We start from the raw sequence: 57,440 nt of genomic DNA, 5'->3' as shown, positions 1-57,440 counted from the left end.
CGACTGCCTGCGTGATGGGGAGCATTGTTAACGCTTCGGAGCGAGGGATAAATGTTCAGGTATGGACTAGATTGTTATCCTGTTGGGCAACAATAGTCTTTGAATACGAGTGGAGAGTTGAATGGAGCTTTTACAGTCAATGCAGGTATTTGCCCGGCTGGCGGAGCTCGGCAGTTTCACTCGAGTGGCAGAAGTCACCCAGACGGGACGCCCCTACATCACCCGTTCTATTCAGGAACTTGAGGCATCTCTCGGCGTGCGGTTGTTTCACCGCACCACGCGCAAGGTCAAGCTCACGGCAGAAGGTGAACGGTTTTACGAGCGCGTAAAAGGCATTCTGGCTGATATCTCCGATACCACATCTATGTTTGGACGCAGCGGCGAGACGCTCAAGGGACGTCTGCGTGTTGATATCCCCACCGCGTTTTCGCAGCGCACATTCATTGAGAGTTTGAGGGCGTTCACCCACGCTTTTCCAGATATAGACCTGGTGGTTGGGGTCACGGATCGAACCGTTGACCTCGTGGCTGAGGGTATCGATTGTGTGCTGCGCATTGGCGAGTTGCCCGACTCAAGCATGGTCGCCCGCCAGATAGGCACGGTGGCAATGGTCACGTGTGCCGCCCCGCAATACCTGAAAGATTGGGGCGAACCTCTGGCGCTAAGTGATCTGGTGAATCACAAAGGAGTGAATTTCTTGTCCGGCCAGAGCAACAGGCCTCTTGCCTGGCATTTTCTGGAGGACGGTGAGGACCGGCCTTATCCGAGCCGCGGGGTTATTACAGTCAATGAGTCCAATGCATACGTACAGTGCGGACTTGCAGGCTTCGGGATTATTCAGGCACCCGGTATTACCGTAGATGCCTTCCTGACCAGCGGAGAGTTGGTTGAAGTGCTGCCAGCCTTTCGTCCTGCACGTCGCAAAGTGTCGGTGCTTTACCCCAGCAGAACTCATTTGGCGCCGCAGGTACACGCGTTTGCAGGCTGGCTTCGCGAGCACTTTCCGGCATTGCATCCCACGTGGTTTGAGGCTGACTGATTAAGATGCTGTACAGCTAACCGCTTACTACCGGACCAATCGCATTTGCGTCATGGGGACAGCCCGCACTCAATGTGGCTACTCTGGCGCCTGTGCCGGGCTGACAACTAAAGCAAGACGATAAAAAGAGACCGCTATGGAACTGAACACGAATGAGTACGTGACGACAGCTGAAGCGCTGGAAAACCTGTATGGCGCCGTCGCACGCCCCTCCATCATCAAAGAGGTGGATCATATCCATCCCGTCTATCGACCTTTTATCGAGTCGGCTCCATTTGCGATTCTTGCCTCGTCAGGTCCCGGCGGGCTTGACGCGTCGCCACGTGGCGATCAAGCAGGATTTGTCCATATCGAAGACAGCAAGACGCTTTATTTACCTGACCGGCGTGGTAACAACCGGCTCGACACCCTGCGCAACATAGTGGCTGATCCCCGTGTTGCGTTGCTGTTTCTGGTGCCTGGGGTGGGCGAAACATTACGCATTAACGGGACAGCGCAGATATCAGTCAGGCCCGAGTTACTGGCGCGTTTCGCAGTGAACGGTCAACTGCCAAAATCTGTTTTGCGAATCACTGTCACCAGCGTTTACTTCCAGTGCAGCCGAGCGGTTATCAGAGCGGGGCTTTGGGATATGGCGCGCCAGGTGGAGCGGAATACGCTGCCTACCGCTGGAAAAATCCTTAAGGAAATCTCCGCTGCCGAAATCGATGGCGATGCCTACGACCGCGCCTTGCCAGGGCGCATCGCTGATACCTTGTATTGATCGTCTTTTCTGACCACCAGTAGCGCGTCCAGAACCCGTTTGGGCTCTGGATGCAGGCGGCTCACTGGCTGAGCCGCTACGTCTCTAATGAATATAGAGGTGGGTGGAACCCATCAGAGCTTGAATTTACCCACCAGCGTATTGAACGAAATCGCCAGCCGTGACAACTCCTGACTCGAAGCGTTGGTCTGGTTTGCACCTGCGGAAGTCTGGGTCGACAGGTCCTGAATGTTCACCAGATTGCGATCAACTTCACGGGCGACCTGCGCCTGCTCTTCGGCTGCGCTGGCGATAACCAGGTTGCGCTCGTTAATCTGACTGACGCCGGCGCTGATTCGCTCCAGGGCAAGGCCTGCTTCTGTGGCGAGCGATTGGGTGCTTTGCGCCATCGACTGGCTTTTGCCCATCGATTGCACGGCCTCGTCCGCGCCCGCACGCACTACCTTGATCATTGCTTCAATTTCGCCAGTCGAGGCCTGGGTACGGTGAGCCAACGCCCGGACTTCATCGGCTACAACAGCAAAACCACGCCCCTGTTCACCGGCGCGCGCGGCTTCGATGGCGGCGTTGAGGGCCAATAGATTGGTCTGCTCAGCGATACCGCGAATCACGTCCAGCACCTTGGTAATGTCACGAATCTGACCGGCCAGCGTTTCGACACGCTGCGTGGAATCGTTGATGTCCACCGCCATGGTGTTCATTGCCGTCACAGCCTGCTGCACCTGGTTCTGGCCTTTGATCGCGTCTTCTGCGGTCTGGCTCGACACCTGAGAAGTGCTGGCTGCGTTGCGAGCCACCTCTTCCACCGCTGCGGTCATCTGATTTACAGCCGTTGCCGCTTGCTGAATCTCGTCATTCTGACGAACAAGGCCACGGGTGCTGTCTTCAGTCACTGCGGTCAACTCCTCGGCGGCCGAGGCTAATTGATCAGAAGCATCGGCAATTTGCTGAACGGTGCCCTTGAGATCTTTCTGCATGTTCGACAGCGCTTTCAGCAGTTGCCCGGTTTCATCTTCACTGCCTGTTGTGATCTCTTTGGTGAGGTCGCCCTGAGCGATGCGAGTTGCGCTTTCCACCGATTGATAGAGCGGTCGAGTAATCATGCGCGTAACGACCAGCCCAAGAGCAACGGCCGCAGCGGCTGCGACAAGCGCGCCGATGATCAGCGCCCACGTCACTTGTTGGTTAGTCGCTTGCCCTGAGGTAGCCACGTCGAGCGCCTGGCGAGCATTGGACTCGATCATGATTTTGACTTCGCCAATCGTCTTGCGATACGCAGGGGTTGCGCTGGTATCGGCAAACTTGGCGGCCTGATCGACATCGCCGCTTTTCAGCAGCGCGAAAACGTTTTCTGCGGCGGCGACATACGCTGGCCAGTCTCGCTCGAACTCGTCACCGGCCGCGCGCTCATCAGCTTCCAGCGGAGTGGCACGATAGATTTTGAATTGCTGCTCAGCCTCGGCCTGGTTGTCCCTGAACGACAAAGCCGCAGCGTTTATCTCCTCAGGCGTGGCTTTGCGTAACCCCAGGTTGATGGCCCTGAACATGTCCCGGTGGGTGGCGATCACGTTGGCCTTGACCGAGTCGGTTTTCTGGATCGATACCAGATTGTTGCTGACCGTGCTCTGCAACTGGCTATAGATAGATGAGATCCCGCTGTATCCCAGCCCTGCAACACCGACCGTGATCAAGGCACATAAACCAAAAGCGAACAGCAACTTGGATTTGAGCTTCAGATTGAGAAACTGGGACATGGTGAGCACTCAGGTCTGTAATTGTTAGAGTCGAGAGCTAAATGCACCAACGCCCTCTCTTGCAGCGTTATCGACTGGGCGTGGGCAAACTTGATGGCGGTTGCATCACCGCGCAACCAACGTTTATCTGTAGGAATGAGCTTGCTCGCGATAGCGTTTTATCAAACGAGACTTTTTGACTGCCACATTGCTATCGCGAGCAAGCTCACTCCTACAGGGATGCGTTTAATTAAGGGGTGACCGTAGGGCCGGCTTTAGCCGGGAGAACCTTACAACGGTCGAGATAGTGGTGTGTAACCCTTAAGGCCGCGACGCGATTTCATCCAGGTGCTCTAGCAAGTCTTGCGGGTCCTCATACACGCGCAAAGCCCCTGCCCGCTCAAGTTCTGCAATGTCATAACCGCCCGACAGCAAGCCGATGCCCGTTGCTTTGCAGCGGCGCGCGGCGAGCATGTCCCAGATGGCATCGCCAATTACCAGGCACTCATCAATAGGTGCATCCAGTTTGTGCGCCGCAGCCAGGAACAGATCCGGGTCGGGTTTGCCGTACTTCACGTCATCGCGGGTAATAATGTTGATCTCGTTGATGTCCAGTTTCAGCGCTTTCAGATTGATCGTCGCGGTGTCGATACCGCCGCTAGTCGCAATACACCACTTGAGGTTGTCCTGGCTGAGCGCGTCAAGCAGCTCTATCGCGCCAGGCAACGCGATGATCTGACCCTGGAGCCGCTCGTAGGCATCTGCGTGCTTTTCGCTGAGTCGTTTGGCTTGCGCTTCGCTGATTTCCAGGCCGGTCTCTCTAGACAAAGTCTTGAGCATCAATCCGCCACTCATACCGATCTTGCGGTGAATGCGCCACATCGCGAGAGGAATATCCTCAGCGTCCAGCGCTTCTTTCCAGGCCGCAACGTTTTGATAAACGCTATCGGTGAGCGTGCCGTCCAGATCGAAGATGAAGGAGGTTTGTGGTCGCATGAGGTTGTTCCTTTAATGAGTTTGAATCGACGTCTACTTTTTTCGAGTGCCTGCAAACCGAGGTGTTCGGTTTTTCTTCAGTTCCTCTCACGAATGCGCTGAACGGCCATGCGCACAAAAACCTATGAAATACTTGTACAAGAATTTACATTGGTACAGGTATTTTGCGCAGTTCGGCCTCCTCTCAAAGGAAAAGACGTGTTGAACAGAGAAATAGATTGATGAGCGACCATCGCCGACTGTGTCTGGTTCTGGGCGACCAGTTGTCCTTTGACCTTGCCTCGCTGGCCAAACTGGACGCCGAGCGTGATGTGGTGTTGATGGTCGAGGTCATGGAGGAAGCCACCCATGTGCCCCACCATCCGCAAAAAATCATTCTGATCTTCAGTGCCATGCGGCACTTTGCGCAGGCCTTGGAAGCGCGAGGCTTTCATGTGCACTACGTCAGACTCGATGACCCGCAGAACACCGGCTCGGTGCCTGGCGAGTTACATCGGTGGCACTCGTTGCTGCAGCCTGAAGAGTTGCACTTGACGGAGACCGGTGACTGGCGTCTTGAGCAATCTATCAGGGCGTGTGATTTGCCGATTCAGTGGCACAGCGACACGCGTTTTCTGTGCAGTCGTGCAGAGTTCTCCAATTGGGCACAAGGCAAAAAGCAGTTGCGTATGGAGTTCTTCTATCGCGAGATGCGCCGCAAAAGCCGGTTATTGATCAATGGCGACGGTACCCCGGTCGGCGGGGCCTGGAACTTTGACGCCGAAAACCGCAAGGCACTGCCCAAGAACGTACGTGCGCCCTACCCGGCACGTTTTTCTACCGATGCGATCACTCAGGAAGTCATAACGCTGGTTCGAGAAAAGTTCTCCAGCCACTACGGTGCTCTGGACAGCTTTGATTATCCAGTCACGCACGCTGAAGCCCAGTCACTGTGGGAGTATTTTCTGGATTATGGGCTGGCCGGTTTCGGCGACTATCAGGACGCAATGGCCAGCAACGAGCCCTTCCTGTTTCACGCTCGCATCAGTGCCGCCTTGAATATCGGCCTGCTGGATCTGCGCCAACTGTGCAGCGATGTGGAGTCGGCGTACTGGTCGGGCAGGATCGCCTTGAATGCCGCCGAAGGCTTTATCCGGCAACTGATTGGCTGGCGCGAATATGTACGCGGTGTGTATTGGCTGAAGATGCCGGACTACGCCAGTGGCAACGCTTTCGGTAACAGCAGGCCACTGCCAGAGTTCTACTGGACCGGCAAAACCAGGATGAACTGCATGAGTCAGGCCATCGGCCAAAGCCTGGAATATGCCTACGCGCATCACATTCAGCGGCTGATGGTGACAGGCAACTTCGCGCTGCTTGCCGGTATTGCGCCGCCGCAGATCTGTGAGTGGTATCTGGCGATCTACATGGATGCGTTCGATTGGGTCGAGCTACCCAATACATTGGGCATGGTCATGCATGCCGATGGCGGTTATCTCGGCTCCAAACCTTACTGCGCCAGCGGTCAGTACATCAAACGCATGTCCAACTACTGTGGTGACTGCGCCTATAAAGTGACTGAAAGCACTGCTGATAATGCCTGCCCTTTCAATTCGCTTTACTGGCACTTCCTCATGCTTCACAGCAACCTTCTGCGCGGCAATCAGCGCATGGGCATGTTGTACAAAAACCTCGACCGCATGCCTGAAGCCAAGCAGGAAGCGCTCTGGCAACGAGGAGAGCTATTGCTCGCCAAGCTGGATGCGGGTGAGTTGATTTGAAATCAGATCGCTTGTTAAGCCTGACACTGCGTTGTCTTGCGTCAAACAGTAGATTTGTTGGAGCTAACGTGTTGGCGACGCGTTGCGTCAGGTGATTGCGTGGTGGATTTGCTGGCGCCTCGCGAACACGTTCACTCCTACAGGGTTAACGGGCAACAATACCTGTAGGAGCGCACGAGCACCGCGAGGCCGCGATAGCGGTGTATCAGATGGACCGCCATCGCGGCCTCGCGAAGTTTGCGAGTTCTACAGACAAGTACTCCAAATCCGCTGGTTGCATTCCTATGACAGGGAACACATTGAAAAAGAGTGAACTGCCCGTAAAAACCTGCGCCGTCTGCGGGTTGCCTTTCACATGGCGCAAGAAGTGGGCGCGCTGCTGGGATGAGGTCCGATATTGTTCGGAGCGCTGTCGACGCAACAAGCACGCCCAGACTTGATCCACACACGTAACATGTCCTGAATCGTCCTGCTCGCGTCCAATCAGTGTCTGTCGCCACCTCTGATCTGTGCTTACCATGGCGTCTGTTGACCGCCATTTTCATAGCCTTGGACACAGACCATGAGCAATAAAGCCCTGATCGTCATTGATGTGCAGCATTCGTTTCGACACTCCGACTACTGGTCCGAAACTGACCTGCCGATTTACCTGAAAAACCAACAGACGCTCATTGACGGGTGTGTCCAGCAAGGCATCCCTGTGATACAAGTCTTTCACGTAGAGGAGCAGGGACACTTCTCCCTGGCCTCAGGAAATGTGAAAACCCTGGACGAATTGTCCATCAACCCTGATCTGGTCATTCACAAACGCGTTCACAGCGCGCTCGCTGGTACGCCGCTGGCCGCCTGGTTGAGGGCACGAAACATCAATTCCCTGATCATCAGCGGCATTCGCACTGAGCAATGTTGTGAAACCACCACCCGGCAGGCCTCAGACACTGGCTTTACCGTGGACTTCGTCAGTGAGGCGACTTTGACTTTTGCGATGACCCACGCACGCAGTGGCCGCACCTTCAGCCCGGCAGAGATTCGTGAACGTACCGAGTTGGTGTTGGAAGATCGCTTCGCACGAATCGTCACCGTTGCTCAGGCGCTTGCAGGTTGAAACGATGACCATTCCGGTGCTGTTTGTGCTGCTGCCCAACGTGTTGATGCTTGATCTGGCAGGACCGGCCGAAGTGCTGCGCCTTGCGGGGCAAAGTGAAAGCGAAACCGCACTGGATTTTGACCTGCAGTACGTCAGCCCGGTCGCCTCCCTGCAATCCTCAATTGGTCTGCCTCTTTCCGGTTTGCCGCCCCTGCCGGAAACCCTGACGCCAGAAACCATGGTCGTGTTGGTCGGCTCTACAACGACTGCGCCCTCCGCGCGTTTGATGGAGTTCGAAGCCGCCAGTAATGTCGTTACGGACTGGCTGCGACGGGTGTTCGCACCTTCAGGCGCACAACTGGTGTGCATCTGCGCGGGTGCATTGATTGCGGCGAAAGCGGGTCTGCTTGACGGTCGTCAGTGCACCACTCACCACTCGCTATGCGAGACGCTACAAGCCATCGCACCCACGGCGCGCGTGCTGGAAAACCGGCTTTATGTCACTGATGGTCCGATCAGTTGCAGCGCTGGTGTCACCGCGGGCATAGACCTGATGTTGCACTGGGTAGCCGAACTGGCAGGGCCGCAGCTGGCCTGCGCGGTGGCACGGGATATGGTGGTTTATCAGCGTAGAGGCGGCGCGGACCCGCAACTGTCAGCCTGGGTGAGCGGTCGTAACCACTTGCACCCCGCATTGCATCGTGTGCAGGACGCCCTGAGTGCGGCGCCTTGCGAAGACTGGACTGTCACCCGAATGGCGAGCCTGGCCTGCACCAGCAGCCGACATCTGGCGCGGTTGTTCAGTGAGCACGCGGGCATCAGCCCGCTCGATTACTTGCACCGACTGCGCGTGAGTGTCGCCCGCGAGCTGCTGGCCCAATCGACCCTTGATATGGAAACCATCGCGGAACGCTCAGGCTTTGGTTCTGCCCGGCATCTGCGGCGCATCTGGGGCAAGTATGAAACTGCTCCGCCATCGGACAGCCGCTCTCTTGGGCGATGATCTGGCCACGCTCATTTATCCAGAAACTCACTCCCGGGTGAGCATCGCTGCATTTTCGGGTGCTGATCATTTCACAAGCGCGGTTCTATTGCCCCATACGCGGCCTTGGACAGCCCATGCTTGAGCGCGCAAGATTTCTTGCTTGACGTATACGTAAAGGGAACCTTAGGTTAAACCTCTGTTTCCCCGCCGAGCGCGTTCATGACCAGCCAGACCTACAGCATCTCCGACCTCGCCCGCGAGCTGGATATCACTACCCGGGCAATTCGCTTCTACGAAGAGCAAGGCATGCTCGCTCCTGAAAGACGTGGATTGGAACGCATCTACTCGGCCCGTGACAAGGTGACGCTCAAGCTCATTCTGCGAGGCAAGCGCATCGGCTTTTCCCTGGCGGAATGCCGCGAACTGATCGAGCTATACGACCCCGCCGGCGGTAACCACAAACAACTTCACACCATGCTCGGCAAAATCGGCGAACGCCGCACACAGCTGGAACAGCAAATGCTGGACATCCAGCACATGCAGCTGGAACTGGACGCGGCCGAGGAGCGCTGCAAGCTGGCGCTCGATAAAACAATAAAAATCAATTAATTGAAGACTTATTCTCGAATCTTTCGAGAAGGAGCCGGACATGCCATTACCTGAAAAAGTGCGCCTTGTAGAAGTGGGGCCGCGCGACGGCTTGCAGAATGAATCCAACCCCATCAGCGTTGCGGACAAAGTGCGACTGGTTGACGAGCTGTCGGCGACTGGTCTGAGCTACATCGAAGTCGGTAGTTTTGTCTCACCCAAGTGGGTGCCTCAAATGGCCGGTTCTGGAGATGTATTTGCCAATATCCAGCGCAACGACAAGGTGACCTACGCAGCGCTGACTCCAAATTTTCGCGGCTTCGAAGATGCCCTTGCCGCTGGGGTCAGAGAGGTCGCTGTGTTTGCCTCAGCCTCTGAAGCCTTCTCACAGCGCAACATCAATTGCTCAATCAATGAAAGCCTGGAGCGCTTCGCGCCGATCATGGAAGCTGCTCGCTTGCATGGGATGCAGGTGCGCGGCTATGTCTCCTGCGTACTGGGCTGCCCGTATGACGGCAAGGTCGCGCCCGCACAAGTCGCCGCGGTGGCCAATGAGCTACTTGCCATGGGCTGCTATGAGATATCACTCGGCGACACCATTGGCGTGGGTACCCCCACTAAAACCCGTGAGTTGTTCGATGTTGTCGCAGGGCGCATCGCCCGAGGCAAACTCGCCGGGCATTTTCACGATACCTACGGCCAGGCCCTGGCCAACATCTACGCCAGCCTGCTGGAAGGCATTCACGTGTTCGACAGTTCGGTCGCCGGGCTCGGTGGCTGCCCCTATGCAAAAGGTGCCAGCGGCAATGTCGCCAGCGAAGACGTGCTCTACATGCTTGATGGGCTGGGGATTGAAACCGGGGTTGATCTGGATCGACTGATCAATGCTGGTCAGCGCATTTGCCAGGTGCTGGGTAAGACCAATGGCTCGAGGGTAGCCAAGGCACGCCTGTCGGCCTGAGGTGCGACATGTTGTCACAGAGTGTTACCCTACTCTCAGTTCGCAGGAAGAAACGGGTAACACGGAAACAATTGCCATGGCTTTGCACCGTATGCCCCGTTAGCCTTTTTCACTAGTTCCTTGTTTTTAAAGGGTTTTGGAAAACTGGCACGCCTCCTGCTATATCTTCAGTACAACAAGAATAAAAATGTGCAGTAACCCAATAAAAACAAGACGTATCGGCTCTGACATAACAAAAACAACACGGACAGAGGCGCAGCTAACAGATTTTTTTGGAGTGGATAGCTTTTCTGAGGGGCTTGCAAGAGATCCTCGCAACCGGGCGAAAGAACAACAAAACTACCCTGAGGTAGCGCCAGACCTGGTTGGATCGATGAGATAGAAGCCGCATCAGCGCTCAAAAAAATACGTTTGCTCTTGATCCCTAATGGGATCGCTTAAAACAGCGGTAAGGGTACGGCCACCAAAAACAACAACAGGCCGCCCAACAATAAAAAAGAGCATCGCGAAATACCTTGAAGGGGAGCCCAGGCTCCCCTTCGTGCTGTCTGGGGGTTGGGGTTTTAGGCGGAAAACTCGGTCTGTAGTAGCTCACGAGCACCGAGAGGCAGCGATGGCGGCTGTCTGATACACAGCTATCGCGGCCTCGCGATGCTCGTGCGCTCCTACAGAAAGTATTTCAATTCAGACAAACCCACCCGTTTGCAGCCGCTGATTGACACGCCTCCGGCTACAGGTTTACGTTAACGTAAAGGTCATAGCGACTCTTCCAAAAATAACAAGGAACGCTAACCATGAGTTATCCCAGCCTGAACTTCGCTCTGGGCGAAACCATTGATATTTTGCGTGACCAGGTGCAGTCGTTTGTTGCCGCTGAAATCGCCCCGCGGGCTGCGCAGATTGATAAAGACAACCTGTTCCCTGCGGACTTGTGGCGCAAGTTTGGCAACATGGGTCTGCTGGGCATCACGGTGGACGAGGAATACGGCGGCGCTGGGCTGGGTTATCTCGCCCACGTGGTGGCCATGGAAGAGATCAGTCGCGGCTCGGCGTCTGTTGCACTGTCTTACGGCGCGCATTCAAACCTCTGCGTGAATCAGATCAATCGCAACGGCACCACCGTGCAGAAGGCGAAGTACCTGCCCTTCCTCATCAGCGGTGAACATGTCGGTGCGCTGGCCATGAGCGAACCCAACGCAGGTTCCGACGTGGTTTCGATGAAGCTGCGCGCCGACAAACGCGGCGACCGCTTTGTCCTCAATGGCAGCAAGACCTGGATCACCAACGGTCCGGATGCCAATACTTATGTGATCTATGCCAAGACCGATCTTGAAAAGGCGGCTCATGGCATCAGCGCGTTTATCGTCGAGCGGGACTGGAAAGGTTTTTCCCGCGGCAACAAGTTCGACAAGCTGGGTATGCGAGGTTCGAACACCTGCGAACTGTTTTTCGATGATGTAGAAGTTCCAGAAGAGAACCTGCTGGGCGTGCTGAATGGTGGCGTAAAGGTGCTGATGAGCGGCCTGGATTACGAACGCGTCGTCCTGGCCGGTGGACCGACCGGCATCATGCAAGCCTGCATGGATGTGGTCGTTCCCTATATCCATGACCGTAAACAGTTCGGCCAGAGCATCGGCGAGTTTCAGTTGATCCAGGGCAAAGTCGCCGACATGTACACCCAACTAAACGCGAGCCGCGCTTACCTGTATGCCGTGGCGCAAGCCTGCGAACGTGGCGAGACCACACGCAAGGACGCAGCCGGGGTCATTCTCTATAGCGCAGAGCGGGCAACGCAAATGGCTCTGGAAACGATCCAGATTCTGGGCGGTAACGGCTACATCAACGAATTCCCGGCCGGACGACTGCTCCGCGACGCCAAGCTCTACGAAATTGGCGCAGGCACCAGCGAAATCCGGCGGATGTTGATTGGACGTGAATTGTTCAATGAGTCCCGATGACTGCAGTCGCCTGATAAACAACAAAGTGGTGCTTCTTGCCACTGCGTCTCAGGCATCGCGGGCAAGCACCGCTCCCACATTGAACTGCATTTCAGTTCAAGTGAGTCAGGGGCTGTATGCACTGATCAACTTGAACTGAAATACGATCTCTTGTGGGAGCGAGGCTTGCCCGCGATGCATGAGGCACCATTGCAAGACGCACCCCGCTATCGTTAATAGCGCGCAAAAGAAAGCCCGGAGTAGCCATGACCACCCTCCCAACCCGCATCAATACCCGCTCTGCCGAATTCGCCAGCAACAGCGCCAGCCTGCTGGAGCAAGTCATCGCCCTGCGCAGCCTGCTCGCCAACATTCAGCAAGGCGGTGGACCGAAAGCTCAGGAGCGCCACACGTCACGGGGCAAATTACTGCCACGGGATCGGATCAATCGGCTGCTCGATAGCGGTTCGCCCTTTCTTGAAATCGGTCAACTGGCCGCACTGCAGGTCTATGAAGAAGACGTGCCTGCCGCCGGGGTAGTTGCCGGTATTGGCCGCGTCGAAGGCGTGGAATGCATGATTATCGCCAACGACGCCACCGTCAAAGGCGGCTCGTATTACCCGCTCACGGTCAAAAAGCATCTGCGAGCACAGACCATTGCCCAGCAGAACCGCCTGCCGTGCATTTACCTGGTGGATTCCGGCGGCGCGAACTTGCCGCGTCAGGATGAAGTGTTTCCGGATCGCGAGCACTTCGGACGGATCTTCTTCAATCAGGCCAACATGAGTGCCCAAGGCATCCCGCAGATCGCCGTTGTGATGGGCTCGTGCACCGCAGGCGGCGCTTATGTACCGGCCATGGCCGATGAAGCGATCATGGTCCGCCAGCAGGCCACGATCTTTCTCGCCGGCCCACCCTTGGTAAAGGCTGCAACAGGCGAAGTGGTCAGCGCTGAAGACTTGGGAGGTGCAGATGTGCATTGCCGCACTTCCGGGGTTGCCGATCATTACGCCGATAACGATGAGCACGCGCTGGAGTTGGCACGCCGCAGTATCGCCAATCTGAACTGGCGCAAGCTCGGCGCGTTGAACAGCGAGTCCCCAACCGCCCCCCTGTACGCTGCTGACGAGTTGTACGGGATCATTCCTGCCGACGCCAAACAGCCTTTTGATGTCCGTGAAGTGATTGCCCGGCTAGTGGATGGCTCGGTGTTCGACGAGTTCAAAGCGCTGTTTGGCACCACGCTGGTATGCGGGTTCGCCAGGTTGCACGGCTACCCGGTCGCGATCCTCGCCAATAACGGCATTCTGTTCGCCGAAGCGGCGAAAAAAGGCGCGCACTTTATCGAGCTGGCCTGCCAGCGCGGAATTCCGCTGCTGTTTCTGCAAAACATCACCGGCTTCATGGTCGGACAGAAATACGAAGCGGGCGGCATCGCCAAACACGGGGCCAAACTGGTCACGGCGGTGGCCTGCGCCAAAGTACCGAAATTCACCGTGATCATCGGCGGTAGCTTTGGTGCGGGCAATTACGGTATGTGCGGACGCGCCTACGATCCCCGGTTTCTGTGGATGTGGCCCAATGCGCGGATCGGCGTGATGGGTGGCGAGCAGGCTGCGGGCGTGCTGGTTCAGGTCAAACGCGAACAGGCCGAGCGCAGCGGCGAGCCGTTCAGTGCCAGCCAGGAGGCCGCTATCAAACAACCGATCCTCGACCAGTACGAACATCAGGGGCACCCGTATTACTCCAGCGCCCGGCTGTGGGATGACGGAGTAATCGACCCGGCACAAACCCGGGACATCCTTGGACTCGCCCTCTCCGCCTCGCTGAATGCGCCCATCGAGCCGACGACCTTCGGCCTGTTCCGCATGTGATCAGGAAACGCTCATGACTGACTTTCAAACCGTAGAACTGCTGCGTGACCCACAGGGCTACGCCACGCTCTGGCTTAACCGACCGGAGAAAAACAACGCGTTCAATGCACAAATGATCCGCGAGCTGATCCTCGCGTTGGACGCGGTTCAGGCCGATGCCAGCCTGCGCTTTCTGCTGATACGCGGCCGTGGCAGGCACTTCAGCGCCGGCGCGGACCTGGCTTGGATGCAGCAGTCTGCCAACCTCGATTACAACACCAATCTGGATGATGCCCGCGAACTGGCCGAGTTGATGTACAACCTCGCCAAACTCAAGATTCCAACCCTGGCGGTGGTACAAGGCGCAGCATTCGGCGGCGCACTCGGTCTGATCAGTTGCTGCGACATGGCCATCGGCGCCATCAATGCGCAGTTCTGTCTGTCTGAGGTGCGCATTGGTCTTGCTCCGGCGGTGATCAGCCCGTTTGTGGTTCAGGCCATCGGCGAACGTGCTGCCCGCCGTTACGCGCTCACCGCCGAGCGATTTGACGGTGTGCGCGCCCGAGAGATCGACCTTATTGCCGAGTGCTACCCGCCGGAGGAGCTGGAACAACAGGTCCGTAAGTGGACCGAAAACCTGCTACTGAACAGCCCACAAGCCATGCGTGCCAGCAAGGACCTGCTGCGCGAGGTGGGTAACGGCGCACTGACCCCAGCCCTGCGCCGCTATTGCGAAAATGCCATCGCACGAATTCGCACCAGTGGCGAAGGCCAGGAAGGTCTGCGCGCCTTTCTGGACAAGCGCCCACCCGCCTGGCAGACCGAACAGCCCAAGGAGCCCCGTCCATGAGCGCCTCTACTTTGACGACTGTGTTGATCGCCAACCGTGGTGAGATTGCCTGCCGCATCATGCGCACCGCGAAAAACCTTGGCTTGACTACGGTTGCAGTTCACAGCGAAACAGACCGTGATGCCCGCCATACCCGCGAAGCAGACATCAAGGTTAACTTGGGTGGTAGCAAAGCTGCCGACAGTTACCTGCAAATCTCCAGATTGATCGCCGCAGCCCTTGCCAGCGGAGCTCAAGCTATCCATCCCGGCTATGGCTTTCTTTCTGAAAATGCCGAATTCGCCCGGGCCGTTGAAAGCGCTGGCCTGATTTTCCTCGGCCCGCCCGCCTCGGCCATTGATGCAATGGGCAGCAAGTCCGCGGCCAAATCGCTGATGGAACAGGCTGGCGTGCCGCTGGTACCGGGCTACCATGGCGAGGCTCAGGATCTGGCGACGTTTCGCGATGCCGCCGAGCGGATTGGTTACCCGGTACTGCTCAAGGCCACCGCAGGCGGTGGCGGCAAAGGCATGAAGGTTGTTGAGCGCGTAGAGGATTTATCCGACGCACTGGCTTCGGCGCAGCGGGAAGCAGCTTCATCGTTTGGCGACTCGCGCATGCTGGTCGAAAAATACCTGCTCAAACCTCGTCATGTGGAGATTCAGGTGTTTGCCGATCAACACGGTCACTGCCTGTATCTCAATGAACGCGACTGCTCGATCCAGCGTCGCCATCAGAAGGTCGTCGAAGAAGCTCCCGCTCCGGGTCTCAGCCCGCAATTGCGCAAGGCCATGGGCGAAGCTGCGGTCAAAGCGGCGCAGAGCATTGGCTATGTCGGCGCCGGGACGGTCGAGTTTCTGCTGGATGCCCGAGGCGAGTTTTTCTTCATGGAAATGAACACCCGCTTGCAGGTTGAACATCCCGTAACCGAAGCCATTACCGGTCTGGACCTGGTGGAATGGCAGTTGCGAGTCGCTCAAGGCCAGGTGCTGCCGCTGACTCAGGAGCAAGTACCGTTGATGGGGCACGCCATCGAAGTGCGGTTGTACGCCGAAGACCCCGATAATGAATTCCTGCCTGCAACCGGCACGTTGGCGCTTTATCGCGAAAGCTCGGCCGGTGTCGGGCGCCGGGTAGACAGTGGCGTGGCTCAGGGCGACAGCATCTCGCCGTTCTACGATCCGATGCTTGGCAAGCTGATTGCCTGGGGGGAAGACCGTGAGCAGGCGCGCTTGCGGCTGCTGGCCATGCTTGATGAGTTCGTTGTGGGTGGGGTCAAAACCAACCTGCCGTTTCTGCGAAGGATCATCGGCCATTCAGCGTTTGCGGCAGCAGAGCTGGATACCGGCTTCATTCCGCGTCATCAGGCGCAGTTGTTACCACGCCCTGCGCCATTGTCGGACGAATTCTGGCAGGCGGCCGCTGCGGCATTCAGTCAGAGCGAACCTGCGCGCGTGCGTCAGGACGATGCCCACTCGCCTTGGTCCTCGATGACCGGGATGCGCTTTGGTATGGCCAATGAAGTGGATCTGCATCTGACCTGCGATGGTCAGGAGCATACCGTCAAACTGCGCGGTGACAGCACAGCGCTGACTCAACTGATTGGCGATCATTTGCTGATTGAGCAAAACGGCCTGCGCCAGCAACACCTCGCGCTGCGTCGCGATGACACCCTGTACCTGAAATGGGCCGGTGACCTGCATGCAATCAAACGCTTCAATCCGATCGCCGCAGCAGACGCCAGTCAAGCCTCCCAAGGCGGACTGACCGCCCCCATGAACGGCAGCATCGTGCGGATTCTGGTTGAAGTCGGCCAGAGTGTCGAAACCGGTACGCAACTGGTGGTGCTGGAAGCGATGAAAATGGAACACAGCATCCGCGCTGACAAGGCCGGAGTAGTGACCGCCGTGCATTGCAGCGAGGGAGATATGGTGAGCGAGGGTGCAGTGCTGGTGGAAATTGAAGCGCTGGCTGAATGACGACGTGGGAGCCGGGCTTGCCCGCGATAACGACAACCCGGTTTACCTGCAACACCCTGGAGTCTGCCTCACGGGCAAGCCCTGCTCCTACATGCAGCGATCTCCTGCCAAAGCATTGTTGAACTGCGCGACTGACTTCAGAACTGCAAAGCAAGACTGACTAAACGCTATTGCGCAGACAGCACATAACCCTGTGGGAGCCGGGCTTGCCCGCGATATGGGCAACCCGGTTCACCTGCAACACCGTGGAGCCTGCTTCACGGGCAAGCCCTGCTCCTACATGCAGCGATCTCCTGCCAAAGCATTTCTGAATTGCACGACTGAATTCAGAACGGCAAAGCAAGACTGACTACACGCTATTGCGCAGACAGCACATAACCCTGTGGGAGCCGGGCTTGCCCGCGATATGGGCAACCCGGTTCACCTGCAACACCGTGGAGTCTGCCTCACGGGCAAGCCCTGCTCCCGCAAATAATGCAAGCAGCGCTGGCCCGTAACATCCACCCTGAAGCCAAAGGCTAAAAAAGACTCAAGCCACCACCTCAAACAACTTCGGCGCCGCCACTTCGCCCGTCACCAGGCTATGCCGCACCCGCTCGGCATGCAGCGCCGCAGCTTTCATGGCGCGTTCCTTGATGTGACCGTAGCCGCGAATCTTCTCTGGCAAGCGCGCCAGCTCCAGTGCAGTGTGACGATTCATGGCATTGAGATTGAGCAGGATCAATTCAACATCGCTGATGTAAGCATCGATCAACTCACGCTCCTGCTGACGCTCCAGACTACGCCCGAATGGATCAAAGGCTGTACCCCGCAAGAACTTCAGTTTCGCCAGCCCACCAAACGCCTTGAGCATCCAAGGCCCGAAACTGCGTTTACGAGGCTCTCCCGTCTGCTTGTCACGCTTGGCCAGCCAGGACGGCGCCAGATGAAACTCCAGCCGGTAATCACCTTCAAATTGCGCCTGCAACTGCCGGGTGAAATCACCGTTGCTGTAAAGCCGCGCTACTTCGTACTCGTCCTTGTACGCCAGCACCTTGAACAGATTGAATGCCACTGCCTCAGTCAGCACCGACGATTGGCCGGGGAACAAGCGCGCCTCGGTTTGCCGAACGTTTTCCACCAGGCGCGCATAGCGTTCAGCGTAAGCAGCGTTCTGGTAATCGGTCAGTGCAGCAATATTGGCTTTGATGCGTTGCGCCATATCAACAGGCTGTGGCGTTTCAACGATTTGCTCCTGAGGATGAGCAATCGCTTGCACCGCGCCCAGATCATGCGCCGCACGCCTGCCCCACAGGAAAGCCTGTTGATTGAGCTCGACCGCTACACCATTAAGTGCAATGGCTTTCTCGATCGCTGCCGAACTGAGCGGGATGAAGCCCAACTGGAAGGCATAACCCAGCATGAACAGGTTGCTGGCGATGGTATCGCCGAGCAAGCGAATCGCCAGATCCGTCGCTTCGATGAAGTGAGTCTTTTCCGCGCCAACCGCATCACGGATCGTCTGCTTCATCGCTTCACCGGGGAAAACTGCATCCGGGTTACGGGTGAATTCCGCTGTCGGCGTTTGCTGGCTGTTGACCACGGCATGAGAAAAGGTCGAGTTGAGTTTGGCGATCGCATCCGGCCCTGCTGCCACCAACAAGTCGCAACCCAGCAGCAGATTGGCTTCACCCGCCGGGATGCGCACTGCAAACAGATCCTGCTGACGCGCAGCGATGCGGATGTGACTGACCACCGGACCAAACTTTTGCGCCAGGCCGGCCTGATCCAGCACACTGCAGCCCTTGCCTTCGATATTGGCCGCATAGCCCAGCATGGCACCCACGGTGGTCACGCCCGTACCGCCCACGCCGGATAGCAGAATATTGAACGGTTTATCCAGACTCTGCAGATGCGGTTCAGGCAAGGTCACGAAACTCTGTATCTGAGCAGGCAGCGCTGGTTTGCGCAGTTTGCCGCCATGCACGGTGACGAAGCTCGGGCAGAAGCCCTCGACGCAACTGAAATCCTTGTTACAGGCGTTCTGGTCGATTTCGCGTTTACGGCCTTGGGCCGTCTCTTTGGGCAATACGGAAAGACAGCCGGATTTGACGCCGCAATCGCCACAGCCTTCGCAGACAGCGGTGTTGATCAACGCACGTTTTTCCAGGTCTTTCATAGTGCCGCGTTTGCGCCGCCGACGTTTTTCCGTAGCGCAGGTCTGGTCATAGATAATCACCGAAACGCCCTGAAACTCACGTAACTCGCGCTGCACGCTGTCCAGATCGCGGCGATGGTGGAAACTGGTGATCGGTGCAAAACCCTCACGGCTCGGGTATTTGTCAGGCTCATCCGACACCAGCGCAATACGCTGCACACCTTCGTTGAATACCTGACGACTTAACTGATCGACACGCAGCACGCCATCAATCGGCTGACCGCCGGTCATGGCAACTGCGTCGTTGTAGAGGATTTTGTAAGTGATGTTGACGCCAGAGGCTACCGCCGCGCGCAGCGCCAGATGACCGGAATGGAAATAGGTCCCGTCGCCGAGGTTCTGGAACACGTGGGGCGTGTTGGTAAACGGTGCCTGACCAATCCAGGTCACGCCCTCGCCGCCCATCTGCGTAAAGGTCTCGGTGGCCCGATCCATCCAGATGGTCATGTAATGGCAGCCGATCCCGGCCAGTGCGCGACTGCCTTCCGGAACACGGGTCGAGGTATTGTGCGGGCAACCCGAGCAGAAATGCGGGGTACGCTGGGTGTTGAACAACGGCGCTTGCAGGGCTTTCTCTTTGTCTGCCAGAAACTGCAGACGCGCGTCGATTTTCGCGCTGCTGTAAAACGGCGCAAGACGCTTGGCAATTACCCGAGCGATCATCGCAGGTGTCAGTTCACTGAGGTTCGGCAACAGTGAACGGCCCTCTTCGTCAAACTCGCCAACCACCACCGGACGGCGATCTACCGGCCAGTTATACAGCTGGCCAGTAAGCTGATCCTCGATCACGCTGCGCTTTTCTTCGACGACCAGAATCTCGTCCAGACCCTCGGCGAAGCCGTGGACCGAGACCGGCTCCAGCGGCCAACTCATGCCGACCTTGAGCACTCGGATGCCGACCTGGGCACACAGCGATTCATCGATGCCCAGTTCCTCCAGCGCCTGGCGCACGTCCAGATAGGATTTACCGGTGGTGACGATGCCCAGTCTCGGCTGCGGCGAATCAATCACGACCTTGTTGAGCTGATTGGCACGGGCAAAGGCACGAGCTGCATAGATTTTGTAGGTGTTAAGCCGCGCTTCCTGAGCCAGTGGCGGATCCGGCCAACGAATGTGCAGGCCCCCTTCGGGGATGTCGAAATCTTCAGGAATCTGCGTAGTGATGCGCAATGGATCGACTTCGACCACGGCTGATGAGTCGACGTTTTCGGCGATGGTTTTCATCGCTACCCAGCAACCGCTGTAGCGTGATAGCTCCCAGCCGATGATCCCGTAATCAAGTATTTCCTGAACGTTGCTAGGGTTGAGCACCGGAATCATTGACGCGATGAACGCATGTTCGCTCTGGTGAGCAATGGTCGACGACTTGCAGCCATGGTCGTCCCCTGCCAGCACCAATACACCGCCATTGGCTGCTACGCCCGCCGAGTTGGCGTGCTTGAACACATCGCCGCAGCGGTCGACACCGGGGCCTTTGCCGTACCACAAGGCAAAAACACCGTCGTACTTGCCTTCTGGAAACAAATTGACCTGCTGGCTGCCCCACACCGCCGTCGCTGCCAACTCTTCGTTGACGCCCGGCTGGAAGTGGATTGCGTTCTGCTTCAGGTAATCCTTGGCATCCCACAGGCTCTTGTCGAGGTTGCCCAGAGGCGAGCCGCGATAGCCGGAAATGAAACCGGCAGTGTTCAGCCCCCGCGCCTCATCACGCTGCTTTTGCAGCATCGGCAGGCGTGTCAGGGCCTGGGTGCCGGTCAGGTACAAATTGCCGGTCGCGAGCCGGTACTTATCGTCAAGACGAATATCAGCCAAAGACATTCAGGCGCTCCTTTTATTTTTATGAGCTGTGTTATGGCGGCTAATTCGCTGGGCAGGTTCAACCCAGGCGATCACAAGCAAAATACTGCCTGTAGCAATGAGGCTTTTTCTTTCTAATTTGCCGTTTATCTGCTGAACTTCTGCATGTTCGTTTCTATAAAAATAAAAAAAGAGGTCAATTCATGCAGAACAAATTAAGCCCGATCGACCGCCGGATCCTGCGACTGCTGCAACACAACGCCGATCTCTCGGCAGCCGAAATCGCCGAGCGCGTGGAGCTGTCGCAATCTCCTTGCTGGCGGCGCATCAACCGTCTTCAGGAAGAAGGCTATATCGAGCGCAAAGTCGCCCTGCTCAACCCGCAAAAGCTCGGACTGACGATGACGGTATTTGTCGATGTGAAGTTATCAGGGCACGGTCGGCGCTTTCTCGCCGAATTCGAAGAAGCGATCACCGGCTACCCCGAGGTGCTGGAGTGCTACACGATGGCGGGCGATATGGATTTCATGCTGAAGGTGGTGGCGCAGGACATCGCCAGTTATGAGCGTTTCCTGCGGGATCATCTGCTGCAGCAGCCTCACGTGCAGGAAGCCCACTCGAACATCGCCATGAGCGAAGTGAAACGCACGACTGAGCTGCCGCTGGACTGACGGGCGTCAGGCGGGATCTGAATCATTTTTCTATGGGGACGATAAAAAGGTTTGACTTGCAAATGATAATGATTATTATTGCAAGCAACTGGCCGCAAGGTCAGTTGGATAACTCAGAAGTCTTAGGTCGGCTTCTGGATTATCTCCTCATCAGGCTAATCACGGTTTTTGACCCGGATTTTTTCCGGGTCTTTTTTTTAGTTTTGCGGTTCGTTTCTATTTTTTTGGTGTCACTGGTGATGCAAGGTTCGGGTGCTGCGTTCTTCAGGCTAATGAAGAGAGTGTCGTTTCTACGATGGCGCGGATCATAGCAAAAAGATCAGGGAGCGGGTCTGAGAGTTTCACTTTCAAGGGCGCCAGGCAGAAGATAATCGGTAATTGCGCTGGCTTATCACTTGAGAATGGATCTCAGAACACAGTCACGTGGGACGGCAAGCACTGGACCTGTAGGAGCGCACGAGCACCGCGAGGCCGCGATCGCGGAGTATCAGACAGACCGCTATCGCGGCCTCGCGGTGCTCGTGCGCTCCTACAGAAAGAATTTAAAAGCAGCACCTTGGCAAAGAAGTATTCATCAACATCAAGCGAGGCATTCGATCATGAGTATTCAACTCTCGTCCTTCCCCGCTGCACCTGCCCAGCAGCCAGATGTTCCGCTGAGCCAGCACGGTGAGAACCTGCGGCGCGGTCTGGTGAAGCTTTCCCGGCGTACACAGCAGGTCTTTCTGCTCAGCCGACTCGACGGCCTGTCGTACACCGATATCGCCAGCCTGCTGGACATTGATGTTACTTGCGTAGAACAAGCCATGGCGCGCGTCCTGCAAACCAGCCGTCAGCAGGTTGCTGTGGATGAGGCCAGCGCTGCCGAGCCCGCGTGCCAACAAGCCAGTCGCTGGTATGTGCATCTGCAAAGTCCGCAGGCTACCGCCAGCCAACGTATCGAATTCCGTCACTGGCTGGACGCCGACCTGGCGCACCTTGCTGCGTTCGAAGGCACCGAGCGTTTGTGGCGACAACTGCAAGCCCCGGCTGCGTTGATGGGTGCAAGCGGCTGGCATCGCCGCAAACGCCGTAGCTATCTGTTCTGGTGCATGGCGACTGCTTTTCTGTGCAGCTTGCTGGTTACGGCGGAGGCATTTGCATCGTTCGGTCACTTTTGAATAAAGAGTGACCGATTCTCACACCTTCACGTCGCAGCGACGCGCATTGCTCCGCGCCGGTTCCGTGTAAAGTAGCGCCACAACTGGCACTAACGTACACAGGATCAGACCGTGACCTCTCTCAAAATCAGCGCAGATTTCGATAGCGGCAATATCGAAGTGATAGACGCGAGCAACCCTGCACAGATTCAGCTGGCCATCCGCCCGGATACCCGCAGCCCGCATTTTCAGTGGTTTCACTTCAAGGTCGACGGCCTGCAGACGGGCCAGGTCCACCGGTTCAGCCTGACCAATGCCAGCCAATCCAGCTACAACAATGCCTGGACCGGCTATAACGCCGTGGCGTCCTACGATCACCAGACCTGGTTTCGCGTGCCCTCCACGTTCGACGGCAGCGCCCTGAATTTCAGCCTCACGCCCACTGGCGAGCATGTCTGGTTTGCCTATTTCGAACCCTACAGCCGCGAGCGCCATGACTGGCTCATAGGGCAGGCGCTGGAAAAGGCCGGCACCGAATTGCTCGCCACTGGCAAGAGCGTCGAAGGCCGTGATATTCCCCTGCTACGTCGCGGCAACGGAGCCGAGGGCAAGCGCAATATCTGGATCATTGCTCAGCAACATCCCGGCGAGCATATGGCCGAATGGTTCATGGAAGGCGTGATCGAGCGCTTGCAACAGCAGGATGACCCGGTGCTGAATGCCCTGCTGGAAGTCGCCGACCTGTACCTCGTACCGCACATGAATCCCGACGGTTCTTTTCACGGTCACTTGCGCACCAATGCCAATGGCAAAGACCTCAACCGTGCATGGCAGGACTCCACTCAGGAAACCAGCCCGGAAGTGTTCTTCGTCAAGGAGCAGATGGAAAAGTACGGCGTGGACATGTTCCTAGACGTGCATGGCGACGAAGAGATCCCTTATGTGTTCACCGCCGCCTGCGAAGGCAATCCGGGATACACGCCCAAACAGCAGCAACTGGAGGAGCATTTCCGCAGCCGTTTGAGTGAAATCACCCAGGATTTCCAGACCCGCTACGGCTATCAGCGTTCTCAGCCGGGCAAAGCCAACATGAACCTGGCGTGCAACAGCGTCGGCGAGAAGTACAAATGCCTGTCGCTGACACTGGAAATGCCTTTCAAGGACAACGACGACGCCCCGAACCTGACCACCGGTTGGGACGGCAAGCGGTCCAAACAGCTGGCCAAGGATGTCTTGACCACCCTGTCTGAAATGGCAACGGTACTACGCTGAAAAAACCCTGTAGGAGCGCACGAGCACCGCGAGGCCGCGATGGCGATTTTTCTGGAACACCGCTATCGCGGCCTCGCGCTGCTCGTGCGCTCCTACAGGTTTCACTTTATGCCGCGAGGCAGCACGGTGGCATAGACATCGGTGCCTCTGGTACATGAATGCAATGGTGCGACGCGGTTACCCTCGCCCCCGCAACATGCTCCCCAACACCTCATCACGCCGTACCCACGCATGAAACAGCGCCGCAGCGATGTGCATCAGCACGGTCAGGAACAGCGTGTATGCCAGCCATGTATGGGCCTGACGTAACAGCGCGAAGGTTCCTGCGTCAGCAGCGACAATCGACGGCAAACGCAGCGAACTACTGAGCATCACCGGATCTCCGGCGGCGGAAATCATCGCCCAGCCAATCAGTGGCATTGCCAGCATCAAAGCGTACAACACGTAATGGGACAGTTTTGCCGCCAGCACCTGCCAGCTCGGCAAGTCAGCCGGCAACGGCGGGGTCTGGCTGGACAGGCGCACGATGATGCGCAGAATCACCAGCACCAGAATCGCGATACCCAATGGTTTGTGCAGGTTGAGCAACCATTCATGACGCGCCGATACCGACGCCACCATGCCCGCGCCGATAAACAGCATGGCGATGATCATCAACGCCATCGACCAATGCAGCAGGCGCGCCATCAGCGAGAAGTGCTTGTTGGGAGCGGTCATGATTTTTTCTCCGGGACGGGCGCGGTTTTGGGGAGTTGCTCGACTTCAGCGGTACGCCGTTTGTAAGACGTGGCGTAAGCAGCCGAACGCGCTGCCAACAGCGGATCGTCCGATCCACTGATGCCGGATGGCAGCACCAACGGGTCGTAGTTGATGTCGCGGCATGCGCCGCTCAACTGCGGCTGTTCGCTTTCCAGTACCAGAGTGCCTGCGTTCACCGTGCGACGATCAGCAGGCCACTGTTTGCTGGCGTCGTTGACCGGGTCATCAGCATTGGCCAGGGTCAGGATCAAATTGAAACGTAGCGGTCCTGCAGCCAGACGCGAGCCCAGATCTGGTTCGAGGTAGTCCTTGGTATCCGGCGCAGGCGCAGCTGATTCAGCGGCGTCGACAGGCACCATGTTCCAGCGCACAGCCTGACGTTTACCCTCGGCATTGATCAGATAGAACGCGTTGACGCTGTTGTAAGTGACCGTTGCGTAGCTGGCCGAAGGCTTGGCGGTTTTAACCCACGCCAGGAATGGCGCTGTTTCCGGATGACTGCCGAAGAACGCTGGTGGTTTTGACGGGTCAGGCTTACCGGTTTTGGGGTCCGGTGCCGTGGCTTGCAGTAATTCATAGAACGCCTGTGGCGTACCGACAGGGAACACCGGCATGGCGTTCATCCCGGTGCGCCACTGCTGGCCATCTTTTTGGATGAAACGCACGGCCAGACTGCGAATCGGGGCGGCACTGTCCGGCGAGTAGGGATTGCCGGTTGGCAAGGCAAACCGGCCTTCCACCGGCGTGCGAGTCGCGGAAAAAACTTCAGCACGGGAAAGCCCGGCTGCCGCGCCGTTACTGTCGAAGTAACCTGCAACGCACACTCCTTTGGGGTGATTGCGGCGATATCCGGGGAAGGTGCCGTTGTTGTGCTCCAGCGTATTGACCAGCTTGTCCGGGGTCAGGCGCTGCGGGTCGAGGTAACCACCGACGTAGGCAAAAGCGGTGGCGGCAACAAGTACCACCACGCCAATCCCGGCCAGGCGCAGGCCTGTTGCGGTGAGACTCAAGGGAGGTCTTTGCCTCTCAGGTAAAGGATCACGGTCGGTCATATGAAACTCCAGGTCATCGGCTATCACGATTTATGGGCGGTAGGACGAAGCCTGGAAGTGTTTATTCCATCCGCCGGAAAAAATTGCATAAATGGTGGAATATATCGCCGGGAGCATCGTCTGGCTGATCTCACGATTGCGAAGATCACCGTTGCTGACCAGAGAAAGCAGCCCATGAACGAACTCGATGGACCATTAAGGGAACTGATTCCGCGAATGCGCCGGTTTGCCCTGTCGCTCACCCGCAATGCCAGCAGTGCTGACGACCTGGTTCAGGCCAGCCTGGAGAAAGCCCTGTCGGCCTGGAAAGGCAAGCGCCCGGAAGGCGATTTGCGCGCCTGGTTGTTCTCGATACTCTATCGCCAGTTTCTGGACGCCCATCGGCGCTCGCGACGTTACAGCCGTATGCTGGAGCTTTTCACCGGCGGCGGTGAGGAAGATTACCAGCCGAGCGTAGAGCGCACCGTGGTTGCCCAATCAACCCTTGGTGCTTTTGAACGCCTGAACACCGAGCAGCGTGCCCTGCTGCTATGGATCTCAGTGGAAGGCTTGAGTTACAAGGAAGTCGCTATGATTCTCGACGTGCCCATTGGCACGGTAATGTCTCGCTTGTCCCGCGCTCGTCAGGCCCTTCGTCAGTTCAGCGATGGCGAAATCACGACCCCTTCTCTGCGGATATTGAAATGATCACCCTGCCCCCCAGCGAACTCGACCTGCACGCTTACGTGGATCATCAACTGAGCGAGGCCGACCGCCTGCGCCTGGAAACCTGGCTGGCGGCCCATCCGCAGGTCGCGCTGCAGGTCAAGGCCTGGCAAGAGGACGCAAAACGCTTGCGTGCGGCGCTAAGCGGCGATTTGCAGCGTGAGCCGAACCCCGAACTGGACCCCGCGTTTATCCGCCAGCGCCAGCGCCGTAATCGATATCGTCATCTGGCGACGGCAGCCATGTTAATGCTCGCCGTAGGTGTTGGCGGGTTCAGCGGCTGGCAAGCACGAGAGTTGACCCTTGCCAGCAGCATGCCGCCCATGGCTGATGCCTTGCAGGCCTACCGGATGTTCGCCGTGAACGACAACATGGCCAGCGACTGGAGCGCTGAAAAGACCAGCGACGCACAGAGCTGGCTAGACCGTCACTTCGCCCAGGCAAACCGCCTGCCCAATCTTGAGGCTGCGGGCTTCAAACCAGTCAGCGGGCGTATGACCACCACCGAACAAGGCGCTGCGGCATTGGTGGTGTACAAGGACCCGGAAGGCCGCACCCTGAGTTTCTATATCCGCCCGCCTGGAGCAAAGAATCACATGCTGCCGCGCGGAACCCGATTGGACGGTGATCTGCAGGCCGACTACTGGTCTGGTTCCGGGTACAACTATGCCATGGTCACCCCGACCAAAGACCCGGCCGCGCAACTGGCCCGCAAGGCGCTGCCCGGGGCTATTTGACTAATAGCTTCGGATTGAAAGGAAATTGCTGTTGGAGCGAGGCTTGCCCGCGAATCAGTCAATGCGGTGGGGCAATAAAACTGCGCCATCGTTCTTCGCGGGCAAGCCTCCCTCCAACGGGTTATGCGATCGACCAGTGTCAGATCCTGATCAGCGTCAAACAGAGCTCACCGCGGCCTTTCCCGCCACATGCTTGACGATTAACCCGGACAGCGCCAGTAGCGCCAGCACAATCACCACTCCACCGTAGGCATTGGTCGTCGCGATCAGCCCGAAGCTGTGGGCGCTCAGACCGGCAATCAACGCCGGGATGCAGAACGCCAGATAGCTGAGCACATAGAAAGCGGACATCAGACCCGCGCGCTCATGGGCGTGAGCCAACGGCAGCAACAACCGTAATGCGCCTAAAAAGCCTGAACCGAAGCCAACACCCGCTATGACCGAACCGACGAAGAACAGCCACAGCCAGCCAGCATTGACCGCCGTAAGAATCACCGCAACACCGACTGGCAAGCAACTGGCACCGACCCAAAGCCCTTGCACCGCAGGCCGCGACCTTAAGGTGAAAATCCCCAGCGCGCCGCTGATAGTTAACGTGGCGACAGCCAGTCCGCCATTGATCGCAGAAGTGGTCCCCGTGGCAGCGGCCAGCAGCGACGGCGAAAGCGACAGAAAGAAACCGCCCAACGACCAGGCGGCGATATCCACCGGCAACACCAGCCATAATGTGCGCCTGGCCTGAACAGGGACATGCAAAGAAGGCTTAAGAGAGCTCCAGGCGCCCGGCTGGGTGCTGACCGTTTCCGGAATGAACCAGACATAGATCGCTTGCCCGACAAACGCTGTCAGCAACAGGCAGTACGTCAGCAACTTCGGCAGCGGCGCAAGCTCTACCAAAAGTCCAGTGCCCAGCGCGCCAAGGGCCATGCCGAACATGGGAGCGACACTGTTGATCAAAGGCCCCTTTGCTTCGTCGTTGTCCAGCAAGGCCGCGCCCAAGGCACTGCCCGCCATGCCGGTTGCCAGTCCTTGAATCATTCTTGCCGCCAGTAACCAACCGACATCAACGGCAAAAATGAACAGCAGCATGGAGACACTCTCCAACAGCAACGCCGCAAAGATCACAGGACGTCTGCCCAGATAATCGGACAGCGATCCAACCATCAGTAACGCTACCAGCAACGTAAACGCATACACCGCAAAAATCAGCGTCAGCATCGCTGCAGAAAAGCCCCAGCCCTGCTGATACAAATGGTAGAGCGGCGTCGGCGCACTGGACGCTGCGAAAAAACACAGCGTCGTGAATGCCAGGAACCCCAACGCGCTGTTTCCCCGGTCAGGGTTCTGCAAAGGACGGGACATGGGTACACTCTCCGATCAGGCACATCATTAAAGCTAAGGTTTAGCGTTTCCGGATTGTGCGAGCTGACGCAGCTTAAAGCAAATACTTTGTGTTAAGGTCCGCCTCATGGCTATAAAAGAAGGAATACGCACCGGCGGTCGCAGCGCCCGCGTGCAAGAATCAATTCACAGCGCGGTGCGTGACTTGCTCGGCGAACACGACCGTGCCGCCTTGAGCGTCCCGATGATTGCAGCACGTGCAGGCGTCACGCCATCCACGATCTATCGCCGTTGGGGCGACCTGACCACGTTGCTGGCTGATGCTGCCGTGGAGCGCCTGCGACCGGACGAACCCATTGATTGCGGCAACCTGCGTGACGATCTGCGCACGTGGACCGAGATGTATCTCGATGAAATGAATTCCGCGCCAGGCCGGGAGATGATGCGCGATGTCGTGGCCAGCAGTGCGGCGACGTGCTCAGGCAAATGTGCGGGCATCACCCGTGATCAGTTGCAGATCATCATCGACCGGGCTCTTGCCCGTGGCGAGGCCGCCCCCGATGCCAACGAGCTGATCGATATGGTGGTTGCCCCCATGATCTATCGCATCTTGTACGCAGAAGCGCCGCCCAGCCTTGAGCGCGTTCATGTGTGGGTCGAGCGTTGCCTCAGCCTCCCTGCTGACACTACGGGTCTTCGCTAATCCATGCATACACTCGCGGACCTGCGCACTGGCAAACTGGCCGGTATCAAACGTTTGGACCTGTCTTGCGGGCTGAGCGAGTTTCCAGTGGAAATCTTCGACCTGGCTGATTCGCTGGAAGTCCTCAATCTAAGTGGTAACGCTCTGACCAGCTTGCCCGATGACCTGTATCGGTTATCACGCTTGAAGGTGCTGTTCTGTTCCGACAATCCTTTTACTGAGCTGCCTGCCGCGATAGGTCGTTGTGAGAGTTTGCAGATCGTCGGGTTCAAGGCTAACCAGATCTCGCACGTCGCGGCCGCGGCACTGCCGCCTCGGCTGCGCTGGCTGATCCTGACCGATAACCAGATAGAGCAATTGCCGCAAGCGCTGGGCGAGTGCCGGTCGCTACAAAAATTGATGCTGGCCGGTAATCGCCTGACCAGCCTCCCCGCGAGTCTTGCCCAGTGTCATCAGCTTGAGCTTCTGCGCATCGCGGCCAACCAGCTGACCGAACTGCCGGACTGGCTGCTGCAACTCCCCTCGCTGGCGTGGCTGGCCTTTGCCGGTAATCCGCTCTGCGCCGCGCTTGAGTCAAAGCCTGTCCGGCAAATCCCGTGGGCCGAGCTGAGTATTCAACAGCAACTGGGCGAAGGCGCTTCCGGGGTGATCCAGCAAGCCGTGTGGCAACCGCCACAGCAGGCGGCCAGAACTGTCGCCGTCAAACTATACAAAGGCACTGTGACCAGCGACGGCTCGCCGCTCAACGAAATGGCCGCATGCATCGCTGCGGGGACTCACCAGAATCTCATCAAGGTTGAAGGCCAGATATTCGATCATCCTCAATCATCCGCGGGATTGGTCATGCAACTGATTGAACCGAACTTCGTCAATCTGGCAGGTCCACCGAGTCTGGACTCCTGCTCCAGAGACGTTTACCCAACGGGTTTGCATCTGACCAGAGACACTACATTGCGACTGGCGAACGGCATCGCGTCAGTCACTGCGCACCTGCATCGAAACGGTATGACTCACGGCGACCTGTACGGCCATAACATTCTCTGGCACGACGACGGCGATTGCTTACTGGGAGATTTCGGCGCGGCGTCGTTTTATTCCACGCCGGCACAGAGCCATGCCCTGCAACGCATAGAAGCGCGGGCGTTCGGGATTTTGCTGGGTGAGTTGCTCGAACGCTGTTCCGAGCCTGTAGAGGATGCCTTGTGGGCATTGCAGACTAGCTGTGTTCAGCCAACGGTCAGTCAGCGACCGACGTTGCAGGAGATAGAGCAGAGACTGGGTCAAGCCTTGCAATAAGTGCTCGCTCTGCAGGGGAGCACGAGCCCCCACAGAGAAAGCGTTTACGCGAGTTTGCTTACCCCGCCAGACCTACATAAACGTTCTGCACGTCGTCGTTGTTATCGATGGCAGCCAGGAACGCTTCAACTTCGGCCATTTGCTCATCGTTGAGGCCATCAACGGTGCTTTTCGGGCGGTAGCCCAACTGAGCTGACTGCACGGTAAAACCGAACTCCGGAAGCTTTTTGCAGACTGCATCCATGTCGGTAGGCTCGGTCAGAAACAGGGTTGCGCCCTCTTCGCCCGGCTCACAATCCTGAGCGCCTGCCTCGATAGCCGCTTCGTCAGGATCAGCATCCGGGTTGATCGGCATCGCTTCGATCATGCCCTGATAGTTGAAGTCCCAGGACACCGAACCTGCTGCGCCCAACTGGCCCTTGCGGAACAACACGCGGATTTCAGAGACCGTGCGGTTGATATTGTCGGTCAGGCACTCAACGATCACCGGCACACGATGTGGCGCAAAGCCCTCGTAGGTAAGGCGTTCGAAGGTAACGTTTTCGCCCAGCAGGCCTGCACCTTTCTTGATTGCACGCTCCAGGGTTTCCCGCGGCATGGAGGCTTTCTTTGCCTGCTCTACCACCAATCGCAGGCGCGGATTCATGTCCGGGTCTGCTCCGGCGCGCGCTGCAATCATGATTTCCTTGGACAGCTTGCCGAAGATACGTCCCTTGGCATTGGATGCTGCTTCTTTATGCTTGACCTTCCACTGTGCGCCCATGCTTGCTCTCTTGATCCGATTGCGTCTTGCCCGATGCGCCAGTACCGGTAAACGGAATGACTGCAAACCACGGCAAAACGTTGAAAATGAGGTAACCGATGCGTCGCGATCGATGCTCGACGCCGCGCATTTTATACCCGATGACGCCAGATGAAACCCCTGCTGTCGCCCGATTGCACATCGAGGTCATCTCTCACCGGGGTTAGTGCACTGCAAAGCAACTAGCGACATTCCTCTTTAACCTGTAGTCCCTTTCTGAAAAATGCTGAAGCGATGCCTATGGCCCGTGGCATTTCGTACCCTCTGCCCCCTCAAATCAAGGTGGGAGCGATGTGGATGTCCGAAGGCCAACGTATGCCGATCACTCTGGCGATTGGCGATCACAAGACCAATCTTCCCGTTATCACCGTCAGCGGGCGGGAAGCTTTGAATGCTCCCTATCGTTTCGTTATTGATGTGCTCAGTACCGATCCGAATCTGCAATTGAAGGCGCTTGAGCAAACAGCAGCCTATCTGGCGCTTGGCCCGGATCAAGGGGTGCACGGCAAGATAAGCAGCGCTGTCCAGTTGCATGCGGGGATCAAGACGAGCCTGTACCGCGTCACGCTTGGCCCTGCTTTGCTTGATCTGGAACAGCGTCGTCAGCGCAGGGTGTTCCGGGAACTGAGCGTGCCACACATCATTACCCGGCTTCTTGAGGAGCACCGCATTGACAAGGCCACTTGGCGCTTTGAGCAACTGATGGGCATCTATCCGCCGCGAGAAGTGTGCGTACAGCACGATGAGACCGATCTGGAGCTGCTGTTACGGTTGTGTGAAGAGGAAGGCATTCATTTGCGCTTTGAACATCAGCATTTCTGTCATCTGATGATCTTCGCCGACGACCCTGCCTGCTTCCCTCATCGATCAGTTGCGGCCCAATTCAAGCCTCCCGTATTGCAAGCAGTACACGCTCCAGCCATCTCGTACCTTGCCGAACAATGGGCGCTGCAGCCAGTCACCCCTGACCATAACGTCTTCTCACACCATCACCGGGCTCTGCCCACCCCGAAACTCGCCCGCGTTAACGAGCGGGACGCGAGCAATCAGCGCCTCGAGGCCAGCGTGCTTTCGCGTCTGCCCACCGAGCGCCAGGCCCATGAGCGGCAAATTGGCGCCCGTGTCCTGGAGCGTCAACGCTGCGAGCGGCGCACAATCCTCGGCCTGAGCACCGACTTGCCGATGACACCAGGTCAGATCATTCAGGTACAGGCCCATCCCGAAGCCCGGTTCAACGACCAATGGCTAATGGTTGAGGTCACTCATTTCGCCAGTCAACCTCAACTCTTGCCAAGCCGCGCGACAGAAGATGCTGCGCAGATTATCGAGGTTATCAAGTCCCTGGCGGCACGCTCGGAACCGGAGCTGAAGGACTTCAACGCAGAGTATCATCGCGATGGCTATAGCAACAGCTTCCGCGTGCTGCCTTGGGAGATGCCTTTCCGGCCAGCGTTGAAGCATCGTAAACCTGCAGCCGGTGTTCAAACCGCAACCTTGCTGAGGCAGTGCAAGCAGACAAAAGATCAGCGACTGGACGGACGGCTACCCATTGGCTTGGACCCCGACTCTGCCGAGGCCAGCGCTGAGTTGTACGCGCATGCGTGTATTTCTTTGCCGCAGCTGAAGGCGCTGCGCATTGGCGCGACGTTAAATGTGGGGCACTTTGAGAGCGACCCGCAGCGACCGATTATTCTTGGCGTGCCTGACGAGCATGGCGCATCTTCGCCCAGTCAACCTATGGACAGCTTGCCGAGCGCTGAACAGGTTCATCTGGACCTGCCGCAAACCCTGCACCTGAGTGCCGGGCGGGAACTGCAACTCGCCACGGTAGATGCCAGATTCAGACTGACTGCCACACGCATCAGCATGACGGGCGCACCGCCTTTACTGGTCGCCAAAGACCGTTCCATGACAATGGACGCTCACAGGCAACATGCTGCGCTGACTTTTCTTGATGCCGATTTGCGCCTGACCGAACAGCCAGGCCTGCGCGGTGCGCCATTGGCCCATTGCTTGTGGTACATCGTGCGGATGCGCGACGCGGGGCTGCAATTCCTCGCCAGGCTGCAACCCGAGCATTTCCTGTTCGAAGGCAAGACCGACAAACACGGTTATTGCGGACTTGGCCCTCAACAGTTACGTGAGCTGGCAGATGCTTACCGCAAGAGCCCGGATGACCTTTGTCTGGTCCACCCGGGGCAATGCATCAAGCTGCAGACCTGGTTTGAACAGAACTGGCCGAAACGGTTGCATCAAGCATTCCGTCAGCATCGCTGACGCATTTATCGCCCCTTGAAACGGGGCTCGCGCTTCTCAATGAAGGCAGCCATGCCTTCTTTCTGGTCTTCGGTCGCGAAAGCAGCATGAAACACCCGGCGTTCGAAGCGGATACCTTCGGCAAGACTGACCTCGAACGCCCGATTGACGCTTTCTTTGACCATCATCGCCACGGGTAGCGATTTTTCCGCAATGGACGCGGCGACTTTCAACGCCTCACCCAGCAACTCGTCGAGCGGCAATACGCGCGCCACCAGCCCGGCGCGCTCGGCTTCCTGAGCGTCAATCAAGCGGCCGGTCAGGCACATTTCCATGGCCTTGGCCTTGCCTACCGCATGAGTCAAACGCTGGGTGCCGCCCATACCCGGCAAGACACCGAGCTTGATTTCAGGCTGGCCGAACCGGGCGTTATCCGCCGCCAGGATGAAGTCGCACATCAAGGCCAGTTCGCAGCCGCCACCCAACGCAAATCCGGCAACGGCAGCGATCACTGGCGTACGTCGGGAAGCAACGCGATCACTGTCGCTGAACAGATCGTCCAGATAAATTTGCGGATACTTCAGTTCAGCCATTTCCTTGATATCTGCGCCTGCGGCAAAGGCTTTGCTGGAACCGGTCAGCACAATACAACCGATGTTACGATTAGCGTCCAGATCATCCAGAGCGTGGTTCAGCTCGCTGATCAATTGCGCGTTGAGCGCATTCAAGGCCTGCGGACGGTTAAGCGTAACAAGCCCCACCCTTCCTCGAATCTCTATCAGGATACATTCGTAAGTCATTGATTTTCCGCCCTTCTATCCAGTCATTTATTCTATAATCTACATTAACTTTGAATCATGACTCATTGCTTTTAATCGACTAGTTCCAATGCCATAGCGGTTGCTTCGCCGCCACCAATGCAAATGGCGGCAACGCCTCGCCGCAGCCCTTGTCGGCGCAAGGCACCCAGCAACGTCACAAGAATACGGGCACCCGAAGCGCCAATGGGATGCCCGAGGGCACAGGCGCCGCCATGCACATTGACCTTGTGATGCGGCAGATTCAGTTGGCTCATGGCCGCCAGCGTTACGACGGCGAAGGCCTCATTGATTTCGAACAGGTCAACCTGCTCCAGCGTCCATCCAGTGCGCTTCATGAGGTTGGTGATCGCCCCGATGGGCGCCACGGGAAACAGTCCCGGCTCATCAGCAAAAGCGCTATGGCCGTGGATCACTGCCAAGGGCTTGAGGCCTTGCAGTGCAGCTGCAGAACGACGCATCAAGAGCAACGCGACAGCCCCGTCGGAAATGGAGCTGGAATTGGCCGCGGTCACAGTTCCGCCCTCGCGAAAAGCAGGTTTAAGTGTCGGGATCTTATCCGGCCGGGCCTTTGGTGGCTGCTCATCGTGACTGACCAGCCGTCGTTCCTTACCCACGGCGACGTCCAGCGGGATTATTTCATCCGCGAACCAGCCATTGTTGATCGCATCCTGTGCTCGGCTGAGTGATGCCAGCGCAAATGCATCCTGCATTTCCCGGGTAAAACCGTGGCTATGCGCGCATTGTTCGGCGTAAGTCCCCATCAACCGACCTGGCTCGTAAGCATCCTCAAGGCCGTCGAGAAACATATGATCGAGCACTCTGCCGTGCCCCATGCGATAGCCGCTGCGTGCCCGGTCCAATAAATACGGCGCGTTGGACATACTTTCCATTCCGCCCGCCACCACCACTCGGGCGGTACCGGCCAGCAACTGGTCATGGGCCAGCATCACCGCCTGCATGCCTGATCCGCACATCTTGTTCAGCGTCGTGCATAGCGTTGATTTGGACAGCCCTGCACCCAATGCCGCTTGCCTCGCAGGGGCCTGACCCAGCCCGGCGGGCAACACGCAACCAAACAATACTTGCTCGACCTCCTCGGGCGATATACCTGCACGGGCCACGGCAGCGCGAATCGCTGCGGCACCCAGCTGAGGCGCCGTCAGGCTCTGCAAGTCGCCCTGAAAACCGCCCATGGGCGTGCGCATGGCACTGACGATCACTACAGGGTCTTCGTTCAATGATGAGCGTTCTGAAGTCATGATTAATTACCTTTCAAAAGACGCCTAACCAATTGATTTATCAGTCATAAGTATGGATTACGGGCAGTCGCAGCTGTCGGCAGCCCTACAGACAGCTGCGTCGGCTATCGCGCCGCCATACGCAAGGCACCATCCAGACGAATCACTTCACCATTGAGCATAGGATTTTCGATGATGTGCCGGACCAACGCGGCGTACTCGTCCGGTTTACCCAGCCGTTGCGGGAACGGTACGCCTGCGGCCAGGGACTCGCGCACCTGAGGTGTCATGCCCGCCATCATCGGTGTTTCGAAAATACCGGGGGCGATGGTCATGACGCGGATGCCAAAACGCGCGAGCTCTCGAGCTGCGGGCAGGGTCATGCTGACTATTGCGCCTTTGGAGGCGGCGTAAGCGGCCTGGCCGATCTGGCCGTCGTAAGCCGCCACCGAGGCGGTGTTGATGATTACGCCACGTTCGCCGCCCTCATCTGCGGTATCGCGAGACATGGCTTCACTCGCGAGTCGCAAGAGGTTGAAAGTGCCTATGAGGTTGACGTCGATCACCCGACGAAAACCGGACAGATCGTGAGGACCTTCTTTACCAAGGATTTTCTGCGCACCCACGATACCGGCGCAATTGACCAGTCCATGCAGTGCACCGAACGCCTCGATACAGGCTTGCACGGCAGCCTGCGCGGACGCCTCCTGGCTGACATCGGTGACAACGGCCCGGACATGTGCACCCATCTTGTCCGTCTGAGTGGCCAAGGCCTCGGCATTGAGGTCGGCTAGCACCACTCTGGCCCCGGCATTGACCAGCATCTGTGCAGTGGCGGCGCCCAGCCCGGATGCACCACCACTGACCAGGAACACTTTGTCGCGAATATCCATGAGTGACCTCTATTCGGCATTTTGTTTTTGTTACCGAAATAGTCGCGCTGCACTTCCGATCAGGCAATGGCCAAAGTGCTCAGTGTGGATGACCGGTTTTGACTCGTACTGCCCAAAACGACGTCCCGGTAATGGCCAGGATTACTCCCCGACCATTTGCGAAAGGCTTTCTGGAATGAACTGGCGTCAGCAAAGCCCAAGCGACTGGCAATAGTGGCAAAATCCAGCTGTTCGTCGGTCAACCAGCCGATGGCCAGATCCTTGCGCACCGAATCTTTCAGTGCCTGATAGCTCTGCGCCTCTTCAGCCAACCGACGGCGTAAGGTCGAGTTCGACATGAACAAGCTGGCAGCCAGCTCGGCACTGGTCGGCCATTGCTCGGCGGGAAGGCTGCGCAAGTGCTGACGGACTCGGCTGGCCAGACTCTGCGGGTCACGGTACTTGACCAGTAGATTGCCGGGGAGCGCTGCGAGAAATGCTTGAAGTTCGTCGACGCTGCGCCGGATAGGTAAATCAAGGCAATCCGCCGCAAAGATCATTCTTGAGCGCGGCCGCTGGAAACGCAGGTTTTCGGAGAACATCACTTTGTAGTCATCAATGTAGTCCGGCTGCGCGCAACGCAGTTCAATGCCCAGAATGGGCACCCGCCGCCCGCACAGCCAGCAGGCGACGCCGTGCACAATCATCCAGAACGTGAAGTCTGCGAATGCCCGGGATACCGGATCGCCCTCCTGACCAATGACGATCTCGGCCACGCTTTGCTGACGAATTAGCTTCGAATCGAAATGCTTGAGCATCAATCCGAGAAAATCCAGCGCTGACTCAAGCCCAGCGGTCAGTGTCGGTTGAGCGATGGCCGAACGGCAAAGAAACGCCAGGCTGCCCTGGCGCAGCGGACGAGGATCCATGCCAAAGAACAAGTCGTCGCTGCCCTGCTCCAGCGTCCGCCACAAAGCCGCGTAGGCGCTGACCGACACTCGGGCATCGCAGTCAGCGAGCACATCAGGAGCGATGCCGGCCTGGGTCAAAAGCATTTGCCGGCTGCGCACGGACAGGCCGCTTTGCAGCAATGCTTCGCGCACCATTTCGACGGAGATGGTGTGCTTTGCAGTCAATGCTGCAACCGGTGGCGCTGTTTTTTGGTAATGAGGCATCTGCGACTCGTCGACATGCAGGTCCCGCAGCATAAGCCAGCGCCAGCTGAAAACGAATCTCTGCGCATGCGTGGGGTCTGACACGGAGTGCAGGTCCTGTCACGAATGCAAGGAAAACACCGATGCCCTTACGCCCGACTCGTATGTTGTTGGTCAGCCTGTTGCTGTTGACCCTGAGTGCCTGTGCACTGCTGCCCAACCGCGATCCGCTGAACATTAACGTCGTCGGTATTGAGCCTTTGCCAGGCCAGGGGCTGGAAGTGCGATTGGCGGTCAAGTTGCGACTGCAGAACCCTAACGAGACCGCCATCGAGTACAACGGCGTTGCCCTGGACCTGGATGTAAACGGCAAGCTGCTGGCGTCGGGCGTAAGTGATCAGCAAGGTTCCATCGGACGGTTTTCCGAAACGGTGCTGGTGGTGCCGGTCAGCGTTTCAGCCTTCGCCGCCCTGCGCCAGGCCGTTGGCCTGACGCAAACCCAGAGCCTCGACAACCTGCCGTACACACTGCGCGGCAAGCTGGCCGGTGGGTTATTCGGCACCATGCGCTTCAAAGACAGCGGAGTATTGAACCTGCCGCAGCCCGTCGATGGGAGCTGGTAAGTCCCAGCAGTAAACAGGAATACGAAGACGTGCTTACTTGTTGGCTGCCATGAGCCGATTGACTTCACTGCGGACCATGTTGGCGTACTCAGGCGGGCTCATGGCATCAAGCTCGGAGCGGACCCATTCGGACCATTTGCCCTTGCGCTTGGCGCGTTCCCCGAATAGCCGGGCAGCGTCGCCTTTGGCCTTGCCCAGATTGCTCTGCCATAGATCAAAGAGGCGGGATTTCTCGTCTTCGAGCGCAGCACGCTCCGGGAGCGGCCGGTTGGCCAGATTGAAACTCATAACGGTCACCTGTGACTAAAAACCGGAAGCATCTTACACCCGTATGGGTATATTTCCGGCAAATTCCACAAGCAAAATGACGTGCGTCGCACAGACTTCTGCAACTTTTCGTCAGCCGCAAGACTCCATTGCTCACTGCCATCATCAACGAAAGGAAAACATCATGGCTCGTAAAACTGCCGCTCAAAACACTGCAGAACAGATCAAGGACCAAGCTTTCAGCGAACTGCAGGCCCTGATCGAAGAGTCCGACAAGCTGCTCAAGGACAGTGCCGCACTGGTCGGCGAAGACGCCGAAACCCTACGCGCGCAACTGAGCCTGAAGCTAAAACAGGCGGCCGAATCCGTAGCCAGCGTACGCGAGCGTACCAAGCCAGTGGTTGAAGCGACTGAAACCTATATCGGTGGCCACCCATGGCAGACCGTAGCCATTTCCGCAGGCTTTGGTCTGGTGGTGGGTTTGTTGCTGGGTCGTCGCGACTAAGCCTGGACCACTAACGGTCAAGCCTTGAAATGTGTTGAACCTGTCGCTGGCAGGTACCGCTCCCCCACAAGATTGCATTCATGGGGGGAGCAGCTTTGCCAGCGACGCTGGTTTTAGACCGGACTCCCCGGCACCAACGCTTGTAATTGCCTGGCAAAATGATCTGCCGTAAATGGCACCGCCTCGGACTCTTTCACGCCGATGCGCTTCTTCTCCATCCACTGCACACCTTGTGTAGCGTCGACACAACTCAGTGACACCTGTTCCTGAGCATGCAGGCTAAGGCCTGTCGCCGAAATCGACACCGATCCTTTAGGGCCCATCGCATCGGGAATCAAGGCAACCTGCCGCCCCGCAATGGTCAGCGTCATACGTTGAGTGCGAAAGGGAGAGTTTTCGTCCGGATAACCCTTGCTCTGCGCAAGATGCGGCTCGTACTCCACTGCAATCTGACCACTAGCCGTTAATGGCTTGAGCCAGATTTCGATCTGTTCGTAGAGTTTGAGAATGCTTGCCTGCCATTGCCCAAGGCCGGTGTGGAATTGCTGGTGTTTATGTTCTTCATGGCGTTGATTGGCGGTGAGTAGCTCGCCCAATCTTTGAATTTCGTCCATAACAGCGCTTCCCGGTTCACGCCTCGAATGATTCGAAGCGCGTGAACCGAGGGTGTCACAGCGATGATCAAGTGTCTTGCTGCATTCTCGACAAAGGCCGGCTAACCGCTATCAAGGTGCCCGCTGAATGACGACCGGCGCTGCTTTACGGTGGGATTTTGCGATTTTGGCCAGCAGTTCAGTGCGAATCTTTTCTGCCTGCTCCTGGCTCGTGTACGGCCCGATCAATAATTGCTGCTTACCGTCAATCGTCACCAGATAAGGCGGATAGCTACGCTCAAGCAGCCAGGCACTGATATCGCTGAGTGCCTCATTGGCATTGATCTGAATTTCCCATTGCGGGGCAGCCTGCGGAGCCTGCACAGCGGTTGCCGCCTGCACCTTGGGGGCTGGCGGAGTCGACTTGTCGACATCACATCCAGCCAGTGCCAGCACCGCCATCATCATTGCCAAATTGCGCACGTCTGCTTGCTCCTTTCAAAAGTGGGCGCAAGTTTAGCACTGCTGTCATCGACAGCGGTCCATTCGGGCTGGCGACACTTCGTCGCTCTCAGACATTAAACAATTGACCAGATCACGCCCAACGGCCGCACCCGCGTGGCGCGCCTCATCGACTGACTGATAGCCCCAGTTACAAATTCTAACGATTGGAACAACTGTACGGCCCGGAATTGTCACTTTTACATGCGCCACAAACTCAACCAGTTCTCCGATGCCCGGCGCACGTATCACCTGGATTTCTATCACCTGTTCACGATAGATGTCCGAAAACGTTCTCTGCGACCTATTCATTTGGATATTGTCCATTGAATGGGTGAACTGTTTGGACAGCTCCGCACGCCAGACGTTGTTAAAAGATATCCGGGTGAATGGTAGGAATGGCATTGGCAGCTATGCTGCCTAAAACCTGTACAGCCTGAAACCAGCCCATAACGGTTCAGCAACAATGCCCAGGGAGATTCGCGTATGTGCCATCGAAACCCGCTGCATTGCATCATTCCCCCTTACATTCTTGAGCATCTCGCTCAATCGCCTCACGCCCGGGTCAGAGCATTGGCCATCACCAACCTGGCCAGCGGCTCGGCGTTTGTTGCATTTCGCACTTCAGCACAGGCGATGCCGACCCTGCTGGCAAGCAAGTCACCCAACGGCAAAAAAAACCGGCTGACGTACGACGCCAAAGGTACCAACAGCCTGCCCGGCAGTCTGGCCCGCGCTGAAGGCCAGCCGGATACCACTGACGCTGCTGTGGATGAAGCCTTCAATGGCTCGGGCGATGTCTACGACTTCTACGAACAACTGTTTGGTCGCAATTCGCTGGACGACAACGGCATGACATTGATTTCCAGCGTCCACGTCGCGGAAGTGGATTTTCAGGGCGGCTTTGTGCCCATGAACAACGCGTTCTGGAATGGCCAGCAGATGGCCTATGGTGATGGCGACGGTGAAGTGTTCGAACGTTTTACCGGCAGTCTGGAAGTCATCGGCCATGAGTTGACCCATGGCGTACAGTCTTTCACCAGCAACCTCAGCTACCAAGGACAATCCGGCGCGCTTAACGAGCACTTTGCCGACGTGTTCGGGATTCTGGTTCGCCAGTGGAAAGAAGGCACTAGCGCCGCTGAATCAAGCTGGGTGATTGGCAAAGAACTGTTGGTCCCGGCCCCGACCCGCCGCGGTATTCGCGACATGGAAAACCCCGGCACGGCTTATGTGAACGACCCGGACCTGGGCGACGACCCTCAACCCGCCACCATGGCCGACCTGTACACCGGCCCCAAGGATAACGGTGGCGTACACATCAATTCCGGCATCGCCAATCGGGCCTTCGTGTTGAGCGCCAAAGCGCTGGGCGGTAATGCCTGGGACGTAGCGGGCAGGATCTGGTACGAAACGCTTCTGCAACTACACAGCACAAGCCAGTTCATCGATTGCGCCAAAATCAGCGTACAAGTCGCAGGCGGCAAGCAATACGGCAGCGCTGCAAGAAAAGCTGTCAAAGCTGCCTGGAAGAAGGTCGGTATTACCGTTTGAGTCTAGTGAGGAGCGTCATCATGAGAGTGTGTTACGTGCAATCCGGCGGATTTATCGGGGCAATTAAAAGCTGCGAAGTGAACACGGCTGACCTGGAACCACCTGAAGCAGACCAGGTAAAGCGCCTGGTGCGCGACAGCGGATTTATCCAGTCCGGTAACTTCCTGTCCGAACAGACTCGGGACCATAAGCAGTACGAGATCACCATTGAAGATGACACCAATGCGATCTGCGTGTCTTTCGATGAGCACAATATCCCGCCAGAAGCGCAAACGTTATTGAGCTACCTGCAAAAGCACGCAAAGCCGGGGAAGCTTTGATTAGAAAATGCAACGAGCTGAATGAAGATACCGTTACTGCAGGAGATGGCCCGCCGTCCATGGCAAAGCACTTGGTGCAGCAGACGCGGGAACTGCAGGAGTGAGCTTGCTCGCGATAGGGTCAGTACAGGCAATACATTCAACGACTCACAGACCGAATCGCAAGCAAAGTGGAGCGCCACGTTTACAACACCAGGATCAAGGCAACCCAAATAGTGGCTATATGATGCTATAGTATTGCCCGGATCCCATCCAGCAGCCCTTCCCGACCTTGCTGTTGCTGGTGCGCCGATCCCATTTAGAGGACGAAATGATCGCACCCATCCTGGCTCTGTATTTCATCTCCACGGGAATATTGGTCATGGGCGCGTTCAATGCCGCCTTGCTGGCCCGCAACAGCGGATACACACGGGCCTGCTGGATGTTTTCGGCCATCTGCCTGGTGTTCACCCTGTTCCAGATATTCAATGCCCTGCAGTACTCGGCGCAGACCGTTCAGGCGGCGCTGTTCGCTCATAAATGGGTGAACTTTTTTTCGCTGCTTTTAGTTCCGCTCAGCAGTTACCTGATAGCGGCATTGGAAAACCGGCCCAAGGCGTATAAAGCCTCTTACCTGGTCGCCGGCGTGGCGCTCTTTGCGATCATCTTCAACGCTGCGACACCGCTGGGCTATCGCTTCAACAGCTTGCACTCCGATAGCCCGAGCGCGTTTGCCTGGGGAGAACAGCTCTACATCATTTCCGGCGAGCCAACCTTTATTTATCAGATCATGCGCGTGCTGAACTTCACGCTGCTGGGCTGGGTCACGCTGTTTTCGCTGAGAATCCGCAAACAGGCCGGATTACTCTCGAATATTGTGATCTGGACCTCCGTTGTCCTGTTACTGACTGCCACCATCCTGACTACTCTGGCCGATGCAGGCGTAATCAAAGTGCCCTACCTCGGTGGCTTTGGCTTCCTGTTTCTGGCTGTCTGGTTTTCGGTCATGGTCAAGGCAAGGATATCCAGAAGCAGGCGGGAAAAAGCACGTATTGATCAGGCGCTTGAGCAAGAGATCAACAGTCACAGAATCGCCAGCGAGCGCTTCGAACATGCACTTCACAACGATCCACTGACTGAACTACCCAATCGTTCCGGAGCATTGGTCCGGCTGCAAAGTCTGATAGCAACTAATAAAAAGAATCAAACCAGGCTGGTGGTGTTTCTGCTGGAGCTTGACCAACTTGCGATCGTCAACGGCACACGCGGCCACAAAGCGGGCGACCAGTTGCTGATCAAAATCGCACAACGCCTTCAGCTCACGACTCGCGACAGTGATCTCATTGCGCGTGTTGGCACCGGCCAATTGTTGGTGGGCGCAAGCGGCGTCAAGAACGACCAGGGTATTACCCGACTGCAAGAGAAGCTGTCCAAAGCGCTGGCGTCGTCCTTCGATGTCGCGGGCAGCCCATTGAAAATCACCTCCAGCGCCGGTGTCGCGGTGTTCCCCGAAGATGCCAGCCAGCCGGAAGACATCCTCGGCGCGGCGGAACTAGCGCTGCATGAAGCCAAGAGTTTCGGCCCCGGCAATCTGCGGGTTTATCATCCAGCGCTCAAAGAAAATATTCAGGAACGGGTCGACTTCGAGGCAGCGCTTGGTCTGGCCCTGGAAAAAGGACAGTTTTTCCTCTGCTACCAACCGCAAGTGCTCGCGTCAGACGGCCGCACGGTATGCCTCGAAGCACTTATCCGCTGGCAGCATCCTGAATATGGTCTGGTCATGCCGGATCGCTTTATTCAAATTGCAGAGTCAATGGGCATCATCGCCGACATGGGCGCCTGGGTGATCGATACCGCCTGTGAACAACTGGCCCGCTGGCATGCCATGGGGTTTGCTGACCTCAAAGTGGCGGTCAACCTGTCAGTACAGCAGTTGTTGGTCACCGACCTCGAAGCAACGGTCACCAACGCCCTGCAGCGGAGCAATCTTCAAGGTCATCATCTGGAACTCGAAATCACCGAGTCGGTGCTCATGCAGGACCCCGAGCGCTCTATCGAGCGGCTTCGTGATCTGCGCCGACTGGGGGTGAGGTTGTCGATCGATGACTTCGGTACCGGCTATTCTTCACTGGGCTACCTGCGAGTCTTGCCGGTGCACGCTTTCAAGCTTGATCGCAGCTTTGTCCGCGATATAGGCAACGGCGGCAAGGATCTGGAGATTTGCGCCACCGCAATTGGCCTGGCAATAAACCTAGGCCTGGAAATCGTCGCCGAAGGCGTTGAAACCGTAGAGCAAATCGAGCAACTGCGAGCATTAGGCTGCCATTTTCTGCAGGGATACTTTTTCGCCAGGCCACTGAGCGCGCAAGCGGCCAGCGACTATCTTGTAACGGAGTTCCAGCGACTGGAGAGCGCTTATTCCCGGCACACCGCAGTGATTTGATAATTGCACTTGCGAATGGCCTTATCTGAAGGTCTGGCTCAGTATTTTCAGGCTGTAATCTACCGCCGCTCAAATAATGGCTTAGTGACACGTGAACGCAGGCCAGCGCCGGAGGTCCATGTCTCATACCATTAAAAGGAGAGGCTGATAAATGGAGCCGTATATGCGCCAGGCAGATATCTTCTCGCCCCTGAGCCTCTTGCGTTATCCTCTGCGGCCCACGGCGTAGATGAACAGCACCTTGCCTGACACCATACAACCCAGCGATGTCATTATTTGCGAGCATTGCGACTCGCTCTACGAGGCTGTGCCTTTGCAAAAAGGTGAGACAGCTTCCTGCGCCCGTTGTGGCGCAGTTCTTGAGCGTGCTCATCGTCTGAGCCTCGAGCAATTGCTGGCACTGACCATCGCCGCCGCTGTGCTGTTCGTTTTTGCCAACGTTTTCCCGGTGATCGACATCAGCATGAAAGGTCTTAGCAACGAGGTCACTCTCTGGTCTTCAGTCGAAGCGCTGGCTCAGGGACGCATCACGTTAATTGCGCTGGTTGCCGGACTGTCGATCATTTTTGCGCCGATGCTACAAATCATCCTGCTGTTCTGGGTCCTTTTGCATGCCCAGAAAGGCACCGTGGCTCCGGGTTTTAAAATGTGCATGCGCGCCCTGGAGCATTTACGGCCCTGGAGCATGCTGGAAGTGTGCATGCTGGGCATCCTGGTGGCGATCGTGAAACTCTCGGGCATGCTCGACGTGCATGCCGGGGTTGGGCTGTGGGCCATGGCGATGTTGATGGTGTTGATTATCCTGATTGCCGGTAAGCACACCCGTCGACTGTGGACCGAGTTGGGAGTACAACCTTCTTGAACAGTATTCCCTTCGCTCGCGAGCGCGGCCTGGCGTTGTGTCATATCTGCGGCTTTGCCTGCCCGGAACACATTCACGAATGTCCTCGGTGTGAATCTGCGGTCCACACTCGCAAGCCCAACAGCATCGTTCGCACCTGGGCGTTTTTGATTGCCGGGCTGATTTTCTATATTCCGGCCAATACGCTCCCGGTCATGTACACCACGATGTTTGGCAATAGCAGCCAGAACACCATCATGAGTGGCGTCATCGAGTTCTTCAAAGGTGGCTCGTGGGACATTGCTCTGCTGATTTTCATCGCCAGTGTCGTGGTGCCCAGCATCAAGTTCGTCGTCCTGGGATTGCTGCTTGTAACCTGCCAGCGGCGCAGTACCTGGGCGATGCGCGAGCGGGCAAAGCTGTATCGTTTTATCGAGCTGATTGGCTATTGGTCAATGCTTGACGTGTTAGTCGTAGCGCTGGTTGCCGCCCTTGTGCAGTTTCATGAGCTCAGCACCATCGAGCCTCGAATTGGCATTCTGTTTTTTGGTTTGGTAGTGGTGATGACGATGTTCGCCGCCATGAGTTTCGATCCCCGGCTCATCTGGGACGCAGAGGTTGAAGATGTCTGACAATACCCTCCCCCCTTCTTCATCGGCCCCACGCCGCCCGGATATCACGCGGCGCCGCGTGCGCGTATCGCTGGTCTGGCTGGTGCCAATCGTCGCCGCGTTGATCGGTCTGTCGATGGCAGTCCATGACTGGATGTCCATCGGCCCGAAAATCACCGTCAGCTTCCAGACGGCAGAGGGGCTGGAGGCTAACAAGACCCAGGTCAAATACAAGAACGTAGTCATCGGAGTGGTGACCGGGATCGAACTCAGCGAGGACCGGACTCACGTTCTGGCGACTATCGAGCTTAACAACAGCGCAGGTCCGTTCACCCGGGAAGACACTCATTTCTGGGTCGTGCGGCCACGTATCGGCGCGCAAGGCGTGTCCGGAGTGGACACCCTGTTGTCCGGCGCATTCATCGGTGCGGACGCGGGCAGTTCGGAAAAAACCAAAAGCGACTTCGAAGGCCTGGAAACCCCGCCGCCAGTGACCTTCGGGGACAGAGGCAAGCGCTTCAAGCTGCACACAGACGATCTCGGCTCACTGGATATTGGCTCACCGGTTTACTACCGCCGCATTCAAGTTGGGCAGGTTGTTTCCTATGAGCTGTCAAAAGACGGTAAAGGTGTTGATATTCAGATCTTCATCAACTCGCCTAATGATCAATATATCTCCACCGACACGCGCTTCTGGAATGCCAGCGGCGTTGACGTCACCGTGGGTGCTTCGGGCCTGAAGATTGACACGCAATCGATGGCATCAATCCTTTCCGGCGGCATCGCCTTCAGAGAACCCAACTGGAGCCCTGACGCTAAACCAGCCGATGAAAATGCCGAATTCCGGATTTTCAATGATCAGGCTGCCGCACTTGCGCCGCCCGATGGCGAACCGCGTTATATCCGGATGCGATTCCAGCAATCCCTGCGCGGTCTGGTGGTTAACGCCCCCGTTGATTTCCTGGGTGTGAATGTCGGTCGCGTCGTGTCCGTGGATCTGGATTACGACCCCGCGACGCAGACGTTTCCAGGGATTGTCGGTGCGGTCATCTACCCGAAACGCCTGGGCGCAGCGGAAGAAAAGCTCCAGCAGTTAGGCGGCACCGGCGACCTCGACCAGCAATCGGCGCGTATTCTGGGAGCATTTGTTTCCCGAGGCCTGCGCGCTCAGATCCGTACGGGCAACTTGCTGACCGGCCAGTTATATATCGCCATGGACTTTGATCCAAAAGCACCGAAAGTGGTGTTCGACCCTAAAGCCCGGCCACTGGAAATACCGACCGTGCCGGGTAGCTTCGATAAGCTGCAAGAGCAGTTGCAAGCCTTCGTCGAGAAGCTCGGCAGGCTGCCTCTCGATGATCTGGCAAGGAATCTCAACGGCAGTTTGAGCGAGTTGCAGAAAACCCTGAAAACCGTCAACGGCACCGTTTTGCCAGAGATGCGCGGTACTCTGCAGCAGGCGCAGAAAACCCTGGGCACGGCCAACGACAGCCTGGCTGAAGACTCCCCTGCTCGCCAGCAACTGGGCCAGGCCATGGATGAAGTGCAGCGCACAGCTCGCTCGGTCCGCGTGTTGACCGACTTCCTCAGCCGTCACCCTGAAGCATTGCTGCGAGGCCGCACTGACGATGCCGCCCCCGGTTCTTACAAATCCCCGTCCTCATCCCGTGCCATCAGACAGGAGCCACAACAATGAGTCTGCGTTTGAAGTTCATGGCATTGGCCGCCGCGCTGGGACTCAGCGCCTGCTCCTCAACGCCGACCCACTACTACACACTGATTGCGCCCATGAGCTCGGCACCGCCCCCTGTCGCAAGCCCTGCTCCGTTCCAGTTCGAAATGCTGCCAGTGTTGATGGCTGTCCAGGTTGACCAGCCGCCGTTAGTCGTGCGCCAAGGCGACGGCAGCCTGGCCATACTGGATGCGGAACGCTGGGGGTCGCCGCTGGGCGATGAGTTCCACGACGCGCTCACGCCACAGCTGGAGCGTCGTTTCGGCGGTCGCGATATGGCCGGGTTGCCGAAGGATCCGTCTCAACCGGTGTTATCACTGCGCGCTGATGTGCGTCGCTTCGAGTCAGTGCCAGGCCAGTACGCGTTGATTGATGTCGTGTGGACCTTGGGTTTACGCAACAACGACGCCAAGCGTCAGAGCCTGACCTGCAGCAGTATTATCCGTGAGCCTGCCGGCCTGGGGATGGAGAATCTGGTGCTGGCGCATCAGCAGGCCGTTTCCAGGCTGGCGGACAGCATCGCCAAAACCGCCACCGCGTGGTCACAACAGACCGGTGCACGCTGCCCTTGAGGTTTTTGAGGTCTTGAGCCACACGTCGCGGCCCTTTAGAGGCCGCTGAGACACCGAATATTCCCCCGATAAACAGTTCGCAGAAGTCGCCGCACAACTAATCAGCCCAGCCCCCAAAGGTGCAATTAGCTGTACGGTTAATTCTGTGTGTTAGCAACTAGCGGCTTATTTTCGTCATATCACGATTGAATCAAGCTGGCGGTCTACGAACCAGGTTCTGGTTATGACACTTATCGCCATTCCCTATATCCGACCGGCCGCCACCGCTTGCAACTTGTTTATTTGAAGCGGTTAACTCTAGTGCGAGGCGGTGCGGATTGCGGTCGTTATCAGGTTAGCCAGTTGTTACCTTCTTCTGCGTCCAGCAAGCCCATTGCCACCCCTGCTCCCAGAAGACAGGAAGAACAAAACCATGGAACAGCCTCTTGATTTACCCACCCTGAAAACGCGCCAACAAGCTGCCTGGGCCAGTGGCGACTACGCGGTAATTGGCACTACGTTGCAACTGGTTGGCGAATTGTTAGCCGAAGCCTGTGATCTGCGCTATGACGAAACAGTGCTTGATGTAGCCGCTGGCAACGGTAATGCGACGCTGGCGGCAGCACGACGGGGTTGCCGTGTCACCTCAACCGACTACGTCAGCGGTTTGCTCGAGCGCGGTCGGGAACGTTCTCGAGCGGAACATTTTGACGTCAGGTTCCTTGAAGCAGACGCCGAAGCGCTGCCCTTTGAAGACGCCACTTTTGATGCGGTGCTGTCGACTTTCGGCGTGATGTTCACCCCGGATCAGCGACAGGCAGCGACGGAGTTGGCCCGTGTCTGCAGACCGGGAGGACGTATTGGTCTTGCCAACTGGACACCTGCGGGCTTTGTCGGGCAGGTCTTTAAAACACTCGGCAGGCATTTGCCTCCTCCACCTGGAGTTAAACCGCCTTCCTTGTGGGGCACTGAAGCGCATCTACGCACACTCTTCAGCGACACGGCTGACGACATTCACATAGAACATCGGCATTTCAACTTTCGTTACCGCTCTGCGGAGCACTTCATTGAAGTCTTCCGCACCTGGTATGGTCCGGTGCACAAAGCCTTTGCCGCGCTCTCAGAAACAGGCGCGGTGACACTGCACCGAGAACTTGCCGAACTCCTGACCCGCCTCAATCGTGGGGGAGAATCCTCGCTGGTGGTACCCAGCGAGTATCTGGAAGTCGTCATTACCCGACGCTGAGGCTATTGCGCGGTGCTGACCATGGCCCGAAGCAGCACCGCGCAACCTGCCGCGAGATCTTCCGGCGTCGCATTTTCGATTTCGTTGTGGCTAATGCCCCCCTCGCACGGCACGAAGATCATCCCGGCAGGGCCCAGCTCTGCGATAAAAATAGCGTCGTGCCCGGCGCCACTGACGATATCCATGTGACTCAACCCTAACTGGGCCGCACTCTGGCGCACGGCATCGACACACAGGCTGTCGAAGTCCAGCGGCGGAAAATCTGCCGTGGGTGTTAATTGATAGCTCAGACCGTGCTGCGCGCAGGCGCTTTCAATCACCTGCTGCAGTTCGTCAACCATTGCCTGCAACTTGTCAGCTTGCAGGTGACGGAAGTCGATGGTCATCTTCACTTCGCCAGGAATCACATTACGCGAGCCCGGATGGATATTGAGACACCCCACCGTGCCACAGGCATGGGGTTGGCTTTGTAACGCGATGCGGTTTACCGCACTGACCACCTGCGCCGCACCAACCAATGCATCCTTGCGCAAAGACATCGGCGTAGGCCCTGCGTGGGCCTCGACGCCTGTCAGGGTCAGGTCAAACCACTTCTGCCCCAGGCAGCCCATGACCACCCCAATGGTTTTCTGCTGATCTTCGAGAATCGGCCCCTGTTCGATATGGGCTTCGAAATACGCGCCTACCGGATGACCGAGCACCGCCCTGCTCCCCGCGTAGCCAATACGCTGCAACTCCTCACCCACTACCAGGCCTTGTTCATCCTGTTTGGCCAGGGTTTCGGCAAGACTCAACTGGCCTGCGAACACCCCCGAGCCCATCATGCACGGTGGGAAGCGCGAGCCCTCTTCATTGGTCCATACGATTACTTCCACGGGAGCTTCGGTCTCCAGACCGAGGTCATTCAGGGTGCGAATAACTTCAAGCCCGGCCATCACACCAAAGCAGCCGTCAAACTTGCCGCCGGTGGGCTGGGTATCAATATGGCTGCCGGTCATCACGGGCGCGCGATCCGGATTACGACCCGGGCGGCGGGCAAAAATGTTACCGATGGCGTCTACGCTCACCGTGCAACCGGCCTCCTCGCACCATTTGACGAACAAGTCGCGTGCCTGACGATCAAGGTCGGTAAGCGCAAGGCGACAAACTCCACCCTTGGTCGTTGCGCCGATTTGCGCCAGATCCATCAATGATTGCCAGAGGCGCTGGCTATTGATCAGCGGTGCGTTGGAGGTGAGCAATGTTGAAGAGGTGAACGGGGTGGTCATGATCGTTTCTCCAATCTAATGGGCACTGACTTTCAGGACTGCAATAAATGCAATCCTTCAGGATGGGAAATGCACTTCCTGTAGGCGTCAGGCCGCGCCAAAACCGGCAATCTTCACCGCCAGCTTCACCAGGCTTAAGTCACTGCCCACCGGGCCCATCAGGGAAATACCCAGCGGAGCTCCGTCTTTCATGGTCAGCGGCATGCTCAACTGCGGCGTACGGCAGAGCACGGAAATGGCCAGCAGGTGATGGGATATGCGTCGGGTTTCTTCGATCTCTTCGTCTTGGGCGCTAAGCAACGGTGCGATATCAGGAACGGTAGGCATCACCAGTACTCGGTCGCCTAACAGCGCTTTCCAGTGCGCAGCAAATCGTTCGCGCAGCGCGCAGGCATCGTTGTACTGCTCGTCAGTGACAGCCTTTGACCAGGCAAAACGGGCCGCGACGTCCGGTCCCAATGCCAACCCTTCACGCTCGATCAGCTCGCCTTGAGCCTGCCACGCTTCCCGACCCTGGATGTAACGGAATGCCCAATAGGCATCGCTCAATGACGGCAGCTCACCTTCAAGCTTTTCCAGCGGGCCGCAGCAGGCGTTGATTTGCGCAATGGCCGGTGCCAGAGCGTCCAGCGATGCTGCCGGCAGCAGCCCGAACAGCGCATCACTGATCAGCAGTTGCGGCACCTCCGGCAACGGTGCCGGATCCTCCCCCAGCAAGCACTCACCGACCAGACCGAACACTTTGGCCTCACGAGCGAAATACCCTGCGGTGTCCATGCTTTCGCACAGCGCCTGAGTATTTGCCAGCGACACCCGGCCATGACTCGGACGCAGCCCGAACAGCCCGCAATAACTGGCCGGGGTGCGCACCGAACCGCCGGTGTCGCTGCCCATGGCGAAATCACACAAGTGGTTGGAGACCGCAGATGCAGAGCCCGACGACGAGCCACCCGGAATCCGGTCGTGGGCCGCACCGTTGCGCGGCGTGCCGTAATGGGCGTTTTTGCCACTCATCGAGAACGCCATTTCATTGGTGTGCGCCTTGCCCACCAGTTCGGCCCCCGCGTCCAGCAAACGCTGGATGGTGGGCGCAGTCTGGGTCTTGATGCCGGACATGGCCAGCACATGAGGATTACCTCCCCCGGTTGGATAACCCGCTACGTCAAAAAGATCTTTGGCGGCAAACGTGTAACCCGCCAAAGGACCGCTGGCCGCACGAGGTACATCAACGTGGGGATAAGGCATGAAAGCAAATGCAGAATCGGTCATGTCATGGACTCACAAACGGAATGAACGGGAGCCTGACTCCAGTGATGGCAACTCACGGAGTGCTCAGCAAGAATCTCTTCGATGGCCGGAACTTCGCTACGGCAAATATCGCTGGCACGCGGGCAACGTGGCGCGAAGGCGCAGCCTGCTGGCAAGTTGGCTAAATCAGGAGGCGCGCCGGGAATGCTGATCAGCCGCTCGCCCTTGCGCAGCCCGTCCTTGGGGCGGGTGCCGAGTAAAACCCGGGTGTAGGGGTGCTGAGGATTATCCAGCAGCTCAGCCAGCGGTGCCTGCTCAACGATGCGCCCGCCGTACATCACCGCAACCCGGTCAGCGACCTCAACGGCAGCGCCAATGTCGTGGGTCACGAAGATGATCGACAGACCCAGTGCCTGCTGCAATTCACGCAGCAGGATCAGAATCTGGATCTGCACCGTGGCGTCCAGCGCCGTAGTCGGCTCATCGGCAAGCAGGATCTGTGGTTTGCAAGCGAGCGCCAACGCGATCATCGCCCGCTGCCGCATACCGCCCGACATCTCGTGGGGATAGGCATCCAGACGCTGCTCGGGACTTGGAATGCGCACACTGCGCAAGGCTTCAAGTGCCGCCGCGCGGGCTTCAGCCTTGGACATGGAGCCGTGACGGCGCAGCGCCTCAATGATTTGCTGACCAATCGTGTAAACCGGGTCAAGCGCCAGCAGCGGTTCCTGAAAAATCATCGAAGCCACCGGCCCGCGCAACGCTTGCAGCTGGCTGCGGGACAGCTTCATCAGGTTCTGTCCGGCGATATCGATCTGCCCTTCGATAGTCGTAGAGCGTTCTGAATGCAGGCGCATCAACGCCCGCAAGGTGACACTTTTGCCTGAGCCCGACTCGCCAATCAGCGCCAGCACTTCACCGCGAGCCACTTGCAGGCTAACGCCGTTGACCGCCGATAATGTCTGCCCGCCTCGCTTGAAACGGACCTTGAGGTCACGCACGGCAACCATGGGTTGTTCGCTCATGCCAGTGCTCCTCTGTGAATCAGTTGCGCCGATGGGCTGCGGCTATGCCCGCCGCCTGGCTGAACCATCAGGCAGGCCGCCTGATGCCCTGCACCTGTCTCGGTCAGCGCGGGGGCGGTCTGCCCGCAAATCGCTTCTGCGTGGGGGCAGCGCGTGTGAAAACGACAGCCTGAAGGCGGATTGATCGGGCTGGGTGGGTCGCCGGATAGCGGCGAAACCAGCGTGCGATGGGCCGGATCCATCGACGGCATGGAGGTCAGCAACGCTTGGGTGTACGGGTGCTGCGCGTCGGAGAACAACGCTTCAGCCGGGCCAATCTCGACGATCTCGCCCAGGTACATGACCATGATCCGATCGGACAGGTAACGCACCACATGCAAGTCGTGGCTGATGAAGACATACGTGAGTTGCAGACTGTCCTTGAGGTCCAGTAGCAGGTTCAGAACCTGCGCCTCAACCGACTTGTCCAGCGCCGAGACTGCCTCATCGAGGATCACCAGCCGTGGATCCACCGCCAGTGCCCGGGCGATATTCACCCGCTGACGTTGACCGCCGGAAAGTTCATGGGCGTAACGACCGGCGAAGCGCGTCGGCTCCAGCCCTACCCGGCCCAGCAGGTCACGGGCGCGCAGCAGTGAGTCTTTCTGGCTGACGCCGTGTACGGACGGACCGAACGCGACCGACTGTTCCATGGTGAGGCGTGGGTTCAAGGACGAATAGCTGTCCTGGAAGACCATTTGCACCTGGCGCCGGTAATCACGCAACGGCAACTGATGGCCGCCAACCGTCATCGCGTCGAAGACCAGTTCGCCGCTGTCGTGCTCAATCAACTGCATCAACAGCCGTGCGGTAGTCGATTTGCCGCAGCCGGACTCACCGACCACGCCAAGGGTTTCGCCCTTGTGCACAGCGAAGTTGATGCCATCCACGGCACGAACCACGCTGCGTTTGCCCAGTGCGCCTTTGACCGGGAAGTGCTTGACCAGATTTTCCACTTTCAGCAGTGGCTGCGCTGGACCGCCAATATCGCGCTTGGTCATCGTCAGCTCCTGATTGCCATGGCTGCCCGCAACCGGTCGGCGAGCACGTTGAAAGAAATCGAAGTGATGAAGATCATTGCCCCCGGCAAGGCTGAAACCAGCGGTTGGGTGTAGATCGCGGTGCGCAGGGTATTGAGCATCAGGCCCCACTCAGGCTCCGGCGGCGTGACGCCCAGCCCGAGAAACGACAAGCCCGAAGCGAGGATCATCGACACCGAAATCAGCCCCGTGGTGAACACGAAAATCGGCCCCAGCACATTGCCCAACACCTGAGTGCGAATAATCGTGAATGAACCCGCCCCCGAGGCACGCGCCGCTTCGATGTAATCCCGATTACGGACCTGAGTGGTCACGCTTTCAGCAATCCGCGCCACTTGCGGCACGAAGACCAGCGTCAGTGACAGCAAGGCGTTGTTGACTCCGGCGCCCAACGCTCCCGAGAAAGCGATCGCCAGCAACACCGACGGGAATGCGTAGAACACGTCCACGGTGCGCATGATCAGGCTGTTCAGCCAGCCACCGAAGTAACCGGCAATGACCCCAATCGCGCCGCCGATAAAGAAGGCAAAGATCACCGGTGTGATGCCCATGAACAACGACAAACGTGCACCCAGCATCAGACGCGACAGCAGATCACGCCCCAATTCATCCGTGCCCAACGGGAAGCCTTCGGTGCCGATCGGCTTCAGGCGTTTGAACATGGAAGTAGTGAACGCGTCGCCCGGCACGATCCATGGCCCGAACACAGCAAGCAGCAGCAACACGAAAATGATCGTGCCCACGAACAGCGCCACCGGATCCCGGCGCACGCGACCAAACACTTCACTCCAGTAGCCCGGCGAGCTTTCGACGGGGGCAATGACCGGCGCGGCCGGTCGCAAAATCGACAGGTTCATGCTCAGCCCCTTTTGATACGTGGATCGAGCAACGTCTGCAGGATGTCCACCAGCAGATTGAGTGCCACGAAAAACAGAGCCAGGACCCAGATCGTGCCTTGCAGCAACGGCAAGTCACGCTGAAAGATTGCTGAGTTGAGCAGCAAGCCAGTGCCGGGCCACGCGAACACGGTTTCCACCAGAATCGAGCCGCCCATCAAGTAACCGATCTGCAAGCCCATCACCGCCATCGCGGTAGGCGCTGCGTTTTTCACCACATGGCGGAACAGGCCCCATTCACTCAGACCTTTGGCGCGCAGCCCGATAATGAATTCCTGCGCCAGTGTTTCCGCCACCTGAGCACGCACGGTGCGGGCAATGATTCCGGTGGGGATGACCGACAAGGTGATGGCCGGAAGAATCATGAACTGCAGATGCGCCCAATCCCACGCCCACGCGGCTTGCCCCAGCGGGCCACCCCCAGTTGCGGGCAGCCAGCCCAACTGCGAAGAGAAGATGATCACCATCAACATGCCGAGCCAGTAATGCGGGACGCTGACACCCACCGCAGAAATAGCCGACGCTACGCGATCAAGCCAGCTGTCCTGAAAATAGCCGCCGACGAAGCCGAACAGGCTGCCCAGGACAAAACCGATCAGGGTTGCCAGCAACGCCAGCCGCAAGGAGTAACCCACTGCGCCCATCACTTCGGCAGTGACCGGACGGCCACTGGCAATCGACATGCCCAGGTCACCCTGTACGGCATGCCATAGCCAAAGGCCAAACTGCACCGGCAGCGGTTTGTCGAATCCATAGGCCTGGATCAACTGCATACGCAATGCTTCGGACGCATCAGGCGGCATGACCGAAACCAGCGGGTCGCCTGGAGCCATTTGCACGAGCATGAAACACACCAGCGCCACGCCCAGCAAAATAGGCGTCGCCAGTAGGATGCGACGCAAGATATAGGAAAGCATAAGGTCGCCTCACACGGTTTTTTTGTGGGAGCAGAGCTTGCTCGCGATAAGGCTGGATGCGATTTCGCTTTAGATCGCGTCCAGCCTTATCGCGGGCAAGCACCGCTCCCACAGGTTCTGCGCAATCCTGGAGGACCCGCTGAAGGTCTCAGGCTTCTTAGTCCTGTTTGGAGACCAGCGTCAGGTCGATGAACCAGCTCTGCGCCGGCACCACGCCTTTGATTTTTGGCGAAATGGCACGTGGGCCTACGTCGTGCGCGACGTACAGGAACGGTGCCTCATCGACGATCGCGGCGTTGAGCTTACCGGCTGCTTCATCCAGCGCTTTCGGGTCGAAGGAGTTGCGCACGGTCGTGATCAGCTTCTCGACTTCCGGGTTGGCGAAATAGCCCCAGTTGTTGGAAACCGGCGGGAAGGCTTTCTCGCTGGCAAAGCGCACCATGCCGAAGTACGGGTCCATCACAGCTGCGCTGACATTGATCGCATTGGCGCCTTGTGCTGCCGGGTCTTTAGCCCCCAGACGCCAGCCACTGAACAGGGTGTTCCACTCCGTGACGGCGATTTCCACGTCGAAGTAGCAACCCTTGAGGCTCTGCTGAATGTACTCGTTCATCGGCAACGGCTGCATTTGCCCCGAGCCGGAAGCCGAGGTCAGCACTTTGACCTTGATCGGTTTGGCTTTGCTGTAACCGGCCTCGGTCATCAGTTTCTGCGCGGCCTCCTGATCGTATTTGATCTTGAAGGACGGGTTGCCGTACCACGGCGAGTCCTTCTCGTAGGTCCCGGTGGCTTCCTGCATGTAGCCGCCCAGATAAGCCTTCAGTTCACTGCGGTCCAGACACAGGTTGGCTGCCTGACGGACACGCTTGTCCAGCCATGGCGAACCCGGTGCGAAGGAGAACTGCCATGGCCACAGGTGCGGCTGAGCGTTCGAGTAAATCTTGAAATCCTTGCTTTTGATCTGGTCCATGGCGTCCGGCGCGGGCGCTTCAATCCAGTCCACCTGACCGGACAACAGCGCCGCGGTTCGGGCGTTGGCTTCTGGCAACGGGATCAACTCGACGCGATCAACCTTGGGCACACGCTTGGCGTCCCAGTAGTCCGGGTTCTTGTCCAGCACCAGTACCTGACGCGGCACCATACGGTTCATCTTGAACGGGCCGGTGCCCGAAGAGTGGCTGGCGAACGCGGTCCAGGCTTGCTTGGATCGCTCGGCGGGGTCGGTTGTGGTGGCTGGCACAGCATCGAAATCTTTCTGCCAGGCCACGGGCGAAGCCATGAACAGATTGGTCAGGTTGTACGGCAGTACCGCGTCCGGCTCGCTGGTGGTCAGCTCGACGGTCAGGTCATCGATCTTCTTGGCGCTGCGCAAGGTCGGCATGCGGGATACGGTCACGCCAATCTGTCCAGGGGCATATTGCGGGGCCTGTTTGTCGAGCACCTTATTAACGTTCCAGACCACAGCATCAGCGTTGAAAGCCGAGCCGTCGTGGAACTTCACACCGGGACGCAGCTTGAAAATCCACTTGGTGTGATCATCCGGGTTGACCGCCCACTCGGTGGCAAGCCCCGGCACCAATGCGCTGGGCTTTTCGGCCTGGGACAAATCCCACTCGACCAATGAGTCAAACATAGTGATACCGGTGAAACGGTTGCCTTCATACCCCTGATCCGGCTGGCCGTGAGTCAGCGGAATGTCTGCTGCGGTCATGGCAATACGCAAAGTGCTGTCGGCCATCGCCGCCAATGGCGACATAGCACTGATCGCTACCGAGCAAGCAAGAGCCAGTCGGGTCAAACTACGTGCGCGGGTTACTGAAGCATGCGTCATGGCGAGTTTCCCATCAGTCAGGTAAGGAGAGCTGACAGGTGCAACGCAATGGGCATACCAACTTTTTCCAGCGCAAATAGCATCGCGC

The 57,440-nt window shown here is 57.7% G+C and carries 51 protein-coding genes and 1 pseudogene; 30 read left to right on the top strand and 22 right to left on the bottom strand.

Annotated elements, in window-relative coordinates; genetic code table 11:
• Nucleotides 1-139: 139 nt before the first annotated feature.
• Nucleotides 140-1,039 carry a LysR family transcriptional regulator gene (locus ABRP31_RS13435; protein ID WP_349970165.1) on the top strand — a complete coding sequence of 300 codons (900 nt, stop codon included), beginning with the start codon at nt 140-142 and terminating at the stop codon, nt 1,037-1,039.
• A 136-nt stretch (nt 1,040-1,175) separates the two neighbouring features.
• Nucleotides 1,176-1,802 (top strand): pyridoxamine 5'-phosphate oxidase family protein, encoded by a 627-nt coding sequence (locus ABRP31_RS13430; RefSeq protein ID WP_349969895.1) that lies wholly within the window; start codon nt 1,176-1,178, stop codon nt 1,800-1,802.
• Between the two features lie 113 nt (nt 1,803-1,915).
• On the opposite strand, the gene ABRP31_RS13425 is transcribed toward ABRP31_RS13430, so the two are convergent.
• From ABRP31_RS13425 to ABRP31_RS13415, 3 genes and pseudogenes are all read right to left on the bottom strand, one after another.
• A complete protein-coding gene (locus ABRP31_RS13425) occupies nt 1,916-2,779 on the bottom strand; it encodes a methyl-accepting chemotaxis protein (RefSeq protein ID WP_372489436.1) in 864 nt (287 codons plus the stop codon).
• Nucleotides 2,774-3,556 (bottom strand): annotated as a pseudogene (locus ABRP31_RS13420) (MCP four helix bundle domain-containing protein); the annotation flags it as partial. The gene ABRP31_RS13425 and the pseudogene ABRP31_RS13420, both read right to left, overlap by 6 nt.
• A gap of 300 nt (nt 3,557-3,856) precedes the next feature.
• Nucleotides 3,857-4,531, bottom strand: coding sequence for an HAD family hydrolase (locus tag ABRP31_RS13415; protein WP_349969892.1), 675 nt, complete (start codon nt 4,529-4,531; stop codon nt 3,857-3,859).
• A 221-nt stretch (nt 4,532-4,752) separates the two neighbouring features.
• Between ABRP31_RS13415 and ABRP31_RS13410 the strand changes: the two genes are divergently transcribed.
• From ABRP31_RS13410 to ABRP31_RS13365, 10 genes are all read left to right on the top strand, one after another.
• Nucleotides 4,753-6,291 (top strand): cryptochrome/photolyase family protein, encoded by a 1,539-nt coding sequence (locus ABRP31_RS13410; RefSeq protein WP_349969890.1) that lies wholly within the window; start codon nt 4,753-4,755, stop codon nt 6,289-6,291.
• 299 nt (nt 6,292-6,590) lie between these two features.
• Nucleotides 6,591-6,731: a DUF2256 domain-containing protein gene (locus ABRP31_RS13405; RefSeq protein WP_087264504.1), complete on the top strand. Its 141-nt coding sequence runs from the start codon at nt 6,591-6,593 to the stop codon at nt 6,729-6,731.
• 122 nt (nt 6,732-6,853) lie between these two features.
• The gene (locus ABRP31_RS13400) at nt 6,854-7,396 is read left to right on the top strand and encodes a cysteine hydrolase family protein (protein ID WP_087264463.1); all 543 of its coding nucleotides are present in this window, start codon (nt 6,854-6,856) and stop codon (nt 7,394-7,396) included.
• A 4-nt stretch (nt 7,397-7,400) separates the two neighbouring features.
• The gene (locus tag ABRP31_RS13395; RefSeq protein ID WP_349969888.1) at nt 7,401-8,381 is read left to right on the top strand and encodes a helix-turn-helix domain-containing protein; all 981 of its coding nucleotides are present in this window, start codon (nt 7,401-7,403) and stop codon (nt 8,379-8,381) included.
• Nucleotides 8,382-8,582: 201 nt separating this feature from the next.
• Nucleotides 8,583-8,972 carry a MerR family DNA-binding transcriptional regulator gene (locus ABRP31_RS13390; protein ID WP_087264465.1) on the top strand — a complete coding sequence of 130 codons (390 nt, stop codon included), beginning with the start codon at nt 8,583-8,585 and terminating at the stop codon, nt 8,970-8,972.
• Between the two features lie 40 nt (nt 8,973-9,012).
• Nucleotides 9,013-9,912 carry a hydroxymethylglutaryl-CoA lyase gene (locus ABRP31_RS13385; RefSeq protein ID WP_087264466.1) on the top strand — a complete coding sequence of 300 codons (900 nt, stop codon included), beginning with the start codon at nt 9,013-9,015 and terminating at the stop codon, nt 9,910-9,912.
• A 794-nt stretch (nt 9,913-10,706) separates the two neighbouring features.
• Nucleotides 10,707-11,870, top strand: a complete 1,164-nt coding sequence (locus ABRP31_RS13380; RefSeq protein ID WP_349969886.1) for an isovaleryl-CoA dehydrogenase — start codon at nt 10,707-10,709, stop codon at nt 11,868-11,870.
• A gap of 245 nt (nt 11,871-12,115) precedes the next feature.
• Nucleotides 12,116-13,723, top strand: coding sequence for a carboxyl transferase domain-containing protein (locus ABRP31_RS13375; protein ID WP_349969885.1), 1,608 nt, complete (start codon nt 12,116-12,118; stop codon nt 13,721-13,723).
• A 13-nt stretch (nt 13,724-13,736) separates the two neighbouring features.
• Nucleotides 13,737-14,552 carry a gamma-carboxygeranoyl-CoA hydratase gene (locus tag ABRP31_RS13370; RefSeq protein WP_087264469.1) on the top strand — a complete coding sequence of 272 codons (816 nt, stop codon included), beginning with the start codon at nt 13,737-13,739 and terminating at the stop codon, nt 14,550-14,552.
• Nucleotides 14,549-16,510 (top strand): acetyl/propionyl/methylcrotonyl-CoA carboxylase subunit alpha, encoded by a 1,962-nt coding sequence (locus ABRP31_RS13365; protein ID WP_349969883.1) that lies wholly within the window; start codon nt 14,549-14,551, stop codon nt 16,508-16,510. Before ABRP31_RS13370 ends, ABRP31_RS13365 begins: the two co-directional genes overlap by 4 nt.
• A gap of 529 nt (nt 16,511-17,039) precedes the next feature.
• Here ABRP31_RS13365 and ABRP31_RS13360 read toward each other — a convergent pair.
• Entirely contained in the window at nt 17,040-20,525 is a 3,486-nt protein-coding gene (locus tag ABRP31_RS13360) for an indolepyruvate ferredoxin oxidoreductase family protein (protein ID WP_349969881.1), read from the bottom strand.
• Between the two features lie 182 nt (nt 20,526-20,707).
• Here ABRP31_RS13360 and ABRP31_RS13355 point away from each other — a divergent pair, with 182 nt between their 5' ends.
• The 3 genes from ABRP31_RS13355 to ABRP31_RS13345 all read left to right on the top strand — a co-directional run bounded on the left by ABRP31_RS13355 (nt 20,708) and on the right by ABRP31_RS13345 (nt 23,586).
• Nucleotides 20,708-21,175 carry an Lrp/AsnC family transcriptional regulator gene (locus tag ABRP31_RS13355; protein ID WP_087273546.1) on the top strand — a complete coding sequence of 156 codons (468 nt, stop codon included), beginning with the start codon at nt 20,708-20,710 and terminating at the stop codon, nt 21,173-21,175.
• Between the two features lie 599 nt (nt 21,176-21,774).
• Nucleotides 21,775-22,335, top strand: coding sequence for a DUF4880 domain-containing protein (locus ABRP31_RS13350; RefSeq protein ID WP_349972037.1), 561 nt, complete (start codon nt 21,775-21,777; stop codon nt 22,333-22,335).
• A 111-nt stretch (nt 22,336-22,446) separates the two neighbouring features.
• Nucleotides 22,447-23,586, top strand: a complete 1,140-nt coding sequence (locus tag ABRP31_RS13345; protein WP_087273540.1) for a M14-type cytosolic carboxypeptidase — start codon at nt 22,447-22,449, stop codon at nt 23,584-23,586.
• Between the two features lie 177 nt (nt 23,587-23,763).
• Here ABRP31_RS13345 and ABRP31_RS13340 read toward each other — a convergent pair whose 3' ends face one another.
• Together ABRP31_RS13340 and ABRP31_RS13335 are read right to left on the bottom strand one after the other, a co-directional pair.
• Entirely contained in the window at nt 23,764-24,303 is a 540-nt protein-coding gene (locus ABRP31_RS13340) for a cytochrome b (protein ID WP_349972036.1), read from the bottom strand.
• On the bottom strand, nt 24,300-25,397 hold the full coding sequence (locus ABRP31_RS13335) for a catalase family peroxidase (protein WP_349972035.1): 1,098 nt from the start codon (nt 25,395-25,397) through the stop codon (nt 24,300-24,302). Before ABRP31_RS13335 ends, ABRP31_RS13340 begins: the two co-directional genes overlap by 4 nt.
• Before the next feature lie 174 nt (nt 25,398-25,571).
• Here ABRP31_RS13335 and ABRP31_RS13330 point away from each other — a divergent pair, with 174 nt between their 5' ends.
• Nucleotides 25,572-26,084 carry a sigma-70 family RNA polymerase sigma factor gene (locus ABRP31_RS13330; protein WP_349972034.1) on the top strand — a complete coding sequence of 171 codons (513 nt, stop codon included), beginning with the start codon at nt 25,572-25,574 and terminating at the stop codon, nt 26,082-26,084.
• Entirely contained in the window at nt 26,081-26,839 is a 759-nt protein-coding gene (locus ABRP31_RS13325; RefSeq protein ID WP_087273533.1) for an anti-sigma factor, read from the top strand. The genes ABRP31_RS13330 and ABRP31_RS13325 overlap by 4 nt, the downstream gene beginning before the upstream one ends.
• 156 nt (nt 26,840-26,995) lie before the next feature.
• Here ABRP31_RS13325 and ABRP31_RS13320 read toward each other — a convergent pair whose 3' ends face one another.
• Nucleotides 26,996-28,201 carry an MFS transporter gene (locus ABRP31_RS13320; RefSeq protein WP_349972033.1) on the bottom strand — a complete coding sequence of 402 codons (1,206 nt, stop codon included), beginning with the start codon at nt 28,199-28,201 and terminating at the stop codon, nt 26,996-26,998.
• A 106-nt stretch (nt 28,202-28,307) separates the two neighbouring features.
• Here ABRP31_RS13320 and ABRP31_RS13315 point away from each other — a divergent pair, with 106 nt between their 5' ends.
• The gene (locus tag ABRP31_RS13315) at nt 28,308-28,883 is read left to right on the top strand and encodes a TetR/AcrR family transcriptional regulator (protein ID WP_087273529.1); all 576 of its coding nucleotides are present in this window, start codon (nt 28,308-28,310) and stop codon (nt 28,881-28,883) included.
• Nucleotides 28,884-28,886: 3 nt separating this feature from the next.
• Nucleotides 28,887-30,179: a leucine-rich repeat-containing protein kinase family protein gene (locus ABRP31_RS13310; protein ID WP_349972031.1), complete on the top strand. Its 1,293-nt coding sequence runs from the start codon at nt 28,887-28,889 to the stop codon at nt 30,177-30,179.
• A 58-nt stretch (nt 30,180-30,237) separates the two neighbouring features.
• Here the strand turns inward: ABRP31_RS13310 and ABRP31_RS13305 are convergent, their stop codons facing one another.
• Nucleotides 30,238-30,942 carry a YebC/PmpR family DNA-binding transcriptional regulator gene (locus ABRP31_RS13305; RefSeq protein WP_349972029.1) on the bottom strand — a complete coding sequence of 235 codons (705 nt, stop codon included), beginning with the start codon at nt 30,940-30,942 and terminating at the stop codon, nt 30,238-30,240.
• Between the two features lie 336 nt (nt 30,943-31,278).
• On the opposite strand from ABRP31_RS13305, the gene ABRP31_RS13300 reads away from it, so the two are divergent.
• A complete protein-coding gene (locus ABRP31_RS13300) occupies nt 31,279-33,258 on the top strand; it encodes a type VI secretion system tip protein TssI/VgrG (RefSeq protein ID WP_349972028.1) in 1,980 nt (659 codons plus the stop codon).
• Nucleotides 33,259-33,263: 5 nt separating this feature from the next.
• Here ABRP31_RS13300 and ABRP31_RS13295 read toward each other — a convergent pair whose 3' ends face one another.
• The 4 genes from ABRP31_RS13295 to ABRP31_RS13280 form a co-directional block, all read right to left on the bottom strand.
• The gene (locus ABRP31_RS13295; protein WP_349972027.1) at nt 33,264-34,037 is read right to left on the bottom strand and encodes an enoyl-CoA hydratase; all 774 of its coding nucleotides are present in this window, start codon (nt 34,035-34,037) and stop codon (nt 33,264-33,266) included.
• A 71-nt stretch (nt 34,038-34,108) separates the two neighbouring features.
• On the bottom strand, nt 34,109-35,317 hold the full coding sequence (locus ABRP31_RS13290) for an acetyl-CoA C-acyltransferase (protein ID WP_349972026.1): 1,209 nt from the start codon (nt 35,315-35,317) through the stop codon (nt 34,109-34,111).
• 104 nt (nt 35,318-35,421) lie between these two features.
• A complete protein-coding gene (locus ABRP31_RS13285) occupies nt 35,422-36,189 on the bottom strand; it encodes a 3-hydroxyacyl-CoA dehydrogenase (RefSeq protein WP_349972025.1) in 768 nt (255 codons plus the stop codon).
• A 59-nt stretch (nt 36,190-36,248) separates the two neighbouring features.
• Nucleotides 36,249-37,304: an AraC family transcriptional regulator gene (locus tag ABRP31_RS13280; RefSeq protein WP_349972039.1), complete on the bottom strand. Its 1,056-nt coding sequence runs from the start codon at nt 37,302-37,304 to the stop codon at nt 36,249-36,251.
• Between the two features lie 161 nt (nt 37,305-37,465).
• Here ABRP31_RS13280 and ABRP31_RS13275 point away from each other — a divergent pair, with 161 nt between their 5' ends.
• Complete coding sequence (locus ABRP31_RS13275) at nt 37,466-37,945, top strand: LEA type 2 family protein (protein ID WP_087273517.1); 480 nt, start codon at nt 37,466-37,468, stop codon at nt 37,943-37,945.
• 33 nt (nt 37,946-37,978) lie between these two features.
• On the opposite strand, the gene ABRP31_RS13270 is transcribed toward ABRP31_RS13275, so the two are convergent.
• The gene (locus ABRP31_RS13270) at nt 37,979-38,233 is read right to left on the bottom strand and encodes a hypothetical protein (protein WP_087273515.1); all 255 of its coding nucleotides are present in this window, start codon (nt 38,231-38,233) and stop codon (nt 37,979-37,981) included.
• A 163-nt stretch (nt 38,234-38,396) separates the two neighbouring features.
• Here ABRP31_RS13270 and ABRP31_RS13265 point away from each other — a divergent pair, with 163 nt between their 5' ends.
• Complete coding sequence (locus tag ABRP31_RS13265) at nt 38,397-38,717, top strand: YqjD family protein (protein ID WP_087273513.1); 321 nt, start codon at nt 38,397-38,399, stop codon at nt 38,715-38,717.
• A gap of 113 nt (nt 38,718-38,830) precedes the next feature.
• Here the strand turns inward: ABRP31_RS13265 and ABRP31_RS13260 are convergent, their stop codons facing one another.
• Together ABRP31_RS13260 and ABRP31_RS13255 are read right to left on the bottom strand one after the other, a co-directional pair.
• Nucleotides 38,831-39,331, bottom strand: a complete 501-nt coding sequence (locus ABRP31_RS13260; protein ID WP_087273511.1) for a hypothetical protein — start codon at nt 39,329-39,331, stop codon at nt 38,831-38,833.
• 111 nt (nt 39,332-39,442) lie between these two features.
• Complete coding sequence (locus ABRP31_RS13255; RefSeq protein WP_087273509.1) at nt 39,443-39,793, bottom strand: SPOR domain-containing protein; 351 nt, start codon at nt 39,791-39,793, stop codon at nt 39,443-39,445.
• A gap of 504 nt (nt 39,794-40,297) precedes the next feature.
• Here ABRP31_RS13255 and ABRP31_RS13250 point away from each other — a divergent pair.
• The 8 genes from ABRP31_RS13250 to ABRP31_RS13215 all read left to right on the top strand — a co-directional run bounded on the left by ABRP31_RS13250 (nt 40,298) and on the right by ABRP31_RS13215 (nt 49,088).
• Nucleotides 40,298-41,365, top strand: a complete 1,068-nt coding sequence (locus ABRP31_RS13250) for a M4 family metallopeptidase (protein ID WP_349972024.1) — start codon at nt 40,298-40,300, stop codon at nt 41,363-41,365.
• A gap of 20 nt (nt 41,366-41,385) precedes the next feature.
• On the top strand, nt 41,386-41,685 hold the full coding sequence (locus tag ABRP31_RS13245) for a protealysin inhibitor emfourin (protein WP_087273504.1): 300 nt from the start codon (nt 41,386-41,388) through the stop codon (nt 41,683-41,685).
• A 310-nt stretch (nt 41,686-41,995) separates the two neighbouring features.
• A complete protein-coding gene (locus ABRP31_RS13240) occupies nt 41,996-44,107 on the top strand; it encodes a bifunctional diguanylate cyclase/phosphodiesterase (protein ID WP_349972023.1) in 2,112 nt (703 codons plus the stop codon).
• Between the two features lie 241 nt (nt 44,108-44,348).
• Nucleotides 44,349-44,969: a paraquat-inducible protein A gene (locus ABRP31_RS13235; RefSeq protein WP_238599633.1), complete on the top strand. Its 621-nt coding sequence runs from the start codon at nt 44,349-44,351 to the stop codon at nt 44,967-44,969.
• A complete protein-coding gene (locus tag ABRP31_RS13230; protein WP_349972022.1) occupies nt 44,966-45,580 on the top strand; it encodes a paraquat-inducible protein A in 615 nt (204 codons plus the stop codon). The genes ABRP31_RS13235 and ABRP31_RS13230 overlap by 4 nt, the downstream gene beginning before the upstream one ends.
• Nucleotides 45,573-47,255, top strand: coding sequence for an MlaD family protein (locus ABRP31_RS13225; protein ID WP_349972021.1), 1,683 nt, complete (start codon nt 45,573-45,575; stop codon nt 47,253-47,255). Before ABRP31_RS13230 ends, ABRP31_RS13225 begins: the two co-directional genes overlap by 8 nt.
• Nucleotides 47,252-47,863, top strand: a complete 612-nt coding sequence (locus ABRP31_RS13220) for a PqiC family protein (RefSeq protein WP_349972020.1) — start codon at nt 47,252-47,254, stop codon at nt 47,861-47,863. Before ABRP31_RS13225 ends, ABRP31_RS13220 begins: the two co-directional genes overlap by 4 nt.
• 412 nt (nt 47,864-48,275) lie before the next feature.
• Nucleotides 48,276-49,088: a class I SAM-dependent methyltransferase gene (locus ABRP31_RS13215; RefSeq protein WP_349972018.1), complete on the top strand. Its 813-nt coding sequence runs from the start codon at nt 48,276-48,278 to the stop codon at nt 49,086-49,088.
• Nucleotides 49,089-49,090: 2 nt separating this feature from the next.
• Here ABRP31_RS13215 and ABRP31_RS13210 read toward each other — a convergent pair whose 3' ends face one another.
• The 7 genes from ABRP31_RS13210 to ABRP31_RS13180 all read right to left on the bottom strand — a co-directional run bounded on the left by ABRP31_RS13210 (nt 49,091) and on the right by ABRP31_RS13180 (nt 57,352).
• Nucleotides 49,091-50,356: a Zn-dependent hydrolase gene (locus tag ABRP31_RS13210; RefSeq protein WP_349972017.1), complete on the bottom strand. Its 1,266-nt coding sequence runs from the start codon at nt 50,354-50,356 to the stop codon at nt 49,091-49,093.
• An 87-nt stretch (nt 50,357-50,443) separates the two neighbouring features.
• Entirely contained in the window at nt 50,444-51,625 is a 1,182-nt protein-coding gene (locus ABRP31_RS13205; RefSeq protein ID WP_349972015.1) for an amidase, read from the bottom strand.
• Nucleotides 51,622-52,629, bottom strand: a complete 1,008-nt coding sequence (locus ABRP31_RS13200; RefSeq protein WP_349972014.1) for an ABC transporter ATP-binding protein — start codon at nt 52,627-52,629, stop codon at nt 51,622-51,624. Before ABRP31_RS13200 ends, ABRP31_RS13205 begins: the two co-directional genes overlap by 4 nt.
• Nucleotides 52,626-53,669 carry an ABC transporter ATP-binding protein gene (locus ABRP31_RS13195; RefSeq protein ID WP_349972012.1) on the bottom strand — a complete coding sequence of 348 codons (1,044 nt, stop codon included), beginning with the start codon at nt 53,667-53,669 and terminating at the stop codon, nt 52,626-52,628. Before ABRP31_RS13195 ends, ABRP31_RS13200 begins: the two co-directional genes overlap by 4 nt.
• A 2-nt stretch (nt 53,670-53,671) precedes the next feature.
• Entirely contained in the window at nt 53,672-54,565 is an 894-nt protein-coding gene (locus ABRP31_RS13190) for an ABC transporter permease (protein WP_027900788.1), read from the bottom strand.
• A gap of 2 nt (nt 54,566-54,567) precedes the next feature.
• A complete protein-coding gene (locus ABRP31_RS13185) occupies nt 54,568-55,521 on the bottom strand; it encodes an ABC transporter permease (RefSeq protein ID WP_349972010.1) in 954 nt (317 codons plus the stop codon).
• Between the two features lie 157 nt (nt 55,522-55,678).
• Nucleotides 55,679-57,352 (bottom strand): ABC transporter substrate-binding protein, encoded by a 1,674-nt coding sequence (locus ABRP31_RS13180; protein WP_087273480.1) that lies wholly within the window; start codon nt 57,350-57,352, stop codon nt 55,679-55,681.
• Between the last annotated feature and the right edge of the window lie 88 nt (nt 57,353-57,440).

The organism is Pseudomonas caspiana (assembly GCF_040224095.2).
Lineage (GTDB): Bacteria > Pseudomonadota > Gammaproteobacteria > Pseudomonadales > Pseudomonadaceae > Aquipseudomonas > Aquipseudomonas caspiana.
Note: the sequence above shows the minus strand (reverse complement) of the source record. Positions and strands in the feature narration are given on the sequence as shown.

Bases quoted from the DNA above. Each gene is read 5' to 3' on its own strand.
- ABRP31_RS13220 (WP_349972020.1), top strand. From the start codon at position 47,252: ATGAGTCTGCGTTTGAAGTTCATGGCATTGGCCGCCGCGCTGGGACTC.
- ABRP31_RS13185 (WP_349972010.1), bottom strand. From the start codon at position 55,521: ATGCTTTCCTATATCTTGCGTCGCATCCTACTGGCGACGCCTATTTTG.
- ABRP31_RS13425 (WP_372489436.1), bottom strand. From the start codon at position 2,779: ATGCAGAAAGATCTCAAGGGCACCGTTCAGCAAATTGCCGATGCTTCT.
- ABRP31_RS13200 (WP_349972014.1), bottom strand. From the start codon at position 52,629: ATGAGCGAACAACCCATGGTTGCCGTGCGTGACCTCAAGGTCCGTTTC.
- ABRP31_RS13210 (WP_349972017.1), bottom strand. From the start codon at position 50,356: ATGACCACCCCGTTCACCTCTTCAACATTGCTCACCTCCAACGCACCG.
- ABRP31_RS13225 (WP_349972021.1), top strand. From the start codon at position 45,573: ATGTCTGACAATACCCTCCCCCCTTCTTCATCGGCCCCACGCCGCCCG.
- ABRP31_RS13180 (WP_087273480.1), bottom strand. From the start codon at position 57,352: ATGACGCATGCTTCAGTAACCCGCGCACGTAGTTTGACCCGACTGGCT.
- ABRP31_RS13385 (WP_087264466.1), top strand. From the start codon at position 9,013: ATGCCATTACCTGAAAAAGTGCGCCTTGTAGAAGTGGGGCCGCGCGAC.
- ABRP31_RS13310 (WP_349972031.1), top strand. From the start codon at position 28,887: ATGCATACACTCGCGGACCTGCGCACTGGCAAACTGGCCGGTATCAAA.
- ABRP31_RS13375 (WP_349969885.1), top strand. From the start codon at position 12,116: ATGACCACCCTCCCAACCCGCATCAATACCCGCTCTGCCGAATTCGCC.
- ABRP31_RS13295 (WP_349972027.1), bottom strand. From the start codon at position 34,037: ATGACTTACGAATGTATCCTGATAGAGATTCGAGGAAGGGTGGGGCTT.
- ABRP31_RS13275 (WP_087273517.1), top strand. From the start codon at position 37,466: ATGCCCTTACGCCCGACTCGTATGTTGTTGGTCAGCCTGTTGCTGTTG.
- ABRP31_RS13435 (WP_349970165.1), top strand. From the start codon at position 140: ATGCAGGTATTTGCCCGGCTGGCGGAGCTCGGCAGTTTCACTCGAGTG.
- ABRP31_RS13350 (WP_349972037.1), top strand. From the start codon at position 21,775: ATGAGTATTCAACTCTCGTCCTTCCCCGCTGCACCTGCCCAGCAGCCA.
- ABRP31_RS13270 (WP_087273515.1), bottom strand. From the start codon at position 38,233: ATGAGTTTCAATCTGGCCAACCGGCCGCTCCCGGAGCGTGCTGCGCTC.
- ABRP31_RS13370 (WP_087264469.1), top strand. From the start codon at position 13,737: ATGACTGACTTTCAAACCGTAGAACTGCTGCGTGACCCACAGGGCTAC.
- ABRP31_RS13305 (WP_349972029.1), bottom strand. From the start codon at position 30,942: ATGGGCGCACAGTGGAAGGTCAAGCATAAAGAAGCAGCATCCAATGCC.
- ABRP31_RS13245 (WP_087273504.1), top strand. From the start codon at position 41,386: ATGAGAGTGTGTTACGTGCAATCCGGCGGATTTATCGGGGCAATTAAA.
- ABRP31_RS13265 (WP_087273513.1), top strand. From the start codon at position 38,397: ATGGCTCGTAAAACTGCCGCTCAAAACACTGCAGAACAGATCAAGGAC.
- ABRP31_RS13360 (WP_349969881.1), bottom strand. From the start codon at position 20,525: ATGTCTTTGGCTGATATTCGTCTTGACGATAAGTACCGGCTCGCGACC.
- ABRP31_RS13260 (WP_087273511.1), bottom strand. From the start codon at position 39,331: ATGGACGAAATTCAAAGATTGGGCGAGCTACTCACCGCCAATCAACGC.
- ABRP31_RS13290 (WP_349972026.1), bottom strand. From the start codon at position 35,317: ATGACTTCAGAACGCTCATCATTGAACGAAGACCCTGTAGTGATCGTC.
- ABRP31_RS13415 (WP_349969892.1), bottom strand. From the start codon at position 4,531: ATGCGACCACAAACCTCCTTCATCTTCGATCTGGACGGCACGCTCACC.
- ABRP31_RS13335 (WP_349972035.1), bottom strand. From the start codon at position 25,397: ATGACCGACCGTGATCCTTTACCTGAGAGGCAAAGACCTCCCTTGAGT.
- ABRP31_RS13315 (WP_087273529.1), top strand. From the start codon at position 28,308: ATGGCTATAAAAGAAGGAATACGCACCGGCGGTCGCAGCGCCCGCGTG.
- ABRP31_RS13410 (WP_349969890.1), top strand. From the start codon at position 4,753: ATGAGCGACCATCGCCGACTGTGTCTGGTTCTGGGCGACCAGTTGTCC.
- ABRP31_RS13285 (WP_349972025.1), bottom strand. From the start codon at position 36,189: ATGGATATTCGCGACAAAGTGTTCCTGGTCAGTGGTGGTGCATCCGGG.
- ABRP31_RS13240 (WP_349972023.1), top strand. From the start codon at position 41,996: ATGATCGCACCCATCCTGGCTCTGTATTTCATCTCCACGGGAATATTG.
- ABRP31_RS13400 (WP_087264463.1), top strand. From the start codon at position 6,854: ATGAGCAATAAAGCCCTGATCGTCATTGATGTGCAGCATTCGTTTCGA.
- ABRP31_RS13190 (WP_027900788.1), bottom strand. From the start codon at position 54,565: ATGAACCTGTCGATTTTGCGACCGGCCGCGCCGGTCATTGCCCCCGTC.
- ABRP31_RS13300 (WP_349972028.1), top strand. From the start codon at position 31,279: ATGTCCGAAGGCCAACGTATGCCGATCACTCTGGCGATTGGCGATCAC.
- ABRP31_RS13380 (WP_349969886.1), top strand. From the start codon at position 10,707: ATGAGTTATCCCAGCCTGAACTTCGCTCTGGGCGAAACCATTGATATT.
- ABRP31_RS13390 (WP_087264465.1), top strand. From the start codon at position 8,583: ATGACCAGCCAGACCTACAGCATCTCCGACCTCGCCCGCGAGCTGGAT.
- ABRP31_RS13330 (WP_349972034.1), top strand. From the start codon at position 25,572: ATGAACGAACTCGATGGACCATTAAGGGAACTGATTCCGCGAATGCGC.
- ABRP31_RS13215 (WP_349972018.1), top strand. From the start codon at position 48,276: ATGGAACAGCCTCTTGATTTACCCACCCTGAAAACGCGCCAACAAGCT.
- ABRP31_RS13365 (WP_349969883.1), top strand. From the start codon at position 14,549: ATGAGCGCCTCTACTTTGACGACTGTGTTGATCGCCAACCGTGGTGAG.
- ABRP31_RS13340 (WP_349972036.1), bottom strand. From the start codon at position 24,303: ATGACCGCTCCCAACAAGCACTTCTCGCTGATGGCGCGCCTGCTGCAT.
- ABRP31_RS13355 (WP_087273546.1), top strand. From the start codon at position 20,708: ATGCAGAACAAATTAAGCCCGATCGACCGCCGGATCCTGCGACTGCTG.
- ABRP31_RS13430 (WP_349969895.1), top strand. From the start codon at position 1,176: ATGGAACTGAACACGAATGAGTACGTGACGACAGCTGAAGCGCTGGAA.
- ABRP31_RS13320 (WP_349972033.1), bottom strand. From the start codon at position 28,201: ATGTCCCGTCCTTTGCAGAACCCTGACCGGGGAAACAGCGCGTTGGGG.
- ABRP31_RS13195 (WP_349972012.1), bottom strand. From the start codon at position 53,669: ATGACCAAGCGCGATATTGGCGGTCCAGCGCAGCCACTGCTGAAAGTG.
- ABRP31_RS13325 (WP_087273533.1), top strand. From the start codon at position 26,081: ATGATCACCCTGCCCCCCAGCGAACTCGACCTGCACGCTTACGTGGAT.
- ABRP31_RS13205 (WP_349972015.1), bottom strand. From the start codon at position 51,625: ATGACCGATTCTGCATTTGCTTTCATGCCTTATCCCCACGTTGATGTA.
- ABRP31_RS13395 (WP_349969888.1), top strand. From the start codon at position 7,401: ATGACCATTCCGGTGCTGTTTGTGCTGCTGCCCAACGTGTTGATGCTT.
- ABRP31_RS13250 (WP_349972024.1), top strand. From the start codon at position 40,298: ATGTGCCATCGAAACCCGCTGCATTGCATCATTCCCCCTTACATTCTT.